Raw genomic sequence first — 56,252 nt, 5'->3', positions numbered from 1 at the left:
CCAAGGGCGACTTCGAGGTGGTCAAGGACGTATTGGCGACGCGCGGCGGGGAATTCGGCTCGGTCGCGGTGCAACCCGGTGGGCCGCAGGGGCTCACGGTCGTCGACGGCGTGCCGGTGCTGAGCTTCCCGGGCAATCCGGTGAGCACCATGGTGTCGTTCGAGGTGTTCGCCCGGCCCATCCTGCGGGAGCTGTCCGGCTTCCCGCCGGTGGCGAAGGCCGAGGTGCCGCTGCTGGATTCGGTGCGCTCCCCGGCCGGTCGGCGTCAGTTCCTGCGCGGGCGGCTGGAGATCGACGGCGTGGCCCTGGTCTCGGGCCCCGGATCGCATCTGATCGCGGCGATGGCCCAGGCCGATGTGCTGATCGATGTGCCGGCGGAGGTCACCGAGCTGGCGGCGGGATCGGTTGTGAAAGTGTGGGAGCTATGAGCGAGCAGCTGTCGCATCTGGATTCGGAGGGCCGGGCGCGCATGGTGGACGTGAGTGCCAAGGCCGACACCACGCGGGTGGCGGTGGCGGCCGGGGAACTGCGCACCACGGCCGAGGTGGTGCGCCTGGTGCGGGCCGACGATATGCCCAAGGCCGATGTGCTGGCCACCGCGCGGATCGCGGGTATCGCGGGTGCGAAGAAGACCTCCGAGCTGATTCCGCTGTGCCATCAGCTGTCGCTGTCGTCGGTGCGGGTGAATTTCGGCTTCACCGCCGACGCCATCACCATCGAGGCCACCGCGAAGACCAAGGGCCCCACCGGGGTCGAGATGGAGGCGCTCACCGCCGTGGCCGTCGCGGGGCTGACGCTGCACGACATGGTCAAGGCGGTCGACCCCGCGGCCGAGTTGACGGGAGTGCGGTTGCTGACCAAAGACGGTGGTAAACGCGGGCATTGGGAGCGGGGGCAAGACGACGCTCCCGAACATCGGGCTGCACCCGGTGATCCGGCCGAACACAGCCACGCACACCACCCGACCGGCGGCGAACCCGATGTCCGCCGAGACGGCTCGCCCGAGGGGTCGCGCACGGCCGTCGTCGTGGTCGCCTCGACCGGGGCCGCCGCGGGCACCCGAGTCGACAAGACCGGCCCAGTCCTCGTGGATTGGCTTACCGGCCAAGGCTTCTCGGTCCGTGGACCACTCGTCTACGCCGACGCCGAGATCGCCGCCGGACTCGCCGACGCGCTCACCGGCGCGCCCGGCCTGATCATCACCACCGGCGGCACCGGCGCCTCCCCCACCGACGCGACACCCGAGGCCACCCTGGCCGTGCTGGATCGCGAACTGCCCGGCGTGGCCGAGACGATCCGCCTGCGCGGCACCGCGACCTTCCCGCTGGCCGCGCTCAGCCGCGGCGTCGCGGGCCTGGCCGGTCGCACCGTGATCGTCAACCTGCCCGGATCGCCCGGGGGCGTGCGCGACGGGATCGCCGTCCTGGAACCGCTGTTGGATCACCTGCTGGCACAGGTCGCCGGAGGAGGCAGCCATGACTGAGCTGGTGCGGCTCACCGGAATCGTGGACACCGCGCTGGATCCGGCCGCGGCCGAGGCGGCGGTGAGCGGACCCGCGTACGGCGCGGTGGTGGTGTTCACCGGTAAGGTGCGCGATCACGATGGCGGACAGGCGGTTTCGGCGCTGGAGTATTCGGCGCACCCACAGGCCGAGCGGTTCCTGCACAAGATCTGCGACGAGGTCGCCACGGCCGCGGGCCTGCCCGTGGCGGCCGTGCACCGCATCGGTTCGCTCGGCATCGGCGACCCGGCGATCGTCGTGGCGGTCGCCGCCCCGCATCGGGCCGCGGCCTTCACCACCTGTGCCGAACTCGTCGATCGCATCAAACACGAGGTCCCGATCTGGAAGCGGCAGCTGTTCGCCGACGGCCTGTCCGAATGGGTGAACGCCTGCGGCTGAAACCGCTTGTCCGCGAACGGCTCCGCCGAGATCATGGAGTGATGGCACCCTCGAACGACGGGCTGCCCGTCACGGCCCGCCTGCATTGGATCCTGGGTTATGCGGAGGCGGTGGCCCGCGAACGCGCCCACCCCGGCGTCGGCCCCGAACATCTGCAACTGGCCATCCTGCGCAACCGCAACGCCGTGCCGAACCGGGTGCTCGAGGTGCTCGGCCACGAGCCGGAGGCGGTGGCCGATATCGTCAGCGCCACCCTCGACGCCGCGACCGACCGCACCCCCGCCGACAAGTACCGAATCCTCGGGCCCGCGGCCGATATCGCGCGCGGGCTCGGACACGCCCACCTCGGCGCCGAACACGTCCAACTGGCCCTGCTGCGGGACCGCGACCGCGCCGCCGCGCGGGTACTGGCCGCCGCCGAGGTCGGCATCGAGGAGTTCGAGGCCGCCCTGACCGACCGGATCCGGATCTCCGACTAGCCTTCGGCCCGGCCCAGATTGCGCTCGATGGCGCGCAGCGCCCGCACCAACCGCTCCCGCTCCCCGGCATCGAGACTCACCAGCGCGCGGTCGACCACCCGATCGCTCTCCGCCTCGATCGCCCGCTCGAGCTCACGCCCGCGCGCGGTGAGATGCAGCCGGACCAGCCGCCGATCGGTGGCGTGCGGCTCGCGGCGCAGCAGGCCCGCGGCCTCCATGCGGCTGGTCGCGCGGGTGACCGTCGGCGTCGACAACCCCAGCCGCTTGGCGACCTCGCCCGGCGCGAGACCGTCCTCGGCCCACAGGCAGCGGAGGATGAACTGCTGCCCCTCGTAGACGCCGTGCCGGGCATAGGCCGCGGCCGCGGCGTTCATCAGGGCTTGTTTGGCCGCCCAGAAGGCGTTCTGGAATTCGGCGCCGGACTGGTCGTTCATGGTGGGTTCAGCGTATCCACACCGTCGGAGGGACTTTCGCGGGCCGCGCGCACCCGCGCCGCCTCCGGTCCGGCATTGCGATTGCGCCTGCCGTGGCGGGAACCCGCCAGCTTGGCCCGGATGTGATCGCGCACCAGGATCGGCTCGTAGGCCGAACCGTCGGCGTCGATATGGTCGGGCAGGGTGGCGATCACGGCGTCGACATTGCCGTCGTGGAAGAACGCGGCGGAGCGGCGGCGGCGAATCGTGCCGTCCACCACCGGCGGGCGCACCCGGTGCAGCGTCGACAGCCAGCGGTCGTTGGTCAGCCGCGCGGTCAGATCACCCAGATTCACCAGCAGCGCACCGGGTTCCGGGACGACGTCGTGCCAGCGCGAGTCGGCGCCGAGCACCTGCAGCCCGGCGATCCGGTCGGCCCACAGCACGGTGACGATGCCGAAGTCGGTGTGCTCGCCCATTCCGATCAGCTCGCCGCCCCCGACCCGGGTGCCCGGCGGCAGGGCGTAGTTGTTCATGCGCAGCACATCGATGGAGTGGTCGGTGAGCCGGGCGAAGAAGTCCGGTTCCAGGCCGAGGGCGGCGGCGAAGATGGTGGTCAGTGTGCGAGCCACCCGTGCGGCGTGCCCGTAGTAGGTCTGCGCCGCGGCCTGGAAACCGGCGAGGTCCGGCCACACGTTCAGGCCGTAGTCGTCCTCCGACAGCGCCAGTTCGGGGAACCAGCGCGCCTCCGCGCCGACATTGAACGCCTCGAAGAAATCGTTCATCCGCGTCGCGGATTCGATGCCCAGGCTCAGCGACAGTGCCTCGCTCCGGGGCGGACTGTAGCCGCGATTGGCGCCGACCACCCGATAGGAGTTCTTGAATTCCGCTGGGCTGGCGAAGAATTCATCGATCGCCCCGGCCAGCCCGGCAATGACCTCGTCGGGTATGCCGTGACCCCGTACCTGCATGAAACCGACCCGGGCGCAGGCCGCATCCACCTCCCGCGCCACCCGCTCCCGCTCGACCGCACCGCCCCCGGACACATAGGCGGAGATATCGATGGCGGGGACATCGAACGATTCAGGCTGTGACCGATTCATGCGCACCTCCCGCGGTGGTGGTCGTCTGGTCCCGGCCCCGGCGCGCGAAGACGCCGACCCTGGTGTGATTGAACACCAGATTGAGCGCGAACGAGGTGACCGCCGCCAGGGTGATTCCGCTGTTGAGCAGGATCTGCGCCGAGGACGGGAACTTCGCGAACATGTCCTCGGTCAGCACCGGAATCAGCCCCACGCCGATCGATACGGCCACGATCGTGAAATTCACCCGATCACCGAGATCGGCCTTGCGCAGCGTGTCGACCCCGACGACGGTGATGGTCGCGAACAACACCAGCCCGACCCCGCCGACCACCGGTCCCGGCACCGCCGCGACCACCGCACCGAAGCGCGGAAGCAGGCCCAGCACAACGAGAATCGCGCCGCTGACCGCCGTCACGTAGCGGCTGAACACCCGCGTGGTGGCCACCGCGCCGACGTTCTGGTTGAAGATCGTGTCCACGAACGAGCTGAACACCCCGGCCAGCACCGCCGACAGGCCGTCACCGGCCAGGCCGCGGGCGATATCCTTGCGGCCCAGCCGCTTTCCGGTGATCTCGCTGATCGCCAGCAGGCTCGCGGTCGATTCCGCGAACACCACCGCGATCGCGACGCTCATAGCCACCACCCCGGCGATCGGGAACTGCGGCGCGCCGAAATAGAACGGATGCGGCAGCCCGAACCACGAGGCCTGGGAAACGTCGCCGAAATTCAACAGCCCGAAGGGAATCGCCAGCAGCACACCGGCGATCAGCGCGATCAGCACACCCAGCTGCGACCACACCCCGCGCCCCAGACAGGTGAACACCACCGCGATCACCAGCACCACCGCGGCCACCGCGATCCGGCCGGGCGCGGCGAAGCCGGCCGCCTCGGCATCGCTGCCCACGATCAGCCCGCCCGCGACCCCGATCAGCGAGATGCCGACCACGGTCAGGACGGTGCCGGACACCAGCGCCGGAAAGAACCGCACGATCAGCGCGAACGGCCAGGCCAGCGCCACCCCGACCACGCCCCCGATCAGCATCGAGCCGTACACCGCGGGCAGCCCGTACTCCTTGGCGATGAGGATCATGGGCGTGAGCGCGACGAAGGTCGCCCCGCATACGATCGGCAACCGCGCGCCCACCACCCGCCCCACCCCGAGGCTCTGCACCACCGTGACGATTCCGGCGACCAGCAGATCGGCGCTGATCAGAATTCCGATCGTGGCCCGGTCCAGTCCGGCGGCCGCACCGAAGACCAGGGGTACCGTGACGCACCCGGTATACATGATGAGGACGTGCTGGACACCGAACAGCACAAGCTGCGCGACCGGCAATCGGGTGTCGACGGACTGTGGTGTTGCCATGGTGACTCCATACCGTGATGACGTGGAACAACGGTAGATCGCCCGCCCGGCGGCCGATCTTGTCCGAAGGTCCGAACCGGCGGCCGGGCGGCCGACCGGATTTTGTGGGTAGTACAGAGCGGGACCGGCCCGCGGTGGGCCACAGTGAACAGCGATGGATCGTCGAGCGCGGGAGTGAGCATGACCGATTTGACCGGCAAGATCGTCCTCGGCCCGAATCAGTACGGCAAGGCCGAGAACCGGGTGGTGCGCATCTACCGGGACACCGACCGGCACGAGATCCGCGATCTCAACGTATCGACCTGTCTGCGTGGCGATTTCGAGCCCGCGCACGTGACCGGCGATCAGGGCACGGTGCTGCCCACCGATTCGCAGAAGCAGACCGTCTACGCCTACGCCAAGATCCACGGCCAGGGCAGCATCGAGGACTACGGGCTGGCCCTGGCCCGGCATTTCGTCGACGATATCGCCCCGGTGGCCTCGGCGCGGGTCGAGATCGAGGAGTACGCCTGGGAACGGGTCCGCGCGCAGGGCCGCCCGCACGAGCACACCTGGACCCGCACCGGCCCGGAGGTGCGGATCGCGGCGATCACGGTGGCGGGCAGCGGGCCCGGACGCCGGGAATGGGTGATCGGCGGCGTCAAGGATCTGGTGATCCTCAAATCGACCGGTTCGGAGTTCGCGGGCTTTCTGACCGATCCGTTCACGGTGCTCGAACCGACCCACGATCGGGTGATGGCAACGAGTCTGGTGGCGCGCTGGCGCTTCGCCGCCGCCCCCGCCGACTGGGACGCCACCCACGCCGGCATTCGCGCGGTGCTGGTGGAGCGATTCGCGGTGCTGCAGTCGAAGGCGTTGCAGCAGACGCTGTTCGATATGGGCCGCGCCGCCCTGGAGGCCTATCCGTGCCTGGCCGAGGTCCGGCTGTCGGCGCCCAACAAACATCATTTCTCCTACGATCTGGGCCGTTTCGGCATCGATAACGCGGGCGAGGTCTTCCATGCCGACGACCGGCCGTACGGCCTCATCCAGGCGAGCGTGTCGCGCGAGGACGCCCCCGATGCCGGAATCGCCTGGGACCCTTACACCGGGGCCGTGTAGGCGCGCACGGCGAGATACAGATCGAGCCGGTCGTCCAGCCGCCCGAGATCGCGACCGGTGAGCTCCTCCACCCGTCCGATGCGGTAGCGAACGGTGTTGAGATGCAAGTGCATTCGATCCGCGGCCTGCCGCCAGGACCCGGCGCAGCCGAGGAAGATCTCGAGCGTCTGCAGCAGTCCCGCGCCGGTGCGGCGGTCGTAGTCGACGATCGGGCCGAGCACGCGTTCGGCGAAGCGCCGTTGCAGTCCGTCGGGGACCGCGGTGAGCAGGCCGACGGCCGAGTCGACATCGGCGATCCGAATGCTCACCACCTCCGCGGTCGGCACCGACGCCGCGGCGGCCGCCGAAGCGACTGTGCCGGAGACGGATTCGCCGCTTCGGCAGGAACTGATGCCGACCCGCAGGCGTACCCCGCGCAGCGCCGGACGCAGCCGTCCGAGGCGGCGGCGCAACTCGTCGGCCACCTCTCGCTCGCCCCCGGTTGTCCAGGCGATGATCCGGCCCTCTCGATCGAGTTCGGTACGCGCCGTGGGGAGAATCTCGTGCACGAGCATTCGCAGGTCGTCCGGATCCGAAAGCGTGCCGTTGCGTCCACGAGCCGTGGTCGTCGCCTCCGGGTCGCGGTCCGAGGTCGCAGCGCGGCGCTGCTGGCCGAGCGGCGGTGTGCCGGAGTCGATCGGCTCGGTCGGGGACTCCGCGGGGTGCGAGATAGCCTCGACCGCACCGGCGTTCGATCGAGTAACCGCCTGAACCACCACGGCGACCGCGCCCTCCGGAAGCGGGTCGATCCGATCGGGATTGTCGATCTCCCAGCGCAGGCGCAGGCGTTCGCGGTGACGCATTCGGTACAGCTCGGCGACCGCGGCCAGATCCGCGCCGGAGTCGTCGATTTCGGCGTCGTCGCGAATCACGAGATACCACAGCGATATTCGGTCACCCATTCGGCCGCCGACCGGCCACACCGCATATCCGTCGGGCAGGGTGACGGGTAGGCGGGGGGCGGCGGCGGCCGATCCGATCAGAGTGTCGATCTGGTCCTCGGTCAGCGGCGCCGTGCCCGCGATCGGGGCGCCCGTCCCGGTCAGCAGCCAGGCGGCGATGTCTTCGTCGCGGGCGAATTCGGTGAGCAGGTCGTTCGGATCGCCACCGGCGGCCACCGTGGCGAGCAGGCGGCGCTGGCGGGCCAGACCGGATTTGACTCGGCGCAAACGGGTTTCGGCATTGCGCGCGGCGAGATGTTCGATGAGGCGGCTGAACGGGAGGGTCTGCGGGGCCTCCAGCAGCGGCAGGTCGTGCTGGCGGCAGGCGGCGATCACATCGTCGGGGACGTGGCCGTGCAGCGAGCGTCCGGCCGCGACGGCGGCCGCTCCGGCCCGGGCCAGCACACCGATGTAGGGCGCGCTGTCGGTCGGATCGCGCCGCCAGACCAGACCGGTGCAGACCAGCGCGCCCGGGGTGACGAACGGCGTGGGATCGGGCATATCGGTGACGCAGGCGCGGGTGACGGGGCGGTGCAGCGCCGCGGCGTCACCGTGCAGCAACCGCAGGCCGAGCGGCTCGGCCAATATGTCCCGCAACTGCACGGCACACCTCCGGTAAGTGGTACGAATGTGCCGTCACGGTAGAACCGCGGTGTTGCGGAGCTGTTTCGGCGATGTCACGCCGAATGGGATCACTCGGGCATATCGGCGTACTCGAGGGTGTCGCTGAGTTCGCGGGGCACATAGTGCCAGATGCCGAGCAGGGTCTGCGCGTCGAGCGGTTCGGTGTCGGCGTGGAGCGCGTCGCGCAGCCGGGTCGTGACGGCATCGGCGGCCATTCCCGATCCGATGAATACCACGCAGGTCTCACCGGATTCGGCGCGCGACGGCGGCACCGGCTCGAACACCACGTGTCGGCCGACCATGTGCAGCAGGAACTTTCGATGCTCCCCGGCCACACCGAAGACGATGTGCCCCTTGGCCCGGAACAGCCCGCGCGGTGGATTCTCGAGGAATTCGACCAGCCGCCGCGGGTCCAGCGGCGTCGCGCTGGTGAAGGTCACGGTGTCGTAGCCGTCGTGCAGGTGGTGATGGCCGTCACCGTCGTGGTGATCGTGGTCGGCGAGCAGTTCGTCGAAGCTGAGCTGTTCGGCGACGGACGGCTCGCCGCGCTGGGGCACGTCGAACAGCAGGTGCGGATCGATGCGGCCGTGCGCGGTGGCATACACCGGCGCCGCGCCGACCACCTCGGTGAGCTCGGCACGCAGCCGCTCCAGCCGCTCGGCGGGCACCCGGTCGGCCTTGTTGAGCACGATCAGATCGGCCAGCCGCAGATGGGTGGCCAGTTCCGGATGGCGGGCCCGGCTGTCGTCGAAATGTTCGGCGTCGACCACCTCGAGCAGTCCGCCGTAGTGGATACGCGGATTGTCGCTGCCGATCACCATGCGGATCAGATTGCGCGGTTCGGCCAATCCGCTGGCCTCCACAACGATCACATCGATCCGGTTGCGCGGCTGGGACAGGCGGTCGAACATCTCGTCCAGCTCACCCACGTCGACCGCGCAGCACACGCAGCCGTTGCCGAGTGACACCATGGCGTCTACCTGGCCCGCCACCAGCATCGCGTCGATGTTCACGGCCCCGAAGTCGTTGACCACGACTCCGATCCGCGCGTCCCGCCGCCGCAACAGGTGATTGAGCAGCGTCGTCTTTCCGGCGCCGAGAAATCCGGCCACGATCAGTACAGGAATGCCCCGATCCACCCGACCGACCTTACCGCCGGGCGGACCGGCGCTATTTCACCCACGGGGAGATGAGCGTGGCGACCAGGTTGTAGGCGAGATTGATCAGCTCGGCATTGGTGGCCGCATCGCCGAGCCCCAGCGATTTGGCCAGCGGCAGCAGCAGATGCATGGCCGTGGTCACCAGCGTGCCCATCGCGGCCGTGGTGTCCGGGGTCGTGGTCCCGGTTCCGGGCTGCGTCTGGGTGCCCAGCCCCTGGGTGCCCGGCTGTCCCTGGGTGCCGGGCAGGGCCTGGGTCCCGGGCAGGGCCTGGGTCCCGGGCATGGGTTGGGTTCCCGGCATCGCCTGATATCCGGGCGCGGCCGGAGCACCCGGCGCGACCGGAGCCGGATATCCACCCGGAGCCTGCTGCGCGTATCCGCCGGGAGCCGACGGCGCGGTCCCCGGCGACGTATTCGGCACAGCGCGCGCCCATTCCCGCGGATCGGCCGGAATCGCCCCGGCCGGAGCGGGAGCGATCTGCCGACCGCCCTGCGAACCGGTCGGCGGCAGCGGCACATTGGATCCGGCGCCCGTGGGCGCCGATCCACCGAGACCGTAGCCGTCGGACGGCAGCGCGTCCGCCACACCCGGCAGCGCCGCATCCGGAGTCGCCACACCCGCCCCGGGCACGATCACCCCCGGCACGGGTGCTGGGACCTGCGCGGCACCGCCGGGCGCGGCCTGCGCCCCCGGAAGCGGAGCGATCTGCCCGGAAGCACCGGCGGGCACCTGCCCACTCGGATACGAATCACCCTGTCCCGCCGCCGCTCCCGGCACGCCGGTGCCGTTCGGCGCGGGAGCGACGACCGCACCCGGAAGCCCGTCGGCCTGCCCCGCGGCAGCCCCCGAACCGGGAACACCACCCGGCGCGGGTGCGACAGCCGCACTCGACCGCATATCGGTTTGCCCCGCGGCGGGGGCACCAACCGGCGCGGGGACGATCACGGCTCCCGGATCGGCGACACCCGACGAGGGCGCGACACCCGCACCCGGCGGCGTATCAACCTGTCCCGCGGCCACTCCCGGACCGGCGACACCACCTGGCAGGGGGGCGGCACCCGCTCCCGGCAGCGTATCGGGCTGTCCCACGACGACTCCCGAACTCGGGACACCACTCGGCACCGAGGCAACCACACCACTCGGAGTACCGGTCTGTCCCGCGGCGACCCCCGGTGCGGCGGCGCCACCCGGAAGCTTATTCGCTTGTCCCGCAACGGCTCCCGGGCCGCCCGGCGCGGGGGCGGGCGGGGGCGTATCGCTGCGCCCGGCAGCGAATCCCGGAGCGGCGGTGCCGTTCGGCTGGGCGGCCGCGGGGCCCGGGTCGACCACCGGGGCCGGTTCGGGGGTGCGGGCGGTGGCGGGGTCGACCGGGATGTCGAGGAGGTAGCTCACCAGGCCGGTGGTGATGGCGATGGCGTGGCGCAGGCGGCCCTCGGGGGATTCGAGCAGGGCCGCGTCCTCGGGGTTGGCGCCGTTGCCCATTTCCAGGAAGACCTCGGGGACCTGCGTCAGGGCGGGGTCCGCGATATCGGCGCGGGTCTGCAGGCCGTCGATCGTGCCCGCGTAGGTGGCGGCCGGGAAACCGGCGTGCAGATAGGCGTCGCGCATGGCCCGGGTCGCGGCGAGGCCAGCGGTGGACTGGACCTGGTCGGCCTTGGCGTCCGGAATCGGCAGCTGCGGGACGATCAGGTGGAAGCCGCGATCGCCGCCGGGCGCGCCGTCGGCGTGGATGCTCATGGCGATATCGGCGCCGGAGGCGTTCGCCGCCGCCGCACGCTCGTCGACACAGCCGCCCCAGCCGGTATCGTCCGGTCGGCTCAGCACCACGCGGGCGCCCAGCGCCTCGAGCGACTGCTTGACCATCTGGGCGACGTTCCAGTTGATGGTGTGCTCCGGAACCCCGTGCAGCGTGGTCATGCCGGTGGTCTGGCAGGCCTTCGTGCCGCCGCGCCCGTCGGAGACCTGACGTTCGAGGTTCTCGGTGTGGTTGGGCCCCTGATGGCCGGGGTCGAGGAATACTGTCTTGCCCGCGAGTCTCGTCCCCATCACCGCCGAGGGTGGGGTATCCGCCGACGGATCGGCGAGGGCGGCCGCCGGGACCGCGGCGGCGAGGGCCGTCGCTCCGACGGCGAGGCAGAGACCGGACCTGATGACGCTTGGCTGTTTCATGTGCGGACGGCACTCCCGGGTGGGAGCACCCCTCCCTTCCCACTAGTAACACCAAACCCAGTGGTTCACTCTGACAACGGCAGTATCGCACAGGCAAGCACAGTTACTGAACCGTTACTGCTGTCCGGCGGCGCCCGGAAGGCAAATCCATCGCTCACGCGCGCAGAATCCGATCCCCTCCCCCGTATCGCCCGCGTGTCGAGCCGCCGCGCAGCGGGACCGGCGGTGACGCTGCCGTCCGGGCGGTAGCGGCTGCCGTGACATGGGCGGTGATCGCACCGACCGACACCGCACCGGCCCGACACCTCAGCTGTGTCCAGGTGGTGGAGAGATCGGGAACGATCCGGTGACCGGCCGAGTGACGACCGCGTCACCTACGGCCTCCCCACCCGATCGGAACCTCCGAGACTCGCGTCAGCACATCTCGAGCTATCGATACGTCGGCGGTGCCGGAAGAGCAGGCGGCGCAGTCGATCAGCACTCACGCGCCCAGCGGCAGCCTCCGCAGCGACCGCAGGGCGTAGTGCACCCGGGTCTTGACCGTGCCCACCGGAACACCGAGATCCGCCGCCACGTCCTGATAGGCCCGATCGCGCAGGATCACCTGCACGACCGCGTCGCGCTGAGCATCCGGCAGACCGGCCAGCAGGTCCGCGACCAACAGTCCGTCGGTCAGCGCCTCGGCGAAATCCGGTCCCGCCCACCGGGTATCGGCATCGACGAGCTCGTCCCAGCTGGCCTCGGCCGGCCGTACGGCCCGCATGCGACCGATATCGGTGAGCACATTGCGCTCGATCGTCAGCAGCCATGTCCGCACACTGCCCTTGTCCGGGTCGTAGGTGGCGCAACTGCGCCAGGCCCGCAGCAGGGTCTCCTGCACGGCGTGTTCGGCCAGCCCGGCATCGCCCAGCCGACGAGTCGCCCGCCAGTGCAGCAGCGCCTGGTCCGCGGCCAACACGGCCGCGAGCCCGTCGTCGGTGCACAGGCGCGCGCACCGGGTGCCACAGGCCGGATCGCTGTCCGGAGGAACGGGCCGAAGACCTCTCATGTCAGACATATCGCGACCCGAGTCCGGAACGACATCGGCCGCACGCGAGGAATTTTTTCGCCGCGTTATTTTCCGATTTCGACCAAACGGTTCGGTCGATTCTGATAGACCCGTGCGCGGAAGACGCGGGGACTTCCGCGGGCCGATCAGGGCCCGGAACATCAGTTCGAGGAGGACCGTCGTGCGCGCACGCACGCTCGCCATCGCGGGGGCCACGGCCGCCGCGGCCACCATGCTCGGCGCCGGATTCGCGGCCGCCGATCCGGCAACGATACCCGGCGACGGGCTGTATCGGGTGGGTGTCGACATCCAGCCCGGCATTTACCAGGCGCCCGGAACCAACGACCCGAATCACGGCTGTTTCTGGCGTCGGCTGCGCCATATTCAGCAGCCGGGCGACTACGCCGATCCCAATCACTACATCATCGCCAGCGACTTCACCTACTCCACCCCCGTCCGGGTGCTGATCAAGCCCACCGACGTCGCCTTCGCCAGCACCAACTGCGGCGCCTGGATCAAGGTCCCGCCGCCGCCGAATACCGGCTCGTACGGTCCGGGCGGACAGTTCGGCAGCGAGTACTGACCCGGGGGCCAAGGCCAATGTGAGCGCTCACATTTGCTGGGGTACTGTGACGCCGTGATCATCACGCGCCGCAGGCTCGCCGACGGCAGGGGCATCCTCTATTTCGATTCCGAGCCGACGACTCGTACCGCTGTCGACACCCGTGAGCTGCCGCGGACCACCACGCATTCGCAGCGACGCTTCGATCCGCTGCTGGGCGAGTGGGTGGTGATCGCCTCACACCGGCAGACCCGAACCTTCCTGCCGCCCGCCGATCTGTGCCCGCTGTGCCCCTCCACGCCCGAGCGCGCGACCGAGATCCCCGAATCCGATTATCAGGTGGCGGTTTTCGAGAACCGTTTCCCGTCGCTGTCGACCGCGGCCGACCCGGACGCCGCTGACACCGTGGCGGGTGCGCCGCTCACCCCGCTGCGCGACGGCTTCGGTCGCTGCGAGGTGGTGTGCTTCACGAGCAGGCATGACAGCTCGTTCGCCGAACTGGATCCCGCTCGCGCGCGGCTGGTAGTGGACGTCTGGGCCCAGCGCAGCGCCGAACTGGCCGAACTCGACGGCATCGCCCAGGTCTTCTGCTTCGAAAACCACGGCGAGGAGATCGGGGTGACGCTGTCGCATCCGCACGGCCAGATCTACGCCTACCCGTTCGTCACACCGCGCGTCGCCAAGATCACGGCCAATCTGGAACGGCATCGAAAGGTGCACGGCGCCAACCTGTTCGGCGATCTACTCGCCGCCGAACGCGCCGCCGGGGTGCGCGTGGTCGCGGCCAACGAGGAGTGGACCGCCTTCGTCCCGCCGTTCGCGCGCTGGCCCTACGAGGTGCAGCTGTTCCCGCATCGGCGCGTCCCCGATCTGCCCGATCTCGACGAGGCCCAGCGCGAATCCTTCGCCGGGCTGTACCTGGACATCCAGCGGCGCTTCGCGCACCGCTTCGACGCCCCGATGCCCTATGTGGCCGCCTGGAATCAGGCGCCCACACCGAAATCTGGTGCGCCGCGTGCGGATTGGTGGCTGCACCTACAGCTGTTCTCGATCCGCCGCGCTCCGGGCAAACTCAAGTATCTGGCCGGATCGGAGTCGGGTATGCAGGTGTTCATCAGCGACACCACGCCGGAGACGGTGGCGGCGGAACTGCGGGAGGTGCGGTGAACGGCGTCTGGGTCGCGCCCGGCCGGGTCAACATCATCGGCGAGCACACCGACTACAACGGCGGCTATGCGCTGCCGATCGCGCTGCCACAGGTGGTGACGTGCGCGGCGCGGGCGAGCGCGGACGGGCTGGTCCGGATCGGCTCGCGCCAGCATCCGGAAGATCATCTCTGTCAGACCATTTCGGGACTGGCCGACGCGGAGGTGGCGGGCTGGGCGCGCTATCCGCTGGGCGTGGTGCACGAATACGTCCGCCGCGGGCACCGGATCCCCGGCGTGGTCCTGGGTCTGGACGGCGCGGTCCCGGTCGGCGCGGGTCTGTCGTCCTCGGCGGCGGTGGAATGCTCGGTCGCCATCGCGCTGCGCGACCTGTTCGCGCTGCCGATCACCAACGCCGAGCTGATCGATATCGGCCGCGCGGCGGAAAACGATTACGTCGGGGCGGCCACCGGCACGCTGGATCAGTCCGCGTCGGTGCTGTGCACGGCCGGACACGCGCTGTTCCTGGATTTCGATACCGGCGCGCGGGCCCAGGTGCCCTTCGATCTGGCCGCGGCCGGACTGGAATTGCTGGTGATCGACACCAATACCCCGCATCAATTGGCCGACGGCGGATATGCCCGCCGCCGCGACGAATGCGAACGGGCCGCCGCGGCCCTGGGCGTGCGGTCGCTGCGGGCGATCACCGAGGTCGCCGACGTCCAGCGAATCGACGATCCCGTGCTGCGCCGGCGGGCGCGTCATATCGTGACCGAGAACGCCCGCGTCCTCGGCGTGGTCGAAATGTTGCGCGCGGGGCGGGACCCGCGGGCGATCGGCCCCCTTCTCACGGCCGGACATGCCTCACTGCGTGACGATTTCGAAATCTCCACCCCGCAATTGGACGCCGCCGTGGCGGCGGCGCTGACCGCGGGTGCGCACGGCGCGCGGATGGTGGGCGGCGGATTCGGCGGCAGCATCATCGCCCTGACCGATACCGGACGCACCCGCGACATCGTCCAATCGGTCGAGCAGCGCTTCCACCAGGAAGGTTTCACCGCGCCGCGCACCTTCGTGGCGGTGCCGTCGGCGGGCGCGCGACGAATCTCCTGAAGGTCCGTCAAATAACGAATTCCAGCGCTGCAAAATAACGACTCGCATGTCCTTTGTATCGCCACAGTCCAATTGGCTTGCGAATATGGCGAATTGAATTCGGTGGCGCATCGAGGCCACGCCCGTCGACGCTCGAGCGCGACTCCGACCCCGATCGCCGCGGCCAGGAGGCGGCGAGCAACATCTCCGCTTGGAAGTATCCGCTGTTCGCGCCTCGGTCGATCGCATCGAAGGCATATCGGCACCGATACGGCAACATCGTCGGCACGAGCCCGCCACGCCGAACGAGCCGGTCCCGGACGCCGGCCACCGGCGCAGCGGTCTGCGAATTCGGCGAACGGTCTACTCTCTTGAGAAACCGGCCGGTACGGTAAGGATGCGATTAGCACGGCAGCCGTGGGGAAAACCTACCTCATCCCAAAGATTTCCGGCCTTCTCCGAAGGTGCTCTCGCCCTACTCCTACAACCCCTCGTTGGGAGGTAACCATGACCGATCCGTATGCCGTTCGCATGGCAAAGGGTTCCGATATCGGTTGGCGCAAGTCGAGCTTCAGCGGGCCGGATGGCCACTGCGTGGAATGCGCGCGGCTGGCCGACGGCCGGGTGGCCGTGCGAAACAGCAATCACCCCTCGGCGGGCACGCTGTTGTTCACCCCCGCGGAGTGGCGGGCCTGGGTGCTGGGCTGCCGCGCCGGGGAATTCGACGATATGGCCACCTGACCGACGTCGGCGCGGGTCGGGCATTATCGTCGTGCCATGACCAGGCGCAGAATTCTCATTACCGGAGCCAGCTCCGGGCTCGGCGCGGGTATGGCTCGCGAATTCGCCTCGCGCGGAAGGGATCTCGCGTTGTGCGCCCGCCGCCTCGACAAACTCGAGGAATTGCGCGCGCGACTGGTGGCCGAGCATCCGGGTATCACCGTGGCCGTGCGGCGGCTCGACGTCGACGAGCATGCCACGATCCCGGCCGTGTTCGCGGCGCTGCGCGCCGAACTCGGCGGCCTGGATCGGGTGATCGTCAACGCCGGGCTCGGCAAGGGCGCGCGTCTGGGAACGGGCCGTGCGGATGCCAATATCCGCACGGCCACCACCAATTTCGTCAGTGCGCTGGCTCAGGCCGAGGCGGCCCTGGAAATCTTCCGCGATCAGCGCGACGGTCATCTGGTGCTGATCTCCTCGCTGAGCGCGGTGCGCGGGCTGCCGGGCAAGAAGGCCGCATATTCGGCCAGCAAGGCCGCGCTGTCCGCGCTCGGCGACGGCTTGGCGACCGAGCTACGCCGCGAGCCGATCGCGGTCACCACCGTCGAGCCGTCCATGGGCTAGGTAGCACTGTTCTAAAACACCTGTTAAACAGCGTTAGCGCCTCTCTCGCCTGGAAACCGGATTGCCCGAGGCGTTGTCGCTTCCATGGGCCTCGCGGCGATCTGCCACCTGTGCGGGTATCCCCTGGGCATGGAACACCCGCCTGTCTCGGCATAGGCGGCCTCTATCCGTTGCGTTTTCCACGCCTTGCTTGATCGGAATCCCGGTTGGCCGAACGAGATACGGGGAGTCGGGCAGTCGATACGGTTATCGGTGTAGAACCCGACCACCGGAAGGCAATGCAGTGACCACCAGCGAACCGACACCGGCCGACGAAGAGCAGACCACCACCCAACAGGATGCGGCCGCCGAGCAGGAGGACTCCAGGCGAGGAGAGCCCGAGATGCAGGCAATGAAGTCCGGCAAGTTCGACCCGTACACCGAGGGCGCATAGCTGACAGCACGCCCGGACCCAGGTAGCCGACACGTCACTCGGCTACCTGTGGGGGGTTGGGGGTCTGAATCTCTGCGCCGCGCCCGGCGGACCACGCCTCGGTGGCGTTCCTTCTACGCGCTCAGATTCGAGGCAAGGGGGGTGCATCCGCATCCGTGCTTTCGACGGCCGGGCCGGATGCCCCCTCACCCGGGTGTCGGCTCGAGCGGTGGGCATAGCGGCTCTGCCTCTGTACAGGTTTGGGAGTTTTCGCAGACAACACGGGGTCTCGAATATTCAGACCCCCACCCTGACTCATCGGCGGTGGTCAGGCCATTTTTTTACGACCCCGAAATCGCTGGGCGATTATCGCTCCCGGTTCATGCCTCGCTCTCTCTGGCGCGCCAGCTCGGCGGCTCGCCCGCGCACTGCCTCTGGTGCGGGGGCCATCCCCGGCAGGGTCACACCTGGCGGTGCTACCCCTCGCATCAGGTCGAGATGCTGAGCCAACTCCGACATACCGCGTGCGGCAAAGGCGCGCTGCTGCTCCTGGCGAGTCCGCTCCGCCTGTTCCATCGCTCTGGCGCGTTCCTCGCGGACCTTCTGTTCCTCCGCGCGTGCCCGCTCTTCACTTTGCACCACGTGCCCGAATGCTTCGAGTCCTTTCACCACGTCCTTGCGCTGGGCTTCGCGGTTCGCCTCCAGCGTCTTCGCCATCTCCTCCGCTTGGGCCTTGCTCAGACCGAGCGCGTTCAACGTGGCTTGTGCCTGCGCTCTCTCTTGGGTGCGGATCTCCTCCAAGGTCTTCGACATGCGCGCCTGTGCCTCTTTCAGGGCTTGCAGCTCTAACGCCTGGTTGCCTTGGCGCGCTTCGGCTATTCGGCGGTTCTGCTCGGCAACGTCCTTCGCGAGCTGTCTCTTCTTCTCTTCCAGCTCTTTTCGCTTGGTCTGGTCGAGAGTCTTCGCCAGCTCGTCGTCTCGCTCACGTTGAGCGCGCTCTTTCGCGATCTGCTTACCGAGGGCGATAGCTTGCCGGAACTGCTCATGCGTAACTCGCTCGATCTGAAACGCTTTCGGATATCGAGCCCGCAGACGGTCCATCTCGGCCTGCACCCTGGGGTCGAGTACCACGTTGGGCGCGAGTACCCAGCTGATCACCCAGCCGCGAGCCATCAGGTAACGATCTTTTTCCAGCTGTCTCAACGCCTCCGGGCCGACCCTGCCGGTCTTGTACTCTTTGGCCTGACGAGACTTCGGTAACGCGATGTCGTGGTAACGGGGTCCTAGCGATGTTCGAGCGTGAACTTCCTTCTTCCAGCCGTTCTTCTCAGTAAGCCCTTGAAGCCTGGCCATACCGTCCCGGAAGAAGTTGCCGAACTCACGGGATCGAGAGAACCGGTCGCGAGTCCGACGGTAGTCCGCTTTGCTACGTGCGCGTTCCCCTCGGAACCACTTTCGGTCAACGTATCGCTTCCATCTTCGTTCTTCGTCGTCCGGGTCCACAGTTCAGCCCCCCGCGTATCCCCGGCTTGCACCTAGTCGTCGATGTCCCGGTTCACCCACTCCTCGAGTGGCGGGCGTCCATGCTCTACCCATTTCGCATAGTCCTGTTGGGAGTAACCGAAGATCGTGGTCCACTCCTCGCCGGTACGCCGAACGATCGCCGTTCCCAGCAGAGGGATGACGTCGAGGTACATCGGGTTGTACCCCTCTTGAATCACCGGGCCGAAGCCGCGACTGCGGTTCTCGTCGTCGTATTCGGGCACGTTGTACCACTCGCCTTCGAAGTTCCTGCGGAAGACTTCCCCCAGAAATCGCGCGAACTGGTCCACAAGTTCCCGGTTCTCCGGGCGGTCTTCGTACCCCGACTCGGGGAAGCGTTCCAAAGCCGCCTGTTCGGCACGCCGCAGTCCCTCAGCTGTCCACGGGTTCTCGGGCATGTCCGACACTGTTTCGGACAGGAACTTCGCCAGTTCCTCGTCCATGCGCTCCACCCAAGCCAACCAGCGCGGGTCTTGCTGGTCGCGTTCCATCTGCTGACGCTCGGCCTCTGTGTACGGCCTTTCGCCACCCACCGCATCTACCCCTTTCGCCGAATTCGAGCCGAACACGTTAGTGTGACCGATCCGTGCGGGCGACGCCCCGCAAACCCTGGCCGAACACGATAGGGGCCAGCCAGGGCGCGCAGCTCACCTGTACGTCGCCCCCTCCCAAAGCCGTTCGGCCACCCAGTCCAGTGCCAGGCAGGCCGCCGCCCCGATCAGGAATCCCTCGAGGTGCCGGACATCTGCCCGCCACACAACCACCGCCGTTCCAGCGGTCAGCGCGGCCATAGGCACAACGGTTCTAGCCTTCCTTGCATTGATCATGAAGTTCGTCCCCCTTATGTGTTCGAGGCAGCACCCTCGGCCGGAGTCCGTTGCTGTTCGGCCGGTAGACCGAAGGCGCTGCTCTATGGCGAAGCTGTTGGTTATGCAGTGTGGTTCATCGGGCTACTGCTCCGATGCGTCGTCGTTGTCTTCCGGCCCGATCATCAGCACCCCCTTTCGAGGCTGTCGTGATTCATTTCGTGCCGTGCCACCGAATCTCCCGAGTGCGCGAAAGAGACTGGCGCGGAACGTCTTCAGTAGTTGCGGCTGCTGTCGGGCTTGAACTTCCCCGCCTCGATCAAGACCTGTAACGCCGACGCTTTACGCGGGCACTCAGCGGAATCACAATCCCTGTGCTGCTGCGTGATTCGATGCGCTTCGTCGACTGTGAGCGATTGGTTCGGTGCCGCATGGTAGTAGCCCTCCGCGACCGTCTCCCGTTGGATGCGGGCGCGAACCTCTTGCACACTTACGCTCGGTCGCTCTGGCTCGGTGTCTTCTCGCCACCAGTTGAACCCCACCGTGTACACCCCTGCCGTCATTCGATCCGGTCATTGGTACGGCACCCGACACCGGGGATCGACACGGTGATCATCCCGGCATCGGGGCCTCTTTATAGCCTCACTCCGGCGGCGCGGCAGGTGATTCGAATTCGCGTCTACAAGCGTCTACACAGGCGTTTACGATGGCGGAATGGAGACCGGTCACGAGGACTCGGTTGCGCTCGGTGCCCGTCTGCGCGCCGCGCGGGAAGCAGCTGGACTCAGTTTGTCCGCCCTTGCAGCGCGCACGCACTACAGCAAGCCGCTGCTCGGACTGCTGGAGACTGGGCGACGGCAGGTCAAGCCCGAGCACGTCACCGCCTACGCCGATGCTCTGGGGATCGGTTCGGGGTTGTTCGTCGAACCTGCCGATGGTGAGCAAGCGGCAGCTGAATGGATTCAGCGGATTGCCGCTTCTGATCTTGGCGGTGGCACCCTCGAGCGGTTGGAGTTGGCCGTAGACGACCTGGCGGCGGGTTACGCAACGACTCCGCCGAGGGACCTGCTCGCGCGCATACATGAGCATCTGGGCTATGCCGGACGGCTGATAGACAGTCGGAAGACCCTGACCCAGCACCGCCGATTACTGGTCACGGTCGGCTGGCTGTCACTGCTGGCCAGCACATGCCATATCGACCTGAGCGAAAAGTCCGCCGCAGCGGCCCGAGGGCACTTGGCGTGGAAGCTCGCAGACGAAGCGGGACACCGCGAGATCGCCGCATGGTGTCTGGAAACCCGAGCGTGGCAGCAACTGACGGACGGGGAATTTGCGGCGGCGGCCGAGCTATCGCGCGCCGCGCAGTCTTTGGCACCGGAAGACAGTTCGGTGTTCATACAAGCCACTGCGCAGGAAGGACGTGCATTAGCGCGGCTCGGGGACAGCAAGGGCACATACGGGGCGCTACGTCGCGTGGCACGGTTAGTGTCCGGCCTAAGCGTGCCTGATCGGCCGGAACATCATTTTCGCTATGACCCGGCGAAGTCGGATGCCTACGTGGCGACCACATTGGCGTGGCTCGGTGATCCGGCGGCGGAGTCCTACGCTCGACACGTTCTTGCCGATCTGACCGGTGCCGCCGTCGTTCGGCCGCGTCGGATCGCTTCGGCAAACCTCGATTTGGGCCTAGCTCTGGTGGCAGCGGATAAGCCCGATGAAGCGGCACACGTTGCGCTGGCTGCGGTGGAATCCGGGCGTCTGGTCCCGTCGAACTACTGGCGTGTGTCTGAGGTGGTCTCACGGATCGAAGATCGAAACGCGCCGGACGCGGCCACGGTGCGTGAAGCGTTCCGAGACACGTACCGGGCGTAGTCGCGCTTTGTCCGAACCGCTTGCAGGGGCGGTGCGTGTGCTGGCCTCAGCCCTGGCGCACTGACCAGTACCCGCCCCCGCGCCACCCGCCCACTCCTCTCTGTGGCCGCCCCTCAGGTACACGGGCCGATTCTGCGCCCACCCGGGGGTGGGGGTGTCGATAGGCCCGGGAGTTTCGGACGCTAACGGTTGACTCTCTGCCGACCCAGCGAGCCACCGAGCGGATCACCTTCCGGGGCACAGCATTTCGCTTCAGTCGGTTTCGGAGAGGTAGCGGTACACGGTGGCACGGGAACAGCCGAGCATCTTTGCGATGTCGGGCACGCTCACGTTCTTGGCTTTGAGGCGGCGGGCCTTGGCGGCGTCGGCGTTGTCGAGCTTGCGGGGCCGTCCTCCCTTGCGGCCGTTGGCGGCTGCGGCGGCGAGTCCGGCGCGGGTGCGTTCGATCATCATGTCTCGTTCGAGTTGGGCGAAGGCGGCGGCGATGGTGAGCATCGCTTTGCCCATCGCGCCGTCGGTGTGCAGGCCCTCGGTGAGCGAGCGGAACCCGATGCCGCGTGCGGTCAGTTGCTCGATGAGCTGGAGGACGTGAACGGTGTTGCGGCCGAGGCGGTCCAGCTTCCACACGGTCAGTACGTCACCGTCGCGGAGGTGGTCCAGGCAGCGATCCAGCTCGGGCCGTTCGGTCTTGGTGCCGGACACACCATGGTCGGAAAAGACGCGTTCTGCCCCAGCGGCTTTCAGTGCGTCGAGCTGAAGCTGGGGGTCTTGGTCGGTGGTGCTGACTCGTGCGTAGCCGATGACTGCCACTGATCGTCCTGTCTCATAATCCCGCCACGTATCAGGTTTTGAGACTAATGGTTGTGAGACAGGGTTACAAGACACGCAAGGCAACCCGTATCGGCAGGACGGCTCGATCAGACCTCAGCGAGGCTGACTGTCTCAGTAAACGAACGTTTTCGAGACAGCGGTCATGGCCGATAACCGCTGCCTATCGTGTGAGGATCGCCACTTTCATGCGTTTGTGTGGAAACACTCGGTCGGTCGCGTTCGGCCCCTTCCGGTCATCTCGAGACACCTCCGGTCATCTCCGATCCTTTCCGAACATTTCCCTGCGTTTCCGCCAATAGGCCAACCGAGGGGTGTGCGCGCCGCGGGTACGGCATGGTGTCGGAAAAGTGTGTTTTCATCTATTGCAGGTTGTTCCACGGCGAAGAAACGGGGCAAAGGAAATGCGTATAGCGGGCAGATGAATGCCGGACACAGCTCGTGACCTGCCCAGTCACCGGCAGAGCCCCTGGCCGGAGGACCCCCCTCCCCCGGGTCAATCCGCCACCGCACCACTCCGTTGATTCGACCGGATACGGGTTCCAAGGGGTTTTTCATAGTCCCGAAGATGGGTTTGAGCAACTCGTCACGAGGTGTGCTGTCGTCTCGTTTCGCATTTCCCGTCTACAACATCTTGCAAGTTGGCCAGCTTCCCCAAGAATGGGGGGAGGCAACGCAGGGGAAGGAGTGCGATGCCAACCGACAACTACATATCGAGAGGGGCCGAGATGGCAGCCGACTACGTGACGACAGGACAAGCCGGTAAGCGGATCGGGGTGACCTCGCAAACCATCCGGACGTGGATCAAGGCAGGGCTGCTGACCGGGTATCGAGTCGGGCCTCGCAACCTCAAGGTGAACCCCGCCGAACTGGATGCCCTGGTGGTGCGGATGTACGGGCAGGGGGACGCGGCGTGATCGACATGCAGGCCCACATCAAGGCCGTGGTGGACCAGGCCCCGCCCCTGAGTCCCACCCAGCGCGAGGCCATTACGGCTCTGCTTCGCACCTCGCGCAGGCCGACACGACCTGTCGAATCGGTGGAGACGTGGCAGGCAGCCGCGTGATCACTCCAGAGCAAAAAGATATCCCGGTCGGTGTTGGCGCACTGACCGGGACGAAGGAACATCCGCTTACCAGCAAGGATATTCGCAAAACCGTGTCCCACCGTAGCACGAGCCCAAATGCCGAACACGCTGATTCGAACGGCAGCGCCTTCGATCGGGTGATCGACGCGTTCCAAGCCCACGGCCTGATCGTGGACGTGAAGTCCGGTGGCCGCGCCTGCGCACAGGCACCGGGCCACAGCGTGGCCGATCGGTCGGTGGCCGTGACCGCCACCGCCGGACAGGTGCTCATCCATTCCCACAGCGACCCGACCCCCGATGTCCTCGCAGCGGTCGGGCTCGCGCATGCCGATTTGTTCGACAACCCGAAGGGTGTCACCTACGACTACGCCGATGGTCGGCGGGTGCACCGCAGCCCCGCCAAGACCTTCCGGCAGTCCGGGAACACGAAGGGCCGCAGCCTGTTCCGTGTCGAGAACCTGTCCGCGCACCCCGACGCGACGGTGTACGTCGCCGAAGGCGAAAAGGACGTTCTCGCCCTGGAAGCCGTTGGCGCGGTCGCGGTGTGTTCGGCAGGCGGCGCGGGCAAAGCGCACCTGTTCGACTGGACCCCGTTACGGGGCCGCACGGTCGTGGTGGTCGCCGATGCTGACAAACCCGGCTACATGCACGCCGCCGGGGTCGCGGCGCAACTGTCCGAGGTGGCCGAGTCGGTACGCGTGGTGCAAGCACGCACCGGCAAGGACGCCGCCGACCACATCGCAGCCGGACACAGCATCGCCGAATTCGTTGCCGCCCCGATGGAATCGGTCACCGCGGAATCGGTTGCCGTGTCACCCGGTGGCCGATTGTTGAAGGTGGTGCGCGGCAGCGAGGTGAAGACCAAGCGGCTGGAGTGGGTGATCCCCGATTGGGTTCCGGCCGGAGCACTGACCTTGCTGGCCGGGCGGGAGGGGTTGGGCAAATCGACCATCGCCGCCTCGCTGTGCGCGCAGATCACGCGGGGCACCCTCGAGGGATCGCTGTACGGACAACCCCGAAACGTTCTCTACGTCCACAGCGAAGACGCCCGCGACTACACCGTCACCCCACGATTGCAGGCGGCGGGCGCGGACCTGGACCGGGTGTTGTTCGTCGACGTGGCCACCGAAACCAGCGAATGCGCGCCCCTGGTCCTGCCGCTGGATACCGCAGCGCTGGAACAGATCATCGCCGCCAACGAAGTGGCCTTCGTCGTCCTGGATGCGGCAGCCTCGGCCATGGCGTCGAACCTGCGCGGCAACGACAACAACGACGTGCGCGCCTACCTCGAGCCGATCAGCCAGCTCGCCGCCCGGCAGAACTGCGCCGTGCTCGGTCTCGTGCACTTCGGCAAGCGCGACGGCACCGATACCGGCAAACTCATTCTTGGTTCGCTGGCCTGGTCTCAGGTTGCGCGCTCGGTGCTGTCGATGGCCAAGGACGACGAAACCGGGAACCTGGTCGTGTCCAATACCAAGGCAAATCTGGCTTCCCACATCCGCTCGATGGAAGCGGTCATCGAATCCGTCAGTGTCACAACCGATGACGGAGACGCTGAGGTCGGGGTGCTCCGCTGGCTCGGAGAATCCCACCGCAACGCCGTCGAACTGCTAGGTGGTGACGATGACGTCGACGGCGACGACCGTAGCGAGGCCGAGGCATGGCTCGAGGACTTCCTCACCGAGCAGGGCAGCGCGGCCGCCAAGGAAGTCAAAGCCGAGGCACGCAAACAAGGGATCGCCGAGCGCACCGTAAAGCGGGCGGCGAAGAAACTCGGCGTGGTCTACAGCACGTCCGGATTCCCCCGGACAACGCATTGGGCTCTGCCTGCACAGTCGGGCCAGCCGGGCCGCACACAGCCCACACACGGCCCGACTGGCCCCACTGGCCCAACTGGACCCGACCAGCACAAACACGATGGCCCCACTGGCAGCAATCCCCAGTCGGGCCACGCCCACGAATCTGGCCCCACTGACAACGCACCAACGCTGCAACTGATCACGGTGGACGCCGCCACCGAACCGGCGTGCCCGGTCTGCGGCCGCGCGCACGACGATCTGGCATTGGATTCCGCCGCGCTGTGCAACAGCTGCCGCACCAGCGGCAAGTACCTCACCTCGTGCGCGGTGTGCGGGCGAGATCTACCGCCCCGCTTCGGATTCGACCGTCACCACGCCTGCCGAACCATGGGAGCAGCATCATGACCAACGACCACTCGGCCTCCGACCGCGAACGCCAACTGGACGCGATCACGTGGCCCCGACTGGGCAAACGGTGGAGTGAATGCACCATCAGCGAGATGGAAACCGTTCTCGCCGACCTTCGCAGTGAGATCGACGCCAACGAAGTCCGTATCGCGCGAATGCAAGCCCGTTGCGATCAATACGATGCCGCCGTCGCCGACGGGCTGGAACAGGCCGCGAAGTGGGCGAACGGCCTTGTGCAACTGGAGAACTGGGCCAACCGAAACCACAGATAGCCGCACCACACAAGCCGACAGTGGTACCGGCACCGAACTCGCAGCGCCGGTTGCCGGTACCACTTCGGGCTAGGTAGCGACACCCGCGGCCGGGTCCTTCCACTCGATCTGAATGCATGCCGGGTCGAAGTAGCGCCCACCGGGCTTACGGCCACGCGGAGACGGCAGAATCGTGACCGTCATCAACGCATCGATGACCTTGCCCTTCACATCAGCGCTCAGGCCGTCCCAACTGGTTTTGAGATCATCACCGGTGAGAATGAGATTGGCCAGGACCGACTTCTCTCGCGCCCGCGCAATCTCGGCCCTGACCTCCGCCAGCTCCGCCTTCTTCTGCGCAGTACCGGATTTCAGCTGCGAACTGGTGATCTCGTCATCGTTGAACATCACCATCAGATCGTCGAGCCGCTTCACGATCGCTGCCTCACGAGCCTTCAGGGAGTCGATATCTGCGATCTCTTCATCGCTGCCGAGGGTGATCGCCGCGTCCGCCCGCGACAAGCGCTCGAGGACAAGAGCCTCCACATACTCGTCCACAGGCTCCGCAACCCTCGCGAGATGCGCGGAGTGCTCGCAGCGGTAGGACCGTGTCGAGACAGAGCCCTTATTGGCCGAGATCGTGGTCATACGGCCGGGGCATCGGGACCTGCCGCAGCGGTAGACGCCGGAGCCCATCCAGCGCCGCTCGAATGTCACGTTCTTGGAACGCTCGGGATCGAGCAGCAGCGCTTCCACAGCCGTTAGCGTGTCGATGTCGAAGATCGGTTCCCAGTTGCCCTCGCCCACGATTTTCCCGTTGTGCTCCAACAGCCCGGCGTTCCGCTTCCGAAGCAACACCGCGCGGACCTGTTGCGCCGAGAACTTACCTCCCCGCGACGTCCGTAGCCCTGCCTCGTTCCATTCACGCGTGATCTGCCGAACGGATACACCTCGGAGTAACCGAACCGCGCCGTCGCGGACGGCATTCGCTTCGTTCTTCCGTAACTCCATTGCTCCGGCCTCCCAGCCGAACGGCCGAGGACCACCCAGATACTTACCGTCCAGCGCAGCTTGCCGCTTGGCGGCCTTCATGCGCTCGATCCCACGAGCAACCTCGTGCTGCGCAATCGCACCCTGCACCCTCGCGATCATTTGCCCCGTGGCCGTCGACAGATCGAGGATTCCCGCCTTCACGGTGTGAACCGTGACGCCGTGCCGCTCACACAGCTCGATGAACGACTCCAACTCGGCCGTTCGCCTCACGAGCCGATCGGTGTGCCAGACAAGCACTTTGGTGGCCTCCCCTGCCTCCAGCGCCTTGTTCATCGCGTCGAAGCCTTTGCGCGGCTTGCGAAGTGCATAGGCCGACGTGTCGTTGTCGTCGTAGATGGCCGCTACCGTCAAGCCCAACTCGGCCGCAAGCTTCTCGCAGTCCTCCCGCTGTCGTTCAACCCCAAGGCCAGCCCCCTCCTTATCCCTCGAAATTCGCACGTAGATGAACGCCGCATCCTGGGATGCCCTGTCTAGCTGCATGTTTAAAACAGTACCAACCGCAAGTTCGAGCCGGGTTTCATCGCCACCGACCTGTCGGCGCGTGCGGATGACGCTCGGCTGCTGGTCCCGCTGGACAAGGGCGTGGCCGCCATGGTGGCCGCGATCGAGCGTGAGCCGGTGCGCGCCCGCGTACCGGCATGGCCGTGGCGGGCGGTGGGTGCCGTGCTGCCGTGGCTGCCCCGGGGCGTCGTCGCGCGGGTGAGCTGATTCCGGCCGAGAGCGTGCCCGACGCGCAATCGCCTGCCGGGCGCCGGTGGACGATTACCCCTCGGGTAATCGACCGGACGCCCGGCCGTTCGGCAGGCTTGGGTCATGATCGATACCGAGGGCACGCAACTGTTCCACCAGACCATGCCGTTCACCGAGAAGCTGGGCGTCGAGGTGCTCGAGCAGCGCGCGGAGGTGGTGCGCAGCCGGTTGGCGTGGGCGCAGAGCCTGTGCACGCTGGGCGGCGTGCTGCACGGCGGCGTGCTGATGTCGCTGGCCGATGCCACCGGTGCGGTATGCGCGTATCTGAATCTGCCCGCGGACGGGCAGGGCACGACAACCGTGGAGTCGAAGACGAACTTCCTGCGCGCGGTGCGCTCCGGCTTCGCCACCGCGACCGCGCGTCCGCTGCACGCCGGGCGCACCTTCATCGTGGTCGAAACCGAGATCCGCGACGATGCCGATAGGCTCGTCGCGAAGGTGACCCAGACCCAGGCGGTGCGGTAGTGGCGAAGTTCAAAACGTGGGACGGGCTCGAGCTGAGCTACCGGGAATGGCCCGGCGACGGGATTCCGGTGGTGCTGCAGCACGGCATCGTGGCCGATACCAATGCCAACTGGATGAGCGTGGGCGTGGTGGCGGCGCTGCAGGCGGCTGGGCGGCGGGTGATCTCGCTCGACGCGCGCGGGCACGGCCGGTCCGACAAGCCGCATGATCCGGCCCGGTACTCCTGGTCGGCGATGGCCGCCGATGTGCGTGCGCTGTTCGACGAGTTGGGGCTGGATCGGCTGCACCTGGTCGGCTATTCGATGGGCGGCATCATCGCCCTGCTGGTCGCGGCCGCCGACGAGCGGGTGGCGCGGCTGGCGGTGGGCGGGATCGGTTGCGGCGTGGTCGATCTGGGCGGGATCGATCATCGGGTGATCACCGCCGAGCAGTTGGTCGGGGCCATGCGCGGCGAGGCGGCCGGGGTACCCCCGCCGGGTTCGATGTTCCGCTTCCTCGCCGAGGCGCTCGGGGCCGATCTCGAGGCCATCGCGGCGGTGGCGACCGGGCTGAACGAGGCGCCCATCGAGGATCTGTCCCGCATCGCCATGCCCACGCTCGTGCTCGCCGGTGCGGACGATCCGTATGCCGCCGAGCCCGAGCGGCTGGCCGCCGCACTGCCGGATGGTCGGTCGGTCGTGGTGCCGGGCGATCATCTGACCGCGGTCGCCGATCCCGGATTCCACACCGCCCTGGTGGATCACCTGCGCTGAACCGCGACTATCCGGCAGCGCCGACCCGCACCGCCACCCGCCCGACATTGCGGCGGGCCGCGACGAGGTCCATCGCCTCGGCGATGCGATCGAAGGGGAATACGGTGTGGCGAGGTCGAATCCGCCCCTGCGCCAGTAGATTCCACAGCTCGTCTCGATAGGCCCGCACGAGTTCGGGCCGTTCGCGACCGAGCAGCCCCATCGAGAACCCGGTGACGGTCTTCAATTCGGCGAGCAGACTGCCCGCGTCGACGCTGCCCCCGCCCGCGCTGTAGGCGACCAGGCGGCCGTGCGGCGCCAGGGATGCCACTCCGCGCTGCACGAAGTCGCCGCCCAGACCGTCCAGCACGACATCGAACCGCTCCGCGCCCAGCTGGTCGTAGGTACGGACCTCATCGGCGCCGCACTCCTCCAGGAAACGCGCCTTGTCCATCGAACCGGCCGCTGCCACCAGACGTTTCGCGCCGAATGCCCGGGCCAGTTGCACCGCCAGGTGGCCGCTGCCGCTGGCCGCCCCGGAGATCAGGATCGAGTCCCCGGCCCCGAACCGCCCGGCCCGCAGCGCGCCCAGGGCGACCAGTCCGCCACGAACGACGGCCAGGCCATCGGCCGGATCGACGCCCGCCGGGAGTTCGGCCACCAATTGCGGTAGCGCCAGCGCGAATTCGGCATAGGCACCCTCGAACACGATGCCGCCGACCGCCTTGCCGACCCAGCCCTCGTCGACGCCGGGTCCCACCGCGACGACCGTTCCGACCACCTCGGCGCCCGCGTCGGTGCCTCCCGAACGCAGCAGGCGCAGGAGTCCGAGGTGGACGCCGACCAGCTCGGTGCGGATGAGCAGTTGCCCCGCGCCGGGGGTGGGGCGGGCGGCCGCCACGATCTCCGGGGACGCGGAGAAATGAATCTTGTGCACCGAGGGCACCTTTCGACAGTCGATCGGGAGTGGGCGGGTTGCTTCCAGTGGGCTCAGCAACTGTTTCGTGGCAGCATGCGACCTCCTTCCGCTGAAACTTACATGGGATGTAACTTTATATTGAGACTACCTAGTGGGTCAAGGATAAATTTATGCCGGAGGTAAGATTCCTCCATGAGCACACCCCCGGGCCTGCGGGAGGCGAAGAAGCAGGAGACCCGCCAGGCGATCTCCGATCACGCCACCCGCCTGTTCATCGAGCGCGGCTTCGAGGCCACCACCATCGCGGAGGTGGCCGAGGCCGCGCGGGTCGCGAAGAAGACCGTGACGAATTACTTTCCGCGCAAGGAGGATCTCGCGATCGATATCCACGAGCGGTTCGTCGCCTGGCCCGCCGAGACGGTGGCGGCCCGGCCGGTGGGCGTCTCGGCACTGAGCGCGCTGCGCGCGGAATTTCACGCTGCGGCAACGCGGTTCGATGCGGTGGCCGGCTTCTCCGGCCCCGAGTTCTGCCGAATGATCGCCGACAGCCCGACCCTCACCGCCCGGCTGCGCGAACTGCACGACCTGCGCGAGGATGCCCTGGCCGAGGCGCTGCCCGGCGACGAGCTGACCCGCCGGGCCGCGGCCGCACAGCTGAATGCGGCCCTTCGTCTGCTGTTTCGGCGGGTGCTGGAGCTCACCGCGGCGGGACGATCCCGAAAGACCGTCGCGCGCACGGCGATCCAGGAGGCCGACCGGATCTTCGACCTGCTGGAACCCGCACTCGGTGATTACGCCGCGACCTGATTCACCGCCGCGACCAGTTCGGCCGCGCGTGGATCGATGTCACCCTCGACGATGTGGTTGGTGACATGGGCGAAGGCCAGGCCGCGCGCACACCCTCGAAACCCGCTGTCACCGTGCCGTCCATGGTCATGACGTCACGAAACACGATGGCGATCAGTCGTGATGGTGGGCATGGCCGGTCTCCGGGGAGCCGCCCATCATGCGCAGCATGCCGAGGCCGCCGGTGCGGACGAAGCGGATGACGAGTGCGGCCGCCAGCGCGAGGAAGACGATGTTCAGCCAGGTGGTGTAGTTCCAGCGAATGCCCTCGGCCATGACCATGGCGTGGCGCTGCTGTGGGATGAGATCCATTGCGCCGAACAGGATTTCTACCGCGTAGCCCGCACCTACCATGGCGACGTAGAAGGTGCCGAGGATGGTCAGCATCATGCGGATGCCGTAGTACTTGCGATAGATGTTGAGGATCGGGAGGATCAGCAGATCGGCGAAGATGAACGCGGTCACGCCGCCGAAGCTGATGCCGCCGTTCCACAACACGGCCGCCAGCGGGACGTTGCCGATCGAGCATACGAAGGCCGCGATCGCCACCAGCGGGCCGACGATCGGGCCCCAGATCGCCGACAACACCGGATGATCGGTCAGAAAGAAGTTCTGCCAGAACGAGTTCGGAACCCACGCCCCGATCGCACCCGCGATGAGCAGGCCGATGACCAGATCGCGCAGAATCGCCGCCCACTCCATGACGAAGACATGCGAGACCGCGGTGAAGCTGCGCCCCGACATGTCCATGGCCGCATGGCCTTCCATCGATCCGGCCAGTCCCCGATCGGCTTGCTCCCGCGCGGCCTCGATCACCCGCGATCGCACGAAGATCCGGAACAGCACCGCGATCAGCACGATCATGATCGGCCCGCCGACGAATTCGGCCGCGGTGAACTGCCAGCCCATCAGCAGCGCCAGGATGATGCCGAGTTCGACGACGAGATTGGTGGATCCGATCTCGAAGGCCATGGCCGCGGTGAAGTGCGCCCCCTTGCGAAACAGCGACCGCGCCAGCGCGACCGCCGCATACGAACACGACGACGAGGCCGCACCCAGTACCGACGCGATGGCCAGCGTGCGCGGGCGATCATCGCCCAGCAACCGCACGATCGTGGATTTGGACACCACGGCCTGCACCACCGCCGACAGCGCGAACCCGAGGATCAGCGCCCAGAGAATCTCCCAGGTCATCGACCCGGCCAACGCCAGCGCGTGCACGATCGACTTCACCGCGGCCTCCTCTCCCGTTCCGAGCCGCCCGAGCCGTCAAGGCGGCTTTCGCTACAGCGGTAGCCCGATCCCGAGCGGGAAAACCCACCCGAAGATCAGATGGATTTCAGGCGAGGGACGACAGCGGCGGCCCGGTCACCAGCACCGACCGCCGAATCCGCTCGTCGGCGGGCGCCTGCTGCTCCCTCTGGAAGAACTGGTCCATGACGGTGAAGCCCGCGAACCCGGCCTGCTCGGCAATGTGCGCGCTGTCGGCGAGCGTCCGTGCGATGCGCGCGGGATCGGCCGGAGTGGCGAAGTTCCAATAGTGCGAGCTCAGATCCATGACGCCTCACTTCCGGGTAGCAGGCGGGTATCGGACCGGCACATACCGTCCCGGCCCACCCTAACCCCGCCCGTCGAGTGATACTGGCGCGCATGGCGATCTCGATTGCGGACCGGCTGGCCATTCACGAACTGCTGGCATTGCACGGGCATCTCAGTGATGCGGGTGACTTCGAGCGGATGAGCGAGGTGTTCGTCGCAGATGTGGAGTACAACCTGACCGAGCTGGGCGGCGGGCTGGTGCGCGGGCGAGATGCCCTGCGCGATATGGCCCTCGAACTCGGTGACGGGAATCCGCTCGCGCATCATGTGACCAATGTCGTGGTCTCGGCGCTGGACGGCGATGCGGCGCTGGTGCATTCGAAGGGCCTGGGCATTGGGGCCGATGGCGCCGTCGCCAGCGTCACCTACGAGGACATCGTCCGCCGCACCCCCGACGGCTGGCGGATCACCCACCGCCGGGTGGTGCCGCGCCGGAGGCCGCTGACCCCCTGAGCCATACGAATTCCGCCCGGTGCACCAGCGCCCACTCGTGGATGTCGGGTGGCGATCGGGCGCGCACCGCCAATACATCACAAAACAATAACCAACGGTCGCTTCAGCGCGATGTGGCGAAGTTCTGCACCCAATACGGCGTGCCGTTTCTTCCCGGAGCGGAACCCACCCCGATATCCCGGAGTCTGCAATTCAGGATATTGGCGCGATGGCCCGCACTGCGCATCCACGCGGCCACGACTTCGGACGGACCGGACTGACCCGCGGCGATATTCTCCGCCCACATCCGCGCGCGATACCCGGCCGCCCGAATGCGATCACCCGGGCCGCCCCGCGACGAGTTGTGACTCAGGAAGCCCTTGGCCGCCATATCCTCTGCGTGCGCCTGCGCGGCCCGGGTGAGCCGGGGTTCGGCGCGGAGCGGGTCGCATCCCGCCTTCGCCCGTTCGGCATTGGTGAGCGTGACCACCCGATCGGCGACCGACCGCGCCTGTGGCGCCGCGGCGGCAGGAGGCGCCGAAAGAATGACACAAGCGACAAAAGCCATTAATCCGACACTGTACGATAATGATCTGTCGAAAGCTGAAGAAGAACGCATGAATTCCCCTTTACGAGCAGCATCACGGTTGGGTAACGGTAGCACTCTGACAAGACGGTGTGCAAGATCTACAAATGATCACTAAAACATTGTGCAAACCGTCCCGAGAGGCCCGCTGGCACCGTTACGATGTCGCCCATCCGGAAATAGTTGTTCCACCCGACCGCACATTCTCGATCTTGTCGTGCGCATATCGTTCCGGGCTTCTAATCGACTCGTTACGAAGGAAAAACAACCGATGGGAAAGCACAGCACGCGACCCAATCCGCTCTGTTCGATGCGGTTGGCCATGCTCTCGCTGACGGCGCTGGTCACGGCGGGCATCACCACCCAGCACGGTCCGGCTCCCTCGAATCAGGCCACGACCCTCACCGCGACCTGGTCCCAGCTGGACATCCCCGACCAAACCTCGATTCCGGCCCCCACCCCCACCGAGATGCCCAGGCGCGCAGCGGATCCGGTGGGCGACGCGGACACCGCTACCGCGCCTGCGCCCCCGAGCCGTCCCGGCTTACCCCTGCTGTCCGAGCCGAGGCCAGAGCCGCACGACGAACCCGCCACCACCGAGCGCCCGGCCCCGCGGCCCCACCACCGCCCCGCACCCGCCGCCCACGTCGACGTCCGGACACCCTCGGCGGCAACGGATCTCGGCTCCCTGCTGACCAGCCTGGGCGCGGCGCTCACCGCGGGAGCGACGGTGGCACGAGTCGTCGAGTCCGGCAGCGCCGCGACCGAGCCACCCCCGGCCGAGGAGACCGCCACCGCCGACTGCGCCGAGGCCGATGCCACCGCCGAAAACCCGCGCTCGGCAACCGATCTCGGCGCACTACTGGCCGACCTCGGCACCGCGGTACAGGCCGGAGCCGCGTTGACGAAGGTCCTGGAGTCCGGCAGCGCGACCCTCGACACCGGTAGCTCGCTCGCCGAGACCGGCAGCTCGGCACTCGGCCCGCTCGGCTCGCCGCTGGAGCCCGGCAGCGCGGCCCTCGGCCCGCTCGGCTCGCTCCTGACGTCCGGTAGCGCGGCTCTCGGCCCGATTGCCCCGCTGCTCGGTACCGGCAGCGCGACCCTCGCGCCGCTCAGCGCCGCGGCGGCGGCCTCCGCCTGATATCGCGAGGAGCGGCTCGGCCGCTCCTCATCCGGTCGTGACCTCGGCGAGCACACGGTCCATGACGCGCTCGGCCAGGCCGGCAATGGCGCACCGGCAGCGACATGTTCGCCAAACCGATGCTTCGGCGTTCCGCGCTGCTCACCCGACCGGCGGCGTCATGATATTGCGATGACCCGCTACGACTCGACCGGCCGCACCTACGCCCGCACCCGCCGCCCCGATCCGCGCATCGCCGCGCGGATCGAACACGCGCTGCGGGGTATGACCTCGATCGCGAACATCGGGGCGGGCACCGGATCCTATGAGCCGGAGCGCACCGTGGTGGCGGTGGAGCCGAGTCCGGTGATGCTCGCGCAGCGGCCGCCGGGCGCGGCCGCGGCGGTCCGCGGCGTCGCCGAACACCTTCCGCTGCAATCGGTTTCGGTCGATGCCGCGCTAGCGGTGCTCACCGTGCAGCACTGGAGCGATCTCGATCGCGGGCTGGCGGAGATGAAACGGATCGCCCGCCGCCGTGTGGTCGTGCTGACCTGGGATGATCGCGTCTTCCGGGAATTCTGGCTGCTGCGTGAATATCTGCCCGCCGCGGCCGAGACCGACGCCATGCTGGCCGTGCCACTGGACGAACTCGTCGAACGCCTCGGCGATGTCGTCGTCAGCGAGGTCGCGGTCCCGCACGATTGTGCCGACGGCTTCGGCGGCGCCTTCTGGCGTCGCCCGCATGCCTATCTCGACCCGACCGTCCGCGCGGGGATGTCGATGCTCGCCCTGACCCCGGAAGCCGAACTGCGCGAAGGGCTTTCCCGGCTGCGCGCCGATCTCGACAGCGGCGCCTGGGCGGACCGCCATCCGGAACTGCTCGGCCGCGCCACGCTGGATCTGGGATACCGCCTGCTCACCGTGCAGCTGTGAACCTCGGTACCACAGCCGCATCGGCACCGGCCGCGCGCCGCCCAGCCGATGCGGCAGCGGGGTACGCACCACGACGCGGGCGAGGTTGCCCGACACCATGATGATCACGCCGACCGCCGCGGTGAACACCACCACGCTGGTGACGAACATGCCCTCGGTGTAGCGGTGGATGTCGGCCTGGACGGTACCGGCCGGGGCCGTGGTCGGGATCGCGGCCACGATGGGGGCCAGTGTGCTCAGCCCCAACGCGTAACCCACCTGTGCCACACCGAATTTCGCCGCCGCCACCGCCCCGGCCGCATTGGGCGGCACCGCCGACATGATCAGCACCGACTGCGCGTTCTGCGCCCACATCAGGCCGAATCCGATCAACGCCCCCGCCGCCGCGTACAGCCACAGCTCGGTCCGCTCGGCGACGAAGATCAGCGTCAGCGAGCCGAGCCCACAGCACACCAGTCCCGAGGCCAGCACCGCGCGCGTCGTGGTCCCGGCCTCTTGCGCCTGCCCCGCCAGCACCGCGCCGAGCAGCATGCCCAGCGACAGCGGCACCACGGCCAGGGCCACCGGCAGCACCGGACCGGCCACATAGTCGGCCAGCAGCACCGCGGTCTGGCACAGATACACCGCCTCGGCGAAGGCGAAAACCACCCCGGCCAGGCACGCAGCCACGAAGGGCAGCGAATCCAGCAGTGCCACCGGGAAGGCGGGCCGCCCGCGGCGACGCTCCCAGCGCACGAATACCGCACCCGCCAGCACGGCGAAGGCCAGCGTGCCGAATACGCCCGGACTGTCCCACCGATAGTCGACCGAGCGCCCGATGGCGATCAGCGCCGCGACGAGCGCGACCGATCCGAACAGCGCTCCGCCCACATCGAAGCGCCGCGGACCGACGGGGCGGTGGTCGGGAACCGCGAGCCAGGCCAGCGTCACCAGCCCCAGCACGAGCCACGCCAGCATCAGATAACCATTGCGCCACGGGGTTTGGGTGCTGAGCACCTGCAACCCGACGCCACCGGCCAGCACCCCGACGGCCTGGATGCCCAGCCACAGCCCGAACACCCACGGTAGTTCGTGGCGGAAGTACAGCGCGGGCACCAGCGCCAGCGCCGTGCCGACCGCGGCGGCCACCCCCGCTCCGGTGAGCACCCGGCCGAGCAGGAATACCCCGGCATCGGGCGCATAGGCGGTGAGCATGCTGCCGAATGCCACCGCCAGTCCGCCGCACAGCAGCACCCGCCGCCGCCCCGTCCGGTCGCCGATCATGCCCACGGCCAGGATGCAGGCCGCCGATGCGAGGGCCCCGATACCGGCGGCCGTCGCCGCGACACCGGGGCCCATGTCGAATTCCTGCCGCGCCTGCGGTAGCGCTATCGAATGCACCGCTGTATCAATGCCTTGCACACACGACAGCAGGGCGATGGTCACCAGCGCGAGGGTGCGACGCTCCCGTCGCGCTCGCACCGGAACCGGCCAGAACTGCAGCGTCGGTGTTTCGAACGTCGTCACACGCACCCCTTCTGCGAGAAATCACCGGTATTGCCGACATATTGCCCAGCTCGGTGCGGATTTCTCGACAGGCGCGTGGGGCGCGTCGGGAATGATGCGAAGAATTGTCGTCAGCGTGGCTTCAGACGCCCCGCCGCGACCAGGACCCGAAACGCCGCGGCCTTGCGCTCGCAATCGGTGACGGTGCAGTCCAGATGCTGCTGCATGGTGCGATGCGCCTCCGGTATCGCCAGCGGATGATCCGGTGCGGAATGCGGCTCGGCGGCGGGCGGCAGCGACGCCGGGACCAGGGCCTCGGCGAGAAGGCGCTGCCGGATCTCGGCCACCGTGCGCCCGTGTGGGATTCGCTGCGGGCGCACGCCGAGCACCACGGCCGTCATCATGCCGACCATCACCATCGTGGCCGCGAAAACCTGCCAGCCGCCCATCATCTCACCTCCGCCGCGGTGAAATCGAAGGGATCGGGGACATCGTGCGGATAGCTGTTCATGACTCTCTCGTCGATTCCGAACTACCTTTGTGAACTACTTTCTGACAACGGACATCACGTATAGCTGGGCGCGGCGAGGTGAACCGAGACGTCGTTGTGACCGACCCGCGCGGCGAGCAGCCGTCCGGCGACATACGCCGCCGCGGCCTCGTCGGCGGTCCACACACTGGCGCACGGACCGCACCCCTCGTTGGCGGCGGTGACGGCGGCCGCGGCGTCGTCGACCCGCACGACCGGCAGCACCGGCCCGAGGGTCTGCTGGGTCAGCACCCGCATCGGCGGCCGCACCTCGGCGAGCACGGTCGGCGCGAACACGTGTCCGGCCCCGTCGCCGCCGACGCACAGCGTGGCACCGTGCGCCACCGCGTCGCGCACCTGCTCGCGCAGATGGCGCACGTGCGCGGCCGAGGTGAGCACGTCCACACCGGGATCGTCCGGATCGGCGGCGGCAAAGGCGGTGACCTCGGTGACCAGCCGATCTACGAACGCGTCGTAGACCGGTGATTCGACGAAGACGCGCTCGATGCTGTGGCAGTTCTGTCCGGATTCGGCCAGTCCGCCCAGGGCGATTCCGACCGCCGCATGATCGAGATCGGCATCCGCCAGCACGATTGCTGAAGATTTGCCGCCCAATTCGAGCCGACACGGAATGAGCCGCGCGGCCGCGCGCAGCGCCACCACCTTGCCGGTCTCCGGCGAACCGGTGAAATGCACCGCGTCGACGGTGTCCACCATCGCGGGACCGGCCTCGGGGCCGACCGCGAACTCCAGCACCGGCGGCGCACCGACATCGGCCCAGCCGGTGACGATGGCGCGCGCGGTCAGTGGCGTCGCCGAGGCGGGCCGCAGCAGCACCGCCGATCCAGACAGCAGCGCGGGCACCGCGTCGAACAGCATCGCCGCCAGCGGATAGGTCCATCCGGCGAGCACGCCGACCACCGCGCACGGGCGGTATCCGACGGCCAGGGGCAGTGCGACATTCGGGACGCCCTGCGGCCGTGACCGCTGCATGTCGAGGAAGACCGCGCCGTGGGTGCGGTAGTAGTCGAGGGCGTCCATGCCGAGCCGGAATTCGCGCACCGCGGCAGATACCGACTTGCCGGTTTCATCGGCCAGCAGTTCCACCAGGCTGTCCCGGTTGTCCAGCAGCCAATCCCGGAATCGGGTCATCCAGTGCACCCGCCCGACGACACCCAGTGAGCGCCACTGCCATTGGTCCGCCCGTAGCCGGTCGACGAGGGTGTACACCGCCGCGGCGGTGTCCGTCGGCACGGTGCCCAGCAGGCGGCCGTCGGCGGGCGCGGTGACGGTGATCCAGGCGGTGCTGGCGGGATTCGATCGAGCGGAAAGCATTCGGTGGCTCACTCCGGCGCATCGTCGATGATGGGGCCGCACCGCGATCGCGCAGCACTCGGGCCAAGTGGACGAACGCCCGGGTCGGAAAGGTGCGCCGATCGCGATGCGGCATGGAGAAACCGTATGGCTAACACCGTCGTCCAACCAGCACGCATTGGGCCACAAATCGGCGAATATGGGACGCGCGAGCGTGGGATTCTGCGACGATTTTCCTGTGGACGATGACAGGGCAACGGACGAGCCACTCCGACTCCGCTCCACCAACGGCGCCGCCTTGCTGGCGGACTTCGCCGAATCCCGCGGCGTGCCGATGCCGGATATCCTGCGCGGCACCGGGATCACCGAGTCCCAGCTGCGAGATCCCACCGCCGAGATGACCCTGGAGCAGGAGATCACCCTGACCCGCAATGTCGTGCGCGGCGTCCACGACGAACCGGGCCTGGGGCTGATGGCGGGATTGCTCTGCCACGCACCGAACTTCGGCGTCCTCGGCTTCGCCATCATGAGCTGTGCGACGCTGCGGCAGGCGGCCGAGGTCGGGCTGCGTTACGCCGATCTGGCCTCCACCCTGGGCAGGCACTGGATGGAGGACCGCGGCGACGAGGTGTGGATTCTGCGCGACGACCGCTTCGTTCCGGAGGATCTGCGCCGGTTCGTCCTCGAACGCGATGTGGCCGCGGTCGGGACCGTGCAGCAGGACGTACTGCCGATGCGGGTGCCCACCATGCGGGTCGAACTGGCCCTGCCCGCGCATCCGATCTACGAGATGTTCGGCACGCTGCTCGGTGTCGACTCGATCGTGTTCGACGCCGAGCGCTCCTGCATGGTGTGGCAGGCGAGTACGCTGGATATGCCGCTGCCCCAGGCGAATCCGGCCACCCAGCGCTATTACGAACAGCAGTGCGCGGATCTGATCCAGCGCCGCCGCGGCCGCGCGGGCATCAGCGGCCGGGTACGGCAGCTGCTCATCCGCCGCGGCGGGCTGGCCGACCAGACCCGCATCGCCGCCGATCTCGATGTCAGCGTCCGCACGCTGCGGCGGCGGCTCGCCGACGAGGGCACCACGTTCCGGGAGCTGAGCACCGAGACGGTCGGCATGCTCGCCGAGGAGTTGCTGCTGGCCGGGCTCACGGTCGAACATGTCGCCGATCGCCTCGGCTACTCCAGCGTCTCGGCGTTCACCTCCGCCTTCCGATCCTGGAAGGGCCAGTCGCCCGGACAGTTCGCCCGCGCCAACCGCGGCCGTGTCACCGTCCGGGTGTGACCATGACCCGCCCCTGCCCCGGTGACTGCGGGGCCCGGCCCCGTTCCACCACGGGCGCCGCCCTGCTCACCAACTTCGCGACCGGTCGCGGCATGGCGCTGGCGGACATCCTGCGCGACACCGGGATTCGCGAGGAGCAGCTGCGCGATCCCAGCGCCGAGGTCACTCTCGACCAGGAGTTGGCGCTGACCCGCAATGTGGTCGGCGAGGTCGGCGACGAGCCGGGGTTGGGGCTGATGGCGGGCCTGCTGTGCCATCCGCCCAGCCTCGGCGTGCTGGGCTTCGCGGTGATGAGCTCCTCGACGCTGCGCCATGCGCTGGAGATCGCGGTTCGCCATGCCGATCTGCTGTTCACCTGCGCGCACTTCAACCTGCACGACCACGGCGACGAGATCTGGCTGCTTCGCGACGACCACAACGTGCCGCGGGCGCTCAAACGTTTCGTGCTCGAGCGCGATATCGCGGCGCTCACCACCATTCAGCAGGATCTGATCCAGATCAAGGTGCCGACCGCGCGGGTGGAGGTGGCGCTGGAGCCGCATCCGGTGTACGAGATGTTCGCCGCCCTGTTCGGGGCGGAACGGGTGGTGTTCTCCGCACCGGAAACGGTGCTGGGCTGGCCCAGCACCGCGCTGGAAAACCCACTGCCGCTGGCGAATCCGGCCACGGTGCGGTACTACGAACAGCAGTGCGCCGACCTGGTCCAGCGCCGCCGCGACCGGGGCGGGGTGAGCGGGCAGGTGCGCGAGCTGCTGATCCGTTGCGGGCGGATCACCGATCAGGGGCGGATCGCGGCCGAATTGGGTCTGAGCGTGCGCACGCTGCGGCGGCGGCTCGCCGATGAGGGCACCACCTTTCGCGAGCTGAATCTCGAGACCGTCGGCGTGCTCGCCGAGGAGCTGCTGATGGCCGGGCTGACCGTGGAACAGGTCGCCGACCGGCTGGGCTACTCCAGCGTCTCCGCGTTCACCGCCGCCTTCCGATCCTGGAAGGGCCAGTCGCCCGGGCAGTTCGCCCGGGCCAATCGCGGCCGGGTCGCCGTACGGGTCTAGCGCCGCGCTACGCGTGGCTGAGTCGCGCCACGCCCGAACCGTCCTATTCTTCGGCTATGGCAACCAGCAATAGTGTTTACGAGGGTCCGCTGCATCGGCTGGCCCGTAGCGCGTGGCAGTCATTGCTGGTCATCGGCATCCTGTCGGTGATCGTCGGCATCGTGGTGCTCGTCTGGCCGGGGCCGACACTGGTGGTGGCGGGCATTCTGTTCGGGATCTACCTGCTGGTCTCGGGCATCCTGCAGTTGGTCGCGGCCTTCGGGCCGCATGTGAGCACGGGCTGGCGGGTGTTGTCGCTCATCAGCGGTGTGCTGTCGTTCATCCTGGCGTTCTTCTGCTTCCGCAGTATCGGCGACGCGGTGGTGCTGCTGGCGCTGTGGATCGGGATCAGCTGGATGTTCCGCGGGATCGCGGGCCTGGTGGCGGGCATCGAGGCACCGCCGGGGCTGCCGGGCCGAGGCTGGTCGATCTTCTTCGGCATCGTGCTGATCCTCGGCGGCATCGCGCTGTTCACGTGGCCGATCCATTCCATCGCGACGCTGACGCTCGTGGTGGGCTGGTGGTTGATCTTCATCGGCATCATGGACGTCGTCTACGCCTTCGGCGTGCGCTCGGCCGCGAAGAACTCTCCCGGTCAGCTCTGAGACCGACGACCGTGGCCCGGACGAATCCGTCCGGGCCACGGTCGTTTTCAGGCGCGATTCGCGCGCTCGGCTCTGATCGCCCAGCCCACGACCGCCAGCCCGACCACCCCGATGATCCACGACGACCAGACCGGCGCGCCGTAGTGGATGAGAATTCCGGACACCCCGAACGAGTGCTGCCACAACGCCTCGGTCAGGGCCGATCCGAAGCCCTGGACCAGCAGAATCAGCCCCACGGTCCACAATACGGCCTGTTCCTGTTTGCCCCTGTCCGCCACGGTCGTCCCTTCTTCCAATCGCGTTCCGTCGAAACGATTCTGGAAGATGCGTCCCGCTTCGAACATCGCCCTGGGAGCTGGATCGACCTCATCCTTTCCACCGACCCGCGGACGATCACGCGGGTCGGTGGGGCGCGGGCGGATCATCCTCCAGGATGATCTCGGGGTAGGACACCCGCGTCCCGGGCGAACAGGGCGGCCTGCCACGCCCGAGCCACGAGCACTCGGCGTGGCGTGTCACAGTGCGGCCACGAACCCACTGAACACCCCGGCCACCCCTGTTACCTTCGGTATGCCCGATTCGGCCCGCCACAAGGAGCATTCGTCATGGGCAGCATCATCGTGATGATCGTCATCGGCCTCATAGCAGGCGCGATCGCCCGCCTACTGGTCCCCGGCAAGGAAAATTTCGGCATCCTCTGGACCATCGTCCTCGGCATCGTAGGCGGCTACGTCGGCGGCACCCTGGCCAGCCTCGTCTTCGCCCCCCACAAATTCGACATCCGCCCCCCGGTCGAACACGCCATCCTCGGCGCAATAGTCGGCTCCGTCATCCTCCTGGTCATCTACAAGTTCATCCGCGCCCGGATCTGACACCCTCCCCACGCCCTACGGGCGCAGCGTCACCCTCCCCACGGGCACCGTGCGCCCACCGACGTCCCACCAACCAGGTCGCCACCTCTCGACCAACGCAGCTCCGCCGACTACACCCACCAGCGCAGCACCGACTACACCCACCAGCTATACCCACCAGCTACACCCACCAGCGCAGCACCAGCTACACCCACCAACGCAGCACCAGCTACACCCACCAACGCAGCACCAGCTACACCCACCAACGCAGCACCAGCTACACCCACCAACGCAGCACCAGCTACACCCACCAACGCAGCACCAGCTATACCCACCAGTGCAGCACCGGTTATACCCACGGGCGCAGCGCAGCCACCCCTGTCCCCCGCCGAGGCCGCTTGCGGCCGAGGCGGGGGTGTCGGTCAGCCGAGGTGGCGTTTGCCGTGGAGGATTGTCATTGTTTTCGCTATCAGGGCATCGGTTTTGGCGGTGCGGTCGAAGGTGGCCAGTTGCATCGGTGGGGCGAAGCGTTGGCGGGCGACGGCGTGGGCATAGGTGAATTCGCGAAGGCCGTCGGGGCCGTGGATGCGGCCGAAGCCGGAGGCGCCTACGCCGCCGAAGGGGAGGGATGGGATTTGCGGGAAGTTGAAAACCGCGTTGACGCTGACCATTCCGGTGCGTAGGCGGTGGGCGAGGTCGCGGCCGCGGGACTTCGAGTACACCGCGGCGGACAGGCCGTAACGGCTGGCGTTGGCGCGGTCGATCGCGGCGTCCATATCGTCGACGGGGGCCACGGTCAGGGTGGGGCCGAAGGTTTCCTCGGTCACGGCCAGCGCGTCCTCGGGCACGTCGACCAGTACGGTGGGCTGCACCACCTGCCCGCTGATCTCGCCCACGCCGCCGGTGAGCACCCGGCCGCCGCGCACGATCGCGTCCTCGAGGTGGCGGCAGATCACCTCGACCTGGCGCGGCATGGTGATGGGCCCGATCTTTGCCCCGTCGTCGATCCCGGCCCGCAGCGCTCGCGCCCGCGTCACCAGCCGCTCCAGAAACGGCTCGAAGACCGAGCGGTGCACATACACCCGTTCGGTACCGATGCAGGACTGCCCGGCATTGGCCATCCCGGCCCAGACCGCACCCTCCACGGCCGCGTCCAGATCCGCGTCGGCGTCGACGATCAGCACATCCTTGCCGCCGCATTCGGCCACCATCGGGGTCAGTGTCTCCGCGCACACCGCCATCACCCGCTTGGCGGTCTCGGTGGATCCGGTGAACGCGATCTTGTCCACCCCGGCCCGGCACAGCGCCGCGCCGGTGCTCCCGTCGCCGGTGAGCAGTTGCAGCACAGGCTGTTCCGGCACCACCTCGCCGAACATGTCCACCAGCCAGGCCCCCACGCCCGGGCTGTACTCACTCGGCTTGAACACCACCGCGTTTCCCGCCGCCAGCGCATAGACGATCGAACCCAGCGGCGTGAACACCGGATAGTTCCACGGACCGATCACCCCGACCACGCCCAGCGGCTTGTACTCCACCGACGCGGCGTGATTGAAGCTCAACAGCCCCACCCGGGACCTCCTGCGCCCCAGCACCTTCGCGGCATTGCGCCCGGCCCACTTCAAGTGATCCAGCACCAGCGCCGACTCCAGCACGGCATCGGAATACGGCTTGCCGGTCTCGTCGTGCACGACCGCACCCAACTGCCCCATCCGCCGAGCGATCACCCCCGCGAACCGGGAAAGCCGTTCGGCGCGTTCGCGATAGCCGAGCTCCGACCACCAGCCGAACGCCGCGCGGGCGCGCTCGACCGCAGCGACGGCATCGGTACGGGTGTGGACGGGATAGGTGCCGACCAGATCGCCGGTACCCGGATTGCGCACCTCGAACACGGACGCCGAAGCGGCGGAGTGGATTTCGCTGGTCGCGGTCATCGGCTGCTCTCCTTCGCGGCGGGAACGACCACGGCGCCCGCGCCGCGGCCACGGATCAGGTCGGCGGCCTTCTCGCCGATCATCACGACGGGGGCATTGGTGTTGCCGCGCACGATGCGCGGCATGATCGAGGCGTCCACCACGCGCAGGCCCTCGACCCCGCGTACGCGCAGCTCCGGATCCACCACCGCCATCGCACCGGCGCCCATGGCGCAGGTGCCGACCGGATGGAACAGCGTCTGGGTCCAGCGTTCGACATGGGCGCGCAGCCCGTCCTCGTCGAGCGTGTCGACCGCCTCCGGAAGATACGGGCGGCCAAGGTATTTCGCGATCGGCGGCTGTCGGACGATATCGAGAAGCAGCCCGATCCCGGCCAGCAGCGCGTCCATATCGCGCGGATCGGACAGATAGGCCGGATCGATCTCCGGCTTCCACAGCGGATCGGCCGACCGCAGCCGCAGCCGCCCCCGGCTGTGCACCTCGACCAGCGTCGGCCCCGCGGTGAACATCGGGGCCAGGCTCTCGTGCAATCCGTTGTCGTAGAACGCCGTCGGCGCCACGTGATACTGCATATCCGGGGCGGTCAGCTCCGGGCGGGTCCGGACGAATCCGCCGCCCTCCCCGATATTGGACGCCAGCGGTCCCCGCCCCAGCGCCTGCCACTGCGCCAGCCGCAGCGGGGTCTCGAACTGCGCCAGATCCGAGGTGTCGCGGGTGTGCCACAGTATGGGTGTGGCCGGATGATCGTGCAGATTCTCCCCTACGCCGGGTAGATCGGCGACCACATCGATGCCGTGCTCACGCAGGTGCTCCGCCGGGCCGACACCCGAAAGCATCAGCAGCTGCGGCGAATTGACCGTACCGCCGCACAGCAGCACCTCAGCGGTCGCGTAGACCGTGCGCTCCCGCCCGCCGGACAGATGGTCGACCCCGATCGCGCGGGTGCCGTCGAAGCGGACCCGGGTGGCGTGCGCGCCCGTGCGCACGCTCAGATTGGGCCGCGACAGCACCGGACGCAGATAGCCGTCCGCGGTCGACCAGCGCCGACCGCGCCGATGCGTCACCTGATAGCGGCCGACCCCGTCCTGTTCGGCGGCGTTGAAGTCGTCGGTGCGCGCCAGCCCCGCCGCGACCGCGGCCGCCACCCACGCATCGGTGAGTTCGTGTGTGTAGCGCGGGTTTTCGACATGCAGCGGCCCGTCGGTGCCGTGATAGGGCGATCGCAGCCCGGTATTGGTCTCCGATTTCACGAAGTACGGCAGCACATCCTCGTAACTCCAGCCGACCGCGCCGAAATCCCGCCGCCAGCCGTCGTAGTCGACGCGATTGCCGCGGATGTAGATCATGGCGTTCATCGATGAGCAGCCGCCCAGCGCCCGCATCCGCGGCCAGTAGGCGCGCTGCCCGCCCAGTCGCCGCTGCGGCACCGTCTCGTAGCGCCAATCCCATTGCGTGCGGATCAGTTTGCCCCAGGCGGCCGGAATATGAATCTCATCGGCATCGTCGGCGGGCCCCGCCTCGAGCAGCGCGACGGTGACCGCCGGATCCTCGGTGAGCCGGTTGGCGAGAACGCAGCCCGCGCTGCCCGCCCCCACGATGACGTAATCGAACGATTCCCGGTCGGTCATGACGACCTCCAAATACGAACCGGTGGCGGAATACCCCACCCATTGTCACGCCCGGGCCGGGACGATTCGCTCGATTCGTCAGATCCCCAGGGCCGGAAGGTCACCCGGCGCGGCGCCGTGCGCGTGGAAATGCTCGGCGGCGACCTCCACGAACAGCGCCTCGGCCCGCGCGGCGACCCGGCCGTCGAGCTCGAGGACGGCGCTGATGTGCAGCTTGCGGCCATCGCGGCGGTCCAGCCGCGACCGTACGGTCAGCTCGCGCCCGAGCGGAACCGGCTGGGCGAAGGACACATTCAGCTGCGCGGTGACCGCGGGCAGCCGCAGCGGCAGCAGGGCGGTTCCGGCGGCCTCGTCCAGGATGGCGGCGACCGCACCGCCGTGGGCCAGGCCGGGCGCTCCCTCGTGCCGCCGGTCCAGGCTCAGCACGCCGCGAATCCCATCACCGTCACGGACGAATTCGATGCCGAGACCGGACGCGTTGGCCGGACCGCAGCCCAGGCAGTGGGGCTGATGGTGCGGCAGCAGCGAGGTCATACGGTCCTCCGGATCGGGAAACGTTCGTTGCTCGAACGTAGGATCGCGCGACCGGCGGTGTCAATGCCGATATCAGCGGCAGATCGCGGAATGCGAGTTGCCGCCGACCAGCGGTAGCAGGCCGCGCGGCAACAGGATCCCGTACAGCGAGACGTCCAGGCTGCACGCGTAGGCGGAGGTGTAGGCGCCGTCCTGATTGGCGCGGCCGATATCGGCGAGCAGGGCGGGCACATCGACCGCCGCCCGCTCGAACCGCTCGCCATTGTCGAGCAGCAGGGTGAGCGCGTCGCGCACGGAGGTCTGCGCGGCGATCAGCGATGGGCGGATGCGGGTGGTGAGATCCAGCAGCACCGCGGTGTCGGCCGCCAGCCGCGTCGTCGACGCCTGCAGCGACTGTCCCTGCTCGTACAGCCCGGCGATCAGGGCGCGGGTCTGGGTGACCAGCGTCTCGAGTTCCGCGCCGCGAGCGGCCAGCCCGCTCATGATGCCGCTGAGATTGGTGATCACCTCGGCGAGGATCGCGTCGCGGCGATGGAAGTCGACGGCGAGATCGGCGGCCTGGGTGATGAACGCCGCCAGCGAGACTCGATCGCCCTGCAGCGCCTGAACCAGGGTGCCCGACAGCCGGTTCACCTGGTCGGGCGAGAGCACCTCGAACAGCGGCGCGAAGCCGTTGAGCAGCCCCGAGATATCGAACGACGGCTCGGTCCGCTCCAGCGGGATGGCCGCGCCGCTCGCCAGCGGCCGGGCGTCACCGGCCGCGCCGGGCGCCAGCGCCAGATAGCGCTGGCCGAGCAGATTCTGATAGCGCACCAGGGCCTTGGTATCGGTGTAGAGCGTCTGGTTGCGTTGCACGGCGAACGACACCCGCGCGACATGCTTGCCCGAAACCGGATCGCGGGCCAGCTCGATGCCGGTCACCTTGCCCACCCGCACCCCGGCCATCCGGACGTCGTCGTCCGCCCGCAGGCCGAGCACATTCGAGAACGTCGCCGAATATCGCACGGTCGGGCCCGCGACATCGTGCGCCAGGCTGTTCCACATCATGATCGTCACCAGCAGCGACACCAGCGCGAACGCACCGAATCCCAGAACGCGGGAGTACAGCCGCACGCACGCCTCCTAGGCATCGGCAGTCGACGAGTTGTGTGCAATCGGGCAGCTACCGGAAGCGCACTGTAGCGGCCGTGACGCGACACCCCTGGGCGCCACGCCGTGCCCACGGAATCGGGGGCTCGAATCGATTCACTTCGGAAGTATCGGGCAGCCATAGTCGAGTCCATGCCCCACCCGAACAGCCCCCGCTTCGCCCGCATCGTGGCCGCGAGCGTGGCGGGGACGACCATCGAGTTCTACGACTTCTTCCTCTACGGCCTGGCCGCCGCGCTCGTCTTCGACAAGACGTTTTTCCCGAGTCAAGACCCGCTGACCGGCGTGTTGCTGGCGATGGTGACCTATGCCGTCGGTTTCGCCGCCCGCCCGCTGGGCGGGGTGCTGTTCGGCCATCTCGGCGACCGGGTCGGCCGCCGCCGCACGCTGTCGCTGAGCCTGATCGTGATGGGCGCGGCCACCGTGGCGATCGGGCTGGTCCCCGGCTACGCCACCATCGGCGTGGCCGCGCCGGTCCTGCTGGTCGTGCTGCGGCTGATCCAGGGGCTGGCGCTGGGCGGGGAATGGGGCGGGGCGGTGCTGCTGGTGGCCGAGCACGGCTCGCCGCGGCACCGCGGATTCTGGAGCAGCTGGCCGCAAACCGGTGGGCCGCTGGGCAATCTGATCGCCACCGGTGTCCTGGCCGCGCTCGGGCGGATGGTCACCGGCGATCAGTTCCAGGACTGGGCCTGGCGGATTCCGTTTCTGCTGTCGATAGTCCTTGTCGCCGTGGGCCTCTGGCTGCGCCACGCGGTCGAGGAGTCACCGCTGTTCGTCGAGGCGTCCCGGCGTGCCGAGAACGGGCGCGCCCCCCTGCGAATCGTGCTGGCGCACCATCACAAACAGGTGCTCATGGCCGCGCTGGCCGATGTCGGTGAGAAGGCCACGTACTACACCTTCAACATCTACCTGCTGGCCTATCTCACCAAGATCGTGCACGTGCCCAGATCGACCGCGCTGAGCGCGATTACCGTCGCCTCGGTCAGCCAAGCCGTAGCAATCGTGCTCGGCGGGGCACTGGCCGACCGGTACGGCCGGCGGATCTCGAGTATCGTGCTGGCCGTGTTGATCGCCATCTGGGCGCTGGTCGCCCTCCCGTGGGTGGACACCGGCCGATTCGCGGCGATCCTGGTCGTGATCGGCGTCGGCCTCACCCTGCACGGCCTGCTCACCGGTGCGCAGGCGCCCTTCTTCGCCGAACTGTTCCCCAGCGCCGTCCGCTATACCGGAGCGTCCCTGGGCTATCAGCTGGCGACCGTGGTCGGCGGCTCGGTCGCGCCGATCGTGGGCATCGCCCTGCTGCAACGATATCCGTCGACGCGGCCGGTCGCGCTGCTGCTGTGCCTGATGCTGGCCGCGACGGTGACCGCTTTCGTCTGGGCCGGTGAGACGCGATCGCGAGATCTGCGCAGCATTCCCGGCGCCGCTGCGATGGCGGTGCGGTCATGAGCCGTCCCGTCCTGGCCGTGGATCTCGGGAAGACCAACTGCCGCAGCTCGTTGCGCATCGACGGGCGCGAGGTGCGCACCACCAAGGCGGCCGGGACCCGCGGACTCGCCGACGCCGACGGCGGCCCGGCGGCCTATCGCGCGATTCGGCGGATCGTCGACGAAACCAACGACTTCCCAAAGCCTTTCGATGTGTCGATCGGCGCCGCCGGGGCCTGGTCGGCGCCCACTGCCGCGGCCGAACTCGCCGACCGGCTGGCCGAACTGCCCGATGTCGCCGCGGTGGCGGTGACCTCCGACGCGGTCACCGCGCACGTCGGGGCGCTGGGCGGCAATCCGGGCGTGGTGCTCAGCATCGGCACCGGCGTGGTCGCGACGGCCGTCGACGAGGGCGGCGAACTCGTCCGGATCGATGGCTGGGGTCCGCTGCTCGGCGACGAGGGCGGCGGCGCGTGGATCGGTCTGATGGGCCTGCGCGCGGCGCTGCGGGCGTTCGACGGACGCGGACCGCGGACCGCGCTGGCCGAGGAGGCGGTGGAGGAATACGGCGTCCCCCTCTCGGACCTGCCCTACTACCTGGGCCGCCACGACAATCCCCCGCTGCTCACCGCCCGCTTCGCCCCCGTGGTCGCCCTCGCCGCGGAGACCGACCCCGTCGCGGCCGAGATCATGGCCGAGGCCGCCCGCGCCCTGGCCGCGACGGCGCTCGCGGCGGCCGCGCGCTCGGGGCTGCGAGCACCGGTTCCCTGTGCGATCATCGGCGGGCTGATCAACCTCGGTGCCGCCCTGCTGGATCCGCTCGACGCGGCCATCGCGCACCGCATCGAGCGCCGGACCCCGCTGGGCGGGTCGATCGATGGAGCCGCCCTGTTGGCCGCCGACACCGCAACCGCAGTGGAGAAATTGGTGATTCGCCGTGCTGAAAATTATTGACAGAAGTGATGTGTCAATTGAGAATTCCTTAACAGCCGTCCCGCAGCCCGCCCTCGGGGAGCCACGATGAACGCACTGAACGTCGGTGTCATCGTCGTCTACCTCGCCGTCGTGGCCTGGGTGGGCCTGCGCCGCTCCGGGCGGCAGCGCTCCAGCGGCGACTATTTCGTCGGCGAGGGCAAGATGCCCTGGTGGGCCGTGTGCTTCTCGGTGGTGGCCACCGAGACCAGCGTGCTCACCGTCATCTCCATCCCCGGCGGCGCCTACACCGATCAGGCCTTCGGCAATGTCGAGCTGGCGCTGGGCTACATCATCGGTCGCACGGTCGTGGCCTTCGCGCTGATCCCGCTGTACAAGCGGGGCGGCTTCGTCAGCGCCTACCAGTATCTGCAGGAGCGCTTCGGCCGCTATCTGCAGGGCGTCGCGTCGGTGACGTTCGTCTTCACCCGCCTGCTGGCCGAGGGGGTGCGGCTGTTCGCCGCCGCGATCCCGCTGCAACTGCTGCTCGGCGAATTCGGCCTGAAGCTGGGCTACGACGTCATCATCGTGCTCATGACGCTGGTCACCGTCGTCTACACCTACCTCGGCGGCATCAAGGCGGTCATCTGGACCGATGCCATTCAGATGGGCCTGTATCTGCTCGGCGCGTTCATCGCGATCGGCGTGCTGAGCAGCCATGTCGGCGCGAGCGGCTGGGCGGACGCCTACCACGCCGGGAAATTCCGGCTGTTCGACACCGAATTCGATCTCGGGCACATCCTCACCAGCCCGTTCGCGCTGCCCACCGCGATCATCGGCGGCGCCCTGTTCACCATGGCCTCGCACGGCTCGGATCAGCTGATCGTGCAGCGCATCCTGGCCACCCGCTCGGTGAGCGACAGCCGCAAGGCGATGATCGGCTCGGGTGTCTTCATCGCCCTGCAGTTCGCCGCCTTCTCGCTGGTGGGCGCGCTGCTGTGGGCCTACAACGACGGCAAGTCCGCCAAGGAGCTGGGCCTGGCCACCGCCGACAACCTGTATCCGAACTTCATCCTGCACGGGCTGCCGGTGGTGATCTCCGGACTGCTGGTCGCGGGCATCCTCGGCGCCTGCATGGGTTCGCTGTCGGCGGCGCTGAACTCGATGGCCAATTCGACCGTCGCCGATATCGTGCACAGCTTCTGGAAACGTCAGCTCTCCGATGCGACGCTGCTGCGGCTGGGCCGGATCATGACGCTGGTGTGGGCGGTGCTGATGGCGGTGTTCGCCATGGGCTTCAGCGCCACCACCGGCAACGTCTACCTCACCGCGCTGACCATCGCCGGGTACACCTACGGCGCGCTGCTGGGCGCGTTCCTGCTGGGACGACTCGTCAAGCGCGCCAACCAATTCGACGCGATCGTGGCATTCGTCGTGACGGTGCTGGTGATGACGTTCGTGGTGCGGGTGGTCAAGATCGAGGTGGAGGTCGCGGGCACCGTCGCGCACAAGGGAATTGCCGCGCAGTGGCTGGTCCCGATCGGGGTGCTCGTCACCCTAGCAGTGGGCGGTCTGGCAAGCCTTTCCCATCCCGCCCCTACGTCCACCGAACCGGTCAAGGCAAACTGGTGAACCATGGCCGAGGATGACGATGTCCGCACTCGCCTGTTGACGGCGATGCCGCGGCTCACGCCGACCGGATTGCGGGTTGCCCGCGTGATTCTGGACGACCCGCCCGGCGCCGCGCAGCTGACCGTGAATCAGCTCGCCGAGCGCGCCGATACCAGCACCTCCGCGGTGGTGCGGCTCGCCAAGACGCTGGGCTACGACGGGTACCCACAGCTACGGCTGGCGCTGGCCGCGGTCGGCGGGGAGGCGGGCGCCGCGCCGGTGTTCGCCACCGACATCGTCGCCGACGATCCGCTGGGCAAGGTCATTCACAAGCTCACCGCCTTCGAGACCGAGGGCATGGTCGCCACGGCCGATCTGGCCGATCCGGCCACGCTCACCGCGGTGGTGGAGGCGCTGGTGACCGCGCGGCGCATCCAGGCGCTCGGCATTGGCGCCTCCGGTCTGGTGGCCACCGATCTGGAGCAGAAGCTCACCCGCATCGGAAAGTGGTGCCGCGCCAGCACCTCCGAGGACGACGCGCTCGTGCAGACCAGCCTGCTCGAGGCCGAGGACGTGGTGATCGCGTTCTCGCATTCCGGTGAGACCGGCGCGATCGTCGAGGCGGTGCGTCGCGTCGGCACCCGGGCGACGACGGTCGCGGTGACCGCGAGCCCGCAGTCGCGACTGGCCCGCGCGGCGGCGCACACCATCCTGGTGGCCGGGCGCGAGGACGGCTTCCGCTCCGCGGCGATGGCCAGCCGGATGAGCCAGCTGCTGGTGGTCGACGCGCTGTACATCGGTGTGCTGCAACGGACTCCGTCGGCGGCGCTGGCACTGCGCCGGACGCACGACGCGGTGGCGGATCGCCGGAGCAAGGAAGCGTAGCGACTCACGAGGAGGCATAGTTGTTCGAGTTCGGTGCTCTCACCACCGAGGCGGTCGACCCGTCGACCGCGGACCTGGACACCATGCCGGTCGAGAAGTTGTTGCGCACGATGAACGCCGCCGATGCCTCGGTGGCTCCGGCCGTGGCCCAGGCGATTCCGCAGATCGCGCGGGCGGTCGAGCGGATCGTCGAGGCTCGGCGCTCGGGCGGGCGCATGCTGTACGTGGGTGCGGGCACCAGCGGGCGCATCGGGGTGCTCGACGCCTCCGAATGCCCGCCCACCTTCGGCACCGATCCGAGTGAGGTGCTCGGCATCATCGCCGGTGGGCCCGCGGCGCTGACGCGCTCGATCGAGGGCGCCGAGGACGATGCCGACCGCGGCGGCGCGGATCTGGCGGCGGTGGCGCTCGGCGCCGACGATGTCGTGGTCGCGCTGGCCGCCAGCGGACGCACGCCCTATGCGATCGGGGCGCTGCGCTACGCCCGCTCGATCGGCGCGGGCACGGTCGCGGTGTCGTGCAACCGCCGCGCCGAGCTGAGCGAGCACGCCGATGTGGCCATCGAGATCGCCACCGGCCCAGAGGTTCTCACCGGCTCCACCCGGCTGAAGGCGGGCACCGCGCAGAAGCTGGTCTGCAATATGATCTCGACCGCGGTCATGGTGCGCTCGGGCAAGGTGTACGGCAATCTGATGGTGGATCTGAACCCGTCCAATACCAAGTTGCGCGATCGGGCCCGCCGGATAGTCGCGGAGGCCACCGGCGTGGACACCGCCGCCGCGGCCGCCCTGCTCGATGCCGCGGGCGGCCATTCCAAGACCGCCATCGTCATGCAGCTCACGGGGGTCGACGCCGATCAGGCGCGGCGCCTGCTGCACGCCGCGCACGGATTCGTGCGGGCCGCCGTGCGGGAGTGATCCCGCCACATCCGAATTACATCGCGCACCGAATCGGGTTGACGGCCCGCTTTTGCCGGAAAAATTTTGCCTGCCAGGTAACCTTCCCGCCAATGATCTTCATGAATGGTCGGAGGTACGTGTGCACTATGTGATCGGGGTCGTCGGGCTGCTGGTGTTCCTGCTGCTCGCCTGGCTGCCCAGCGCCGATCGCCGGGCCGCGGGCGGCAAGCTCGGGCGCGTGGTGATCTTGCTCGTGGTGCAGTTCGCGCTCGGCTTCCTGCTGTTGCGGACCGGGGCGGGCACCGCGGTGATCCGGGTCATCCGCGACGGCTTCCAGCACATCCTCGACTACGCGGCGCAGGGCACCGCCTTCGTCTTCGGCGACGTGGCGAAGTACGGGCAGACCCCGGCCTTCCTGTTCTCGGTACTGATGCCGATCGTGTTCGTCTCCGCGCTGATCGGCATCCTGCAGCACATCCGGCTGCTGCCGCTGATCATCAAATATCTCGGCCTGGCCCTGTCCTGGATCAGCGGTTTCGGCAAGGTGGAGTCGTTCAACGCGGTCGCCTCGGCGATCCTCGGGCAGTCCGAGGTCTTCATCTCGCTGCGCGGCATGCTGGATCGCATTCCGCCGCAACGGATGTACACGCTGGCGGCCTCGGCCATGTCAACGGTCTCCGCATCCATCCTGGGCGCCTATATGCAGCTCATCGACGCCAAATTCGTCATCACCGCGATCGTGCTGAATCTGCTGGGCGTCTTCGCGGTCACCGCGCTCATCAACCCCTACCCCGTGGATCCGCTGGAGGACGCCGAACTGCTCGAGGCCGAATCCGCCGAGGCGCGCCAATCGCGGTCGTTCTTCGAGATGCTCACCGACTACATCCTGGTCGGCTTCAAGGTGGCGTTCACCGTGGCGGCCATGCTCATCGGCTTCATCGCGCTGCTGGCGATGATCAACGGCATCTTCGCGGCGCTGTTCAACGGCACGACGTTCCAGGACGTGATGGGCCATGTCTTCGCCCCGCTGGCCTGGCTCACCGGCATCCCGTGGCACGAGGCCGCCGACGCCGGACGGTACATGGGTACCAAGCTGGTATCGAACGAGATCGTCGCCATGCAGGAGCTGCATCAGGAGCAGGGGGCGCTGTCGGGGCGCGCGCAGGCGATCGTGTCCACCTACCTGGTGTCGTTCGCCAACTTCTCCAGCATCGCGATCATCATCGGCGCGGTGCGCAGCCTCAACGAGCGGCAGGGTCTCGTCACCGCCGGATACGGTCTGCGCCTGCTGTATTCGGCCACGCTGGTGAGCTTCATCAGCGCCACGATCGTGGGTCTGCTGAGCTGATCGGGAATGCGGCCGGGACACCTGTCGTAGAACAAGATGGGTGTGCCGGACGGGAGGATGACTATGAAGATCTGCGCCACCTGCGGCGTCGAGCACTCCGACGCCGCCGAGATCTGCCGCATCTGCGCCGACGAGCGGCAGTGGATGCCCTCGGACGGCCAGCACTGGACCACCCTGGCCGAGCTGGCGAGCTCGGGACACGCGTTCGCCGTGCGCGAGCTGGAGCCGGATCTGTTCGGGCTGACCGTGGAACCCGCCTTCGCCATCGGCCAGCGCTCACACCTGATCCGCACCCCGGCCGGGAATGTGCTGTGGGATCTGGTCGGCTATGTCGACGACGAGGTGATCGCGCGCATCCGCGAACTCGGCGAGGTCGTGGCGATCGTGCCCAGCCATCCGCACCATTTCGGGGCGCAGGTGGAGTGGAGCCGGGCGCTGGGCGGGGTGCCGGTGCTGGTGGCCGAGGCCGATTTGGAGTGGATCGCGCGGCCCGACCCGGTGATTCGATCGTGGAAGGGCCGGATCGACCTGCTGCCCGGGGTCACGGTGCGTCAGGTCGGCGGGCACTTCCCGGGCAGCGCCGTCCTGCACTGGGCGGCGGGCGCGGCGGGCAGGGGCGTGCTGTTCAGCGCGGATACCATCCACGGCAATCCGGATCTGACCTCGGTGACCTTCATGCGCAGCTACCCCAATCGCATCCCGCTGTCGGCCGCGGTGGTCGAGCGCATCGTCGCATCGGTCGAGGAGTTCGAATTCGACCGGCTCTACGACAATGTCGGCAAGATCATCGGCCCGGACGCCCGCGCGATCATCCGGCGCTCGGCCGACCGCTATATCGGTTGGATTCGCGGCGATTTCGACCATCTGACCTGATCGGAGCCCGAAACGGGCTCGGGCCCCCGGCATTTCGCCGGGGGCCCGAGCGCTGACGTCTCCTCAGTCGTCGTCTCCGGCTCCGTTGGTCGCCGTGGCGCGCTGCTGCTTCTTGGCGCGGGCGCGGCGGCGTTCGGCGCGCAGTTCGGCGAGCTCCTGCTCGAGGGTCTCGGCGATGCGGAACTGGCCGGTGTCATAGAGATTCATCGAATCGGTGTCCGCCTCGGACTCGGACCGATCCTTGGCCTTCTTACCGTTGCCGTTGGTCTTCGGCACGTCCTTCAGATCCGACATCCAGCTCTTGGCCGACGAATTGTCCGATGCGGGCTTCGATTTCGGCAGCCAGATATCCGGGTCGCCGGGATCGACGGTCTCCGCGTCGCGCACGTCCGCGTCGGCCTTCGCCCCGGCCGTCTCGGCGGGTGCGGTCGGCAGCGCGGGCAGCGGGGGCTGCGCGCGGGTGTCGGGCGCGGCCTGGCGGATGAAGCTGACGAAGGTCGGCAGCGTGCGCCGGATCTGCTCGGCCGGGTCGGGAATGTCCTTGACCTCCGCGGTGGCACGGGCGATGGCCTGGCCGTACCGGTTGCTGGCCGAATCGTGCACCAGCAGCGCCACGCCGACCATGACCGGTGCGACCGCGTGCACACCCACGTCGTACCAGTTGCCGTCGCGTAGGTACGGGTAGGTGTTCAAGATCACCGTAAGCGCCAGCAGCGCCAGTTCGGCGACGATGATCTGCCTGCGGCTGTCCAGGATTCCCCACTCGGCGACCTTGTTGGTGCCGATCATGATGATGACCAGACAGACGCTGATCATGCCCTCGAGCAGATAGCTGAACCAGTACAGTGGATCGGTCGGGCCGCCGGGCGCGATGTTGTGCTGGACGTTGACCGCCGACCACAGCATGCCGGCCACCACGACGCCCGCGAGGGCGCGCTGCGACCAGGCCCGATGCCGATACAGCGAGGCCAGCTTGGCATGCG

Annotated in this window: 55 protein-coding genes and 2 pseudogenes (2 of these 57 running past the window's edge); 33 read left to right on the top strand and 24 right to left on the bottom strand. The window is 68.2% G+C overall.

Annotation, left to right across the window (positions count from 1 at the left end):
• The 4 genes in view from glp to NDR87_RS21190 are tightly spaced (at most 41 nt apart) and all read left to right on the top strand, a layout consistent with a single transcriptional unit that may run on beyond the window.
• A protein-coding gene (gene glp / locus NDR87_RS21205; RefSeq protein WP_251914760.1) for a gephyrin-like molybdotransferase Glp crosses the window boundary here: on the top strand, positions 1-428 show its final stretch. It extends 775 nt beyond the left edge of the window; the window shows 428 of its 1,203 coding nt (coding positions 776-1,203); its start codon lies off the left edge, out of view; it ends in the stop codon at positions 426-428.
• Positions 425-1,483, top strand: a complete 1,059-nt coding sequence (gene moaCB / locus NDR87_RS21200) for a bifunctional molybdenum cofactor biosynthesis protein MoaC/MoaB (protein ID WP_251914759.1) — start codon at positions 425-427, stop codon at positions 1,481-1,483. The genes glp and moaCB overlap by 4 nt, the downstream gene beginning before the upstream one ends.
• Positions 1,476-1,901, top strand: a complete 426-nt coding sequence (locus NDR87_RS21195) for a molybdenum cofactor biosynthesis protein MoaE (RefSeq protein ID WP_251914758.1) — start codon at positions 1,476-1,478, stop codon at positions 1,899-1,901. Before moaCB ends, NDR87_RS21195 begins: the two co-directional genes overlap by 8 nt.
• Before the next feature lie 41 nt (positions 1,902-1,942).
• Positions 1,943-2,380: a Clp protease N-terminal domain-containing protein gene (locus tag NDR87_RS21190; RefSeq protein ID WP_251914757.1), complete on the top strand. Its 438-nt coding sequence runs from the start codon at positions 1,943-1,945 to the stop codon at positions 2,378-2,380.
• Here NDR87_RS21190 and NDR87_RS21185 read toward each other — a convergent pair.
• The 3 genes from NDR87_RS21185 to NDR87_RS21175 are packed head-to-tail and all read right to left on the bottom strand — an operon-like array spanning position 2,377 to position 5,244.
• Positions 2,377-2,814 carry a MarR family winged helix-turn-helix transcriptional regulator gene (locus tag NDR87_RS21185; protein ID WP_251914756.1) on the bottom strand — a complete coding sequence of 146 codons (438 nt, stop codon included), beginning with the start codon at positions 2,812-2,814 and terminating at the stop codon, positions 2,377-2,379. The two genes, NDR87_RS21190 and NDR87_RS21185, sit on opposite strands and share 4 nt — an antisense overlap.
• Complete coding sequence (locus NDR87_RS21180) at positions 2,811-3,896, bottom strand: isopenicillin N synthase family oxygenase (RefSeq protein ID WP_251914755.1); 1,086 nt, start codon at positions 3,894-3,896, stop codon at positions 2,811-2,813. The genes NDR87_RS21185 and NDR87_RS21180 overlap by 4 nt, the downstream gene beginning before the upstream one ends.
• Positions 3,877-5,244: a solute carrier family 23 protein gene (locus NDR87_RS21175; protein ID WP_251914754.1), complete on the bottom strand. Its 1,368-nt coding sequence runs from the start codon at positions 5,242-5,244 to the stop codon at positions 3,877-3,879. The genes NDR87_RS21180 and NDR87_RS21175 overlap by 20 nt, the downstream gene beginning before the upstream one ends.
• 180 nt (positions 5,245-5,424) lie before the next feature.
• Here NDR87_RS21175 and pucL point away from each other — a divergent pair, with 180 nt between their 5' ends.
• Entirely contained in the window at positions 5,425-6,345 is a 921-nt protein-coding gene (pucL, locus tag NDR87_RS21170) for a factor-independent urate hydroxylase (RefSeq protein ID WP_251914753.1), read from the top strand.
• Here the strand turns inward: pucL and NDR87_RS21165 are convergent.
• The 4 genes from NDR87_RS21165 to NDR87_RS21150 form a co-directional block, all read right to left on the bottom strand.
• Positions 6,327-7,928 carry a PucR family transcriptional regulator gene (locus NDR87_RS21165; protein WP_251914752.1) on the bottom strand — a complete coding sequence of 534 codons (1,602 nt, stop codon included), beginning with the start codon at positions 7,926-7,928 and terminating at the stop codon, positions 6,327-6,329. The two genes, pucL and NDR87_RS21165, sit on opposite strands and share 19 nt — an antisense overlap.
• An 89-nt stretch (positions 7,929-8,017) precedes the next feature.
• On the bottom strand, positions 8,018-9,088 hold the full coding sequence (locus NDR87_RS21160) for a GTP-binding protein (RefSeq protein ID WP_251914751.1): 1,071 nt from the start codon (positions 9,086-9,088) through the stop codon (positions 8,018-8,020).
• Between the two features lie 31 nt (positions 9,089-9,119).
• Positions 9,120-11,279: an N-acetylmuramoyl-L-alanine amidase gene (locus NDR87_RS37920; protein WP_372494248.1), complete on the bottom strand. Its 2,160-nt coding sequence runs from the start codon at positions 11,277-11,279 to the stop codon at positions 9,120-9,122.
• Between the two features lie 481 nt (positions 11,280-11,760).
• Entirely contained in the window at positions 11,761-12,336 is a 576-nt protein-coding gene (locus NDR87_RS21150) for a sigma-70 family RNA polymerase sigma factor (RefSeq protein ID WP_251914750.1), read from the bottom strand.
• Between the two features lie 172 nt (positions 12,337-12,508).
• Between NDR87_RS21150 and NDR87_RS21145 the strand changes: the two genes are divergently transcribed.
• From NDR87_RS21145 to NDR87_RS21120, 6 genes and pseudogenes are all read left to right on the top strand, one after another.
• Positions 12,509-12,910: a hypothetical protein gene (locus NDR87_RS21145; protein WP_251914749.1), complete on the top strand. Its 402-nt coding sequence runs from the start codon at positions 12,509-12,511 to the stop codon at positions 12,908-12,910.
• Positions 12,911-12,964: 54 nt separating this feature from the next.
• Positions 12,965-14,056, top strand: a complete 1,092-nt coding sequence (gene galT / locus NDR87_RS21140) for a galactose-1-phosphate uridylyltransferase (protein ID WP_251914748.1) — start codon at positions 12,965-12,967, stop codon at positions 14,054-14,056.
• The gene (gene galK, locus NDR87_RS21135) at positions 14,053-15,147 is read left to right on the top strand and encodes a galactokinase (protein WP_251914747.1); all 1,095 of its coding nucleotides are present in this window, start codon (positions 14,053-14,055) and stop codon (positions 15,145-15,147) included. Before galT ends, galK begins: the two co-directional genes overlap by 4 nt.
• Positions 15,148-15,633: 486 nt before the next feature.
• Positions 15,634-15,867 carry a DUF397 domain-containing protein gene (locus NDR87_RS21130; protein WP_251914746.1) on the top strand — a complete coding sequence of 78 codons (234 nt, stop codon included), beginning with the start codon at positions 15,634-15,636 and terminating at the stop codon, positions 15,865-15,867.
• Between the two features lie 36 nt (positions 15,868-15,903).
• A pseudogene (locus NDR87_RS21125) lies at positions 15,904-16,458 on the top strand (SDR family oxidoreductase); the annotation flags it as partial.
• Between the two features lie 295 nt (positions 16,459-16,753).
• On the top strand, positions 16,754-16,903 hold the full coding sequence (locus NDR87_RS21120) for a hypothetical protein (RefSeq protein ID WP_251914745.1): 150 nt from the start codon (positions 16,754-16,756) through the stop codon (positions 16,901-16,903).
• A 345-nt stretch (positions 16,904-17,248) separates the two neighbouring features.
• On the opposite strand, the gene NDR87_RS21115 is transcribed toward NDR87_RS21120, so the two are convergent.
• Positions 17,249-18,235: a hypothetical protein gene (locus NDR87_RS21115; protein ID WP_251914744.1), complete on the bottom strand. Its 987-nt coding sequence runs from the start codon at positions 18,233-18,235 to the stop codon at positions 17,249-17,251.
• A 182-nt stretch (positions 18,236-18,417) separates the two neighbouring features.
• A complete protein-coding gene (locus tag NDR87_RS21110) occupies positions 18,418-18,915 on the bottom strand; it encodes a hypothetical protein (protein WP_251914743.1) in 498 nt (165 codons plus the stop codon).
• 1,029 nt (positions 18,916-19,944) lie between these two features.
• Between NDR87_RS21110 and NDR87_RS21105 the strand changes: the two genes are divergently transcribed.
• A complete protein-coding gene (locus tag NDR87_RS21105) occupies positions 19,945-21,102 on the top strand; it encodes a helix-turn-helix domain-containing protein (RefSeq protein WP_251914742.1) in 1,158 nt (385 codons plus the stop codon).
• Between the two features lie 252 nt (positions 21,103-21,354).
• Here NDR87_RS21105 and NDR87_RS21100 read toward each other — a convergent pair whose 3' ends face one another.
• Positions 21,355-21,912, bottom strand: a complete 558-nt coding sequence (locus NDR87_RS21100; RefSeq protein ID WP_251914741.1) for a recombinase family protein — start codon at positions 21,910-21,912, stop codon at positions 21,355-21,357.
• Between the two features lie 746 nt (positions 21,913-22,658).
• Between NDR87_RS21100 and NDR87_RS21095 the strand changes: the two genes are divergently transcribed.
• The 3 genes from NDR87_RS21095 (at position 22,659) to NDR87_RS21085 (ending at position 25,496) form a co-directional block, all read left to right on the top strand.
• On the top strand, positions 22,659-22,847 hold the full coding sequence (locus NDR87_RS21095) for a helix-turn-helix domain-containing protein (protein WP_251914740.1): 189 nt from the start codon (positions 22,659-22,661) through the stop codon (positions 22,845-22,847).
• Positions 22,848-22,977: 130 nt separating this feature from the next.
• Positions 22,978-25,221 carry an AAA family ATPase gene (locus NDR87_RS21090; protein WP_251914739.1) on the top strand — a complete coding sequence of 748 codons (2,244 nt, stop codon included), beginning with the start codon at positions 22,978-22,980 and terminating at the stop codon, positions 25,219-25,221.
• Positions 25,218-25,496 (top strand): DUF724 domain-containing protein, encoded by a 279-nt coding sequence (locus tag NDR87_RS21085; protein WP_251914738.1) that lies wholly within the window; start codon positions 25,218-25,220, stop codon positions 25,494-25,496. Before NDR87_RS21090 ends, NDR87_RS21085 begins: the two co-directional genes overlap by 4 nt.
• 69 nt (positions 25,497-25,565) lie before the next feature.
• On the opposite strand, the gene NDR87_RS21080 is transcribed toward NDR87_RS21085, so the two are convergent.
• Entirely contained in the window at positions 25,566-27,008 is a 1,443-nt protein-coding gene (locus NDR87_RS21080; protein WP_251914737.1) for a recombinase family protein, read from the bottom strand.
• Positions 27,009-27,110: 102 nt separating this feature from the next.
• Here NDR87_RS21080 and NDR87_RS37420 point away from each other — a divergent pair, with 102 nt between their 5' ends.
• From NDR87_RS37420 to NDR87_RS21070, 3 genes are all read left to right on the top strand, one after another.
• Positions 27,111-27,236, top strand: a complete 126-nt coding sequence (locus NDR87_RS37420; RefSeq protein ID WP_286013819.1) for a hypothetical protein — start codon at positions 27,111-27,113, stop codon at positions 27,234-27,236.
• A gap of 105 nt (positions 27,237-27,341) precedes the next feature.
• Positions 27,342-27,743, top strand: a complete 402-nt coding sequence (locus NDR87_RS21075; protein ID WP_251914736.1) for a PaaI family thioesterase — start codon at positions 27,342-27,344, stop codon at positions 27,741-27,743.
• Complete coding sequence (locus NDR87_RS21070) at positions 27,743-28,495, top strand: alpha/beta hydrolase (protein ID WP_251914735.1); 753 nt, start codon at positions 27,743-27,745, stop codon at positions 28,493-28,495. The genes NDR87_RS21075 and NDR87_RS21070 overlap by 1 nt, the downstream gene beginning before the upstream one ends.
• 7 nt (positions 28,496-28,502) lie before the next feature.
• Here NDR87_RS21070 and NDR87_RS21065 read toward each other — a convergent pair whose 3' ends face one another.
• Positions 28,503-29,411, bottom strand: coding sequence for a zinc-binding dehydrogenase (locus NDR87_RS21065; RefSeq protein WP_251914734.1), 909 nt, complete (start codon positions 29,409-29,411; stop codon positions 28,503-28,505).
• Between the two features lie 174 nt (positions 29,412-29,585).
• Here NDR87_RS21065 and NDR87_RS21060 point away from each other — a divergent pair, with 174 nt between their 5' ends.
• Positions 29,586-30,200: a TetR/AcrR family transcriptional regulator gene (locus NDR87_RS21060; RefSeq protein ID WP_251914733.1), complete on the top strand. Its 615-nt coding sequence runs from the start codon at positions 29,586-29,588 to the stop codon at positions 30,198-30,200.
• A 153-nt stretch (positions 30,201-30,353) separates the two neighbouring features.
• On the opposite strand, the gene NDR87_RS21055 is transcribed toward NDR87_RS21060, so the two are convergent.
• The gene (locus NDR87_RS21055; protein WP_308212122.1) at positions 30,354-31,472 is read right to left on the bottom strand and encodes a permease; all 1,119 of its coding nucleotides are present in this window, start codon (positions 31,470-31,472) and stop codon (positions 30,354-30,356) included.
• A gap of 106 nt (positions 31,473-31,578) precedes the next feature.
• Positions 31,579-31,797: a hypothetical protein gene (locus NDR87_RS21050; RefSeq protein WP_251914732.1), complete on the bottom strand. Its 219-nt coding sequence runs from the start codon at positions 31,795-31,797 to the stop codon at positions 31,579-31,581.
• A 92-nt stretch (positions 31,798-31,889) separates the two neighbouring features.
• On the opposite strand from NDR87_RS21050, the gene NDR87_RS21045 reads away from it, so the two are divergent.
• A complete protein-coding gene (locus NDR87_RS21045) occupies positions 31,890-32,291 on the top strand; it encodes a nuclear transport factor 2 family protein (protein ID WP_251914731.1) in 402 nt (133 codons plus the stop codon).
• A gap of 103 nt (positions 32,292-32,394) precedes the next feature.
• On the opposite strand, the gene NDR87_RS21040 is transcribed toward NDR87_RS21045, so the two are convergent.
• Positions 32,395-32,889, bottom strand: coding sequence for a CAP domain-containing protein (locus NDR87_RS21040; RefSeq protein WP_251914730.1), 495 nt, complete (start codon positions 32,887-32,889; stop codon positions 32,395-32,397).
• Positions 32,890-33,127: 238 nt separating this feature from the next.
• Between NDR87_RS21040 and NDR87_RS21035 the strand changes: the two genes are divergently transcribed.
• Both NDR87_RS21035 and NDR87_RS21030 read left to right on the top strand, forming a co-directional pair.
• A complete protein-coding gene (locus NDR87_RS21035; protein WP_251914729.1) occupies positions 33,128-33,997 on the top strand; it encodes a hypothetical protein in 870 nt (289 codons plus the stop codon).
• 171 nt (positions 33,998-34,168) lie between these two features.
• Positions 34,169-34,450, top strand: a pseudogene (locus NDR87_RS21030) (SAM-dependent methyltransferase); the annotation flags it as partial.
• On the opposite strand, the gene NDR87_RS21025 reads toward NDR87_RS21030, so the two are convergent.
• The 3 genes from NDR87_RS21025 to NDR87_RS21015 all read right to left on the bottom strand — a co-directional run bounded on the left by NDR87_RS21025 (position 34,436) and on the right by NDR87_RS21015 (position 38,258).
• Complete coding sequence (locus tag NDR87_RS21025) at positions 34,436-36,334, bottom strand: MFS transporter (protein ID WP_308212130.1); 1,899 nt, start codon at positions 36,332-36,334, stop codon at positions 34,436-34,438. The pseudogene NDR87_RS21030 and the gene NDR87_RS21025 overlap by 15 nt on opposite strands.
• Positions 36,335-36,525: 191 nt before the next feature.
• On the bottom strand, positions 36,526-36,846 hold the full coding sequence (locus tag NDR87_RS21020) for a hypothetical protein (RefSeq protein WP_251914728.1): 321 nt from the start codon (positions 36,844-36,846) through the stop codon (positions 36,526-36,528).
• A gap of 113 nt (positions 36,847-36,959) precedes the next feature.
• Positions 36,960-38,258 carry an aldehyde dehydrogenase family protein gene (locus NDR87_RS21015; protein ID WP_251914727.1) on the bottom strand — a complete coding sequence of 433 codons (1,299 nt, stop codon included), beginning with the start codon at positions 38,256-38,258 and terminating at the stop codon, positions 36,960-36,962.
• A gap of 217 nt (positions 38,259-38,475) precedes the next feature.
• Between NDR87_RS21015 and NDR87_RS21010 the strand changes: the two genes are divergently transcribed.
• Genes NDR87_RS21010 through NDR87_RS21000 form a run of 3 tightly spaced genes read left to right on the top strand, consistent with a single transcriptional unit; the run spans position 38,476 to position 41,221 of the window.
• The gene (locus NDR87_RS21010) at positions 38,476-39,525 is read left to right on the top strand and encodes an AraC family transcriptional regulator (protein ID WP_251914726.1); all 1,050 of its coding nucleotides are present in this window, start codon (positions 38,476-38,478) and stop codon (positions 39,523-39,525) included.
• Positions 39,526-39,527: 2 nt separating this feature from the next.
• Entirely contained in the window at positions 39,528-40,577 is a 1,050-nt protein-coding gene (locus NDR87_RS21005; RefSeq protein ID WP_251914895.1) for an AraC family transcriptional regulator, read from the top strand.
• Positions 40,578-40,633: 56 nt separating this feature from the next.
• Positions 40,634-41,221 (top strand): HdeD family acid-resistance protein, encoded by a 588-nt coding sequence (locus tag NDR87_RS21000; protein ID WP_251914725.1) that lies wholly within the window; start codon positions 40,634-40,636, stop codon positions 41,219-41,221.
• Positions 41,222-41,268: 47 nt separating this feature from the next.
• Here NDR87_RS21000 and NDR87_RS20995 read toward each other — a convergent pair whose 3' ends face one another.
• Positions 41,269-41,499, bottom strand: coding sequence for a hypothetical protein (locus tag NDR87_RS20995; RefSeq protein WP_251914724.1), 231 nt, complete (start codon positions 41,497-41,499; stop codon positions 41,269-41,271).
• A 327-nt stretch (positions 41,500-41,826) separates the two neighbouring features.
• On the opposite strand from NDR87_RS20995, the gene NDR87_RS20990 reads away from it, so the two are divergent.
• Positions 41,827-42,093 carry a GlsB/YeaQ/YmgE family stress response membrane protein gene (locus NDR87_RS20990; RefSeq protein ID WP_251914723.1) on the top strand — a complete coding sequence of 89 codons (267 nt, stop codon included), beginning with the start codon at positions 41,827-41,829 and terminating at the stop codon, positions 42,091-42,093.
• A gap of 401 nt (positions 42,094-42,494) precedes the next feature.
• Here the strand turns inward: NDR87_RS20990 and NDR87_RS20985 are convergent, their stop codons facing one another.
• The 4 genes from NDR87_RS20985 to NDR87_RS20970 form a co-directional block, all read right to left on the bottom strand.
• Positions 42,495-44,003 carry an aldehyde dehydrogenase family protein gene (locus NDR87_RS20985; protein WP_251914722.1) on the bottom strand — a complete coding sequence of 503 codons (1,509 nt, stop codon included), beginning with the start codon at positions 44,001-44,003 and terminating at the stop codon, positions 42,495-42,497.
• Positions 44,000-45,631, bottom strand: a complete 1,632-nt coding sequence (locus NDR87_RS20980; RefSeq protein WP_251914721.1) for a GMC family oxidoreductase — start codon at positions 45,629-45,631, stop codon at positions 44,000-44,002. The genes NDR87_RS20985 and NDR87_RS20980 overlap by 4 nt, the downstream gene beginning before the upstream one ends.
• Positions 45,632-45,709: 78 nt before the next feature.
• Complete coding sequence (locus NDR87_RS20975) at positions 45,710-46,165, bottom strand: PaaI family thioesterase (RefSeq protein ID WP_251914720.1); 456 nt, start codon at positions 46,163-46,165, stop codon at positions 45,710-45,712.
• A gap of 72 nt (positions 46,166-46,237) precedes the next feature.
• The gene (locus NDR87_RS20970) at positions 46,238-47,278 is read right to left on the bottom strand and encodes an MlaD family protein (RefSeq protein ID WP_308212121.1); all 1,041 of its coding nucleotides are present in this window, start codon (positions 47,276-47,278) and stop codon (positions 46,238-46,240) included.
• Positions 47,279-47,446: 168 nt separating this feature from the next.
• On the opposite strand from NDR87_RS20970, the gene NDR87_RS20965 reads away from it, so the two are divergent.
• From NDR87_RS20965 to NDR87_RS20935, 7 genes are all read left to right on the top strand, one after another.
• Positions 47,447-48,763: an MFS transporter gene (locus NDR87_RS20965; protein WP_251914719.1), complete on the top strand. Its 1,317-nt coding sequence runs from the start codon at positions 47,447-47,449 to the stop codon at positions 48,761-48,763.
• On the top strand, positions 48,760-49,695 hold the full coding sequence (locus NDR87_RS20960; protein WP_251914718.1) for an N-acetylglucosamine kinase: 936 nt from the start codon (positions 48,760-48,762) through the stop codon (positions 49,693-49,695). The genes NDR87_RS20965 and NDR87_RS20960 overlap by 4 nt, the downstream gene beginning before the upstream one ends.
• Positions 49,696-49,761: 66 nt before the next feature.
• The gene (locus NDR87_RS20955) at positions 49,762-51,285 is read left to right on the top strand and encodes a sodium:solute symporter (RefSeq protein ID WP_251914717.1); all 1,524 of its coding nucleotides are present in this window, start codon (positions 49,762-49,764) and stop codon (positions 51,283-51,285) included.
• A gap of 3 nt (positions 51,286-51,288) precedes the next feature.
• Positions 51,289-52,149 carry a MurR/RpiR family transcriptional regulator gene (locus tag NDR87_RS20950; RefSeq protein WP_251914716.1) on the top strand — a complete coding sequence of 287 codons (861 nt, stop codon included), beginning with the start codon at positions 51,289-51,291 and terminating at the stop codon, positions 52,147-52,149.
• A 20-nt stretch (positions 52,150-52,169) separates the two neighbouring features.
• Positions 52,170-53,066 carry an N-acetylmuramic acid 6-phosphate etherase gene (murQ, locus tag NDR87_RS20945; RefSeq protein ID WP_251914715.1) on the top strand — a complete coding sequence of 299 codons (897 nt, stop codon included), beginning with the start codon at positions 52,170-52,172 and terminating at the stop codon, positions 53,064-53,066.
• Positions 53,067-53,187: 121 nt separating this feature from the next.
• Positions 53,188-54,396, top strand: coding sequence for a nucleoside transporter C-terminal domain-containing protein (locus NDR87_RS20940; RefSeq protein WP_251914714.1), 1,209 nt, complete (start codon positions 53,188-53,190; stop codon positions 54,394-54,396).
• A gap of 57 nt (positions 54,397-54,453) precedes the next feature.
• On the top strand, positions 54,454-55,269 hold the full coding sequence (locus tag NDR87_RS20935) for an MBL fold metallo-hydrolase (RefSeq protein WP_251914713.1): 816 nt from the start codon (positions 54,454-54,456) through the stop codon (positions 55,267-55,269).
• A 63-nt stretch (positions 55,270-55,332) separates the two neighbouring features.
• On the opposite strand, the gene NDR87_RS20930 is transcribed toward NDR87_RS20935, so the two are convergent.
• Positions 55,333-56,252: the 3' portion of a hypothetical protein gene (locus NDR87_RS20930; protein WP_251914712.1), read on the bottom strand. 313 nt of this gene lie beyond the right edge of the window; 920 of the gene's 1,233 nt are visible here — the last part of the coding sequence; its start codon lies off the right edge, out of view; the stop codon is at positions 55,333-55,335.

This window comes from Nocardia sp. CDC159, assembly GCF_023740735.1.
In the GTDB taxonomy this organism is placed as follows: Bacteria; Actinomycetota; Actinomycetes; order Mycobacteriales; family Mycobacteriaceae; genus Nocardia; species Nocardia pulmonis.
The sequence above is the reverse complement of the archived record's forward strand: the minus strand, read 5'-3'. Positions and strand labels throughout refer to the sequence as shown.

What these genes read in the sequence shown, in the direction of transcription:
- pucL (WP_251914753.1), top strand. Translation starts at nt 5,425, where the DNA reads ATGACCGATTTGACCGGCAAGATCGTCCTCGGCCCGAATCAGTACGGC.
- NDR87_RS20990 (WP_251914723.1), top strand. Translation starts at nt 41,827, where the DNA reads ATGGGCAGCATCATCGTGATGATCGTCATCGGCCTCATAGCAGGCGCG.
- NDR87_RS21105 (WP_251914742.1), top strand. Translation starts at nt 19,945, where the DNA reads ATGGAGACCGGTCACGAGGACTCGGTTGCGCTCGGTGCCCGTCTGCGC.
- NDR87_RS21045 (WP_251914731.1), top strand. Translation starts at nt 31,890, where the DNA reads ATGGCGATCTCGATTGCGGACCGGCTGGCCATTCACGAACTGCTGGCA.
- NDR87_RS20935 (WP_251914713.1), top strand. Translation starts at nt 54,454, where the DNA reads ATGACTATGAAGATCTGCGCCACCTGCGGCGTCGAGCACTCCGACGCC.
- NDR87_RS21080 (WP_251914737.1), bottom strand. Translation starts at nt 27,008, where the DNA reads ATGCAGCTAGACAGGGCATCCCAGGATGCGGCGTTCATCTACGTGCGA.
- NDR87_RS21040 (WP_251914730.1), bottom strand. Translation starts at nt 32,889, where the DNA reads ATGCGTTCTTCTTCAGCTTTCGACAGATCATTATCGTACAGTGTCGGA.
- NDR87_RS21190 (WP_251914757.1), top strand. Translation starts at nt 1,943, where the DNA reads ATGGCACCCTCGAACGACGGGCTGCCCGTCACGGCCCGCCTGCATTGG.
- NDR87_RS21005 (WP_251914895.1), top strand. Translation starts at nt 39,528, where the DNA reads ATGACCCGCCCCTGCCCCGGTGACTGCGGGGCCCGGCCCCGTTCCACC.
- NDR87_RS21095 (WP_251914740.1), top strand. Translation starts at nt 22,659, where the DNA reads ATGGCAGCCGACTACGTGACGACAGGACAAGCCGGTAAGCGGATCGGG.
- NDR87_RS21115 (WP_251914744.1), bottom strand. Translation starts at nt 18,235, where the DNA reads ATGGCCAGGCTTCAAGGGCTTACTGAGAAGAACGGCTGGAAGAAGGAA.
- NDR87_RS21195 (WP_251914758.1), top strand. Translation starts at nt 1,476, where the DNA reads ATGACTGAGCTGGTGCGGCTCACCGGAATCGTGGACACCGCGCTGGAT.
- NDR87_RS21185 (WP_251914756.1), bottom strand. Translation starts at nt 2,814, where the DNA reads ATGAACGACCAGTCCGGCGCCGAATTCCAGAACGCCTTCTGGGCGGCC.
- NDR87_RS21050 (WP_251914732.1), bottom strand. Translation starts at nt 31,797, where the DNA reads ATGGATCTGAGCTCGCACTATTGGAACTTCGCCACTCCGGCCGATCCC.
- NDR87_RS20955 (WP_251914717.1), top strand. Translation starts at nt 49,762, where the DNA reads ATGAACGCACTGAACGTCGGTGTCATCGTCGTCTACCTCGCCGTCGTG.
- NDR87_RS21020 (WP_251914728.1), bottom strand. Translation starts at nt 36,846, where the DNA reads ATGATGGGCGGCTGGCAGGTTTTCGCGGCCACGATGGTGATGGTCGGC.
- NDR87_RS21130 (WP_251914746.1), top strand. Translation starts at nt 15,634, where the DNA reads ATGACCGATCCGTATGCCGTTCGCATGGCAAAGGGTTCCGATATCGGT.
- NDR87_RS21015 (WP_251914727.1), bottom strand. Translation starts at nt 38,258, where the DNA reads ATGCTTTCCGCTCGATCGAATCCCGCCAGCACCGCCTGGATCACCGTC.
- NDR87_RS21085 (WP_251914738.1), top strand. Translation starts at nt 25,218, where the DNA reads ATGACCAACGACCACTCGGCCTCCGACCGCGAACGCCAACTGGACGCG.
- NDR87_RS20985 (WP_251914722.1), bottom strand. Translation starts at nt 44,003, where the DNA reads ATGACCGCGACCAGCGAAATCCACTCCGCCGCTTCGGCGTCCGTGTTC.
- NDR87_RS21035 (WP_251914729.1), top strand. Translation starts at nt 33,128, where the DNA reads ATGGGAAAGCACAGCACGCGACCCAATCCGCTCTGTTCGATGCGGTTG.
- NDR87_RS37920 (WP_372494248.1), bottom strand. Translation starts at nt 11,279, where the DNA reads ATGAAACAGCCAAGCGTCATCAGGTCCGGTCTCTGCCTCGCCGTCGGA.
- NDR87_RS21110 (WP_251914743.1), bottom strand. Translation starts at nt 18,915, where the DNA reads ATGGAACGCGACCAGCAAGACCCGCGCTGGTTGGCTTGGGTGGAGCGC.
- NDR87_RS20965 (WP_251914719.1), top strand. Translation starts at nt 47,447, where the DNA reads ATGCCCCACCCGAACAGCCCCCGCTTCGCCCGCATCGTGGCCGCGAGC.
- moaCB (WP_251914759.1), top strand. Translation starts at nt 425, where the DNA reads ATGAGCGAGCAGCTGTCGCATCTGGATTCGGAGGGCCGGGCGCGCATG.
- NDR87_RS20960 (WP_251914718.1), top strand. Translation starts at nt 48,760, where the DNA reads ATGAGCCGTCCCGTCCTGGCCGTGGATCTCGGGAAGACCAACTGCCGC.
- NDR87_RS20950 (WP_251914716.1), top strand. Translation starts at nt 51,289, where the DNA reads ATGGCCGAGGATGACGATGTCCGCACTCGCCTGTTGACGGCGATGCCG.
- NDR87_RS20975 (WP_251914720.1), bottom strand. Translation starts at nt 46,165, where the DNA reads ATGACCTCGCTGCTGCCGCACCATCAGCCCCACTGCCTGGGCTGCGGT.
- NDR87_RS21175 (WP_251914754.1), bottom strand. Translation starts at nt 5,244, where the DNA reads ATGGCAACACCACAGTCCGTCGACACCCGATTGCCGGTCGCGCAGCTT.
- NDR87_RS21000 (WP_251914725.1), top strand. Translation starts at nt 40,634, where the DNA reads ATGGCAACCAGCAATAGTGTTTACGAGGGTCCGCTGCATCGGCTGGCC.
- NDR87_RS20980 (WP_251914721.1), bottom strand. Translation starts at nt 45,631, where the DNA reads ATGACCGACCGGGAATCGTTCGATTACGTCATCGTGGGGGCGGGCAGC.
- NDR87_RS21150 (WP_251914750.1), bottom strand. Translation starts at nt 12,336, where the DNA reads ATGTCTGACATGAGAGGTCTTCGGCCCGTTCCTCCGGACAGCGATCCG.
- NDR87_RS21060 (WP_251914733.1), top strand. Translation starts at nt 29,586, where the DNA reads ATGAGCACACCCCCGGGCCTGCGGGAGGCGAAGAAGCAGGAGACCCGC.
- NDR87_RS21075 (WP_251914736.1), top strand. Translation starts at nt 27,342, where the DNA reads ATGATCGATACCGAGGGCACGCAACTGTTCCACCAGACCATGCCGTTC.
- NDR87_RS21180 (WP_251914755.1), bottom strand. Translation starts at nt 3,896, where the DNA reads ATGAATCGGTCACAGCCTGAATCGTTCGATGTCCCCGCCATCGATATC.